At 36.2% G+C, this 57671-nt stretch carries 50 protein-coding genes (1 of these 50 running past the window's edge); 44 read left to right on the top strand and 6 right to left on the bottom strand.

Annotated features, from left to right (window positions below; translation table 11 throughout):
* Positions 1 to 30 carry the 3' end of a nuclear transport factor 2 family protein gene (locus tag AC04QZ_RS08790; RefSeq protein ID WP_478357465.1) on the top strand. 420 nt of this gene lie to the left of the window's left edge, so 30 of the gene's 450 nt are visible here — the last part of the coding sequence; the start codon falls outside the window, past its left edge; its stop codon occupies positions 28 to 30.
* On the opposite strand, the gene AC04QZ_RS08785 is transcribed toward AC04QZ_RS08790, so the two are convergent.
* Positions 31 to 540 (bottom strand): GbsR/MarR family transcriptional regulator, encoded by a 510-nt coding sequence (locus AC04QZ_RS08785; protein ID WP_086548154.1) that lies wholly within the window; start codon positions 538 to 540, stop codon positions 31 to 33.
* 60 nt (positions 541 to 600) lie between these two features.
* Positions 601 to 1686 (bottom strand): alginate lyase family protein, encoded by a 1086-nt coding sequence (locus AC04QZ_RS08780; RefSeq protein WP_478357464.1) that lies wholly within the window; start codon positions 1684 to 1686, stop codon positions 601 to 603.
* Between the two features lie 129 nt (positions 1687 to 1815).
* Between AC04QZ_RS08780 and AC04QZ_RS08775 the strand changes: the two genes are divergently transcribed.
* The 16 genes from AC04QZ_RS08775 to rfbA all read left to right on the top strand — a co-directional run bounded on the left by AC04QZ_RS08775 (position 1816) and on the right by rfbA (position 20046).
* A complete protein-coding gene (locus tag AC04QZ_RS08775) occupies positions 1816 to 4311 on the top strand; it encodes a YfhO family protein (RefSeq protein WP_086548152.1) in 2496 nt (831 codons plus the stop codon).
* A gap of 659 nt (positions 4312 to 4970) precedes the next feature.
* Entirely contained in the window at positions 4971 to 5825 is an 855-nt protein-coding gene (locus tag AC04QZ_RS08770) for a UDP-2,3-diacylglucosamine diphosphatase (RefSeq protein WP_478357463.1), read from the top strand.
* Positions 5826 to 5845: 20 nt separating this feature from the next.
* A complete protein-coding gene (locus AC04QZ_RS08765) occupies positions 5846 to 6835 on the top strand; it encodes a glycosyltransferase family protein (protein WP_478357462.1) in 990 nt (329 codons plus the stop codon).
* 397 nt (positions 6836 to 7232) lie between these two features.
* Complete coding sequence (locus AC04QZ_RS08760; protein WP_086548149.1) at positions 7233 to 8213, top strand: DUF6427 family protein; 981 nt, start codon at positions 7233 to 7235, stop codon at positions 8211 to 8213.
* Positions 8214 to 8368: 155 nt separating this feature from the next.
* Entirely contained in the window at positions 8369 to 9103 is a 735-nt protein-coding gene (locus AC04QZ_RS08755; protein ID WP_478357461.1) for a type III pantothenate kinase, read from the top strand.
* Between the two features lies 1 nt (position 9104).
* Positions 9105 to 10397 carry a BamG family beta-barrel-assembly machinery protein gene (bamG, locus tag AC04QZ_RS08750; RefSeq protein WP_478357460.1) on the top strand — a complete coding sequence of 431 codons (1293 nt, stop codon included), beginning with the start codon at positions 9105 to 9107 and terminating at the stop codon, positions 10395 to 10397.
* A complete protein-coding gene (locus AC04QZ_RS08745) occupies positions 10397 to 10969 on the top strand; it encodes a hypothetical protein (protein WP_478357459.1) in 573 nt (190 codons plus the stop codon). Before bamG ends, AC04QZ_RS08745 begins: the two co-directional genes overlap by 1 nt.
* 234 nt (positions 10970 to 11203) lie before the next feature.
* A complete protein-coding gene (locus tag AC04QZ_RS08740) occupies positions 11204 to 13288 on the top strand; it encodes a peptidylprolyl isomerase (protein ID WP_478357458.1) in 2085 nt (694 codons plus the stop codon).
* A gap of 65 nt (positions 13289 to 13353) precedes the next feature.
* Positions 13354 to 13869, top strand: a complete 516-nt coding sequence (locus tag AC04QZ_RS08735; protein WP_478357457.1) for a DUF2480 family protein — start codon at positions 13354 to 13356, stop codon at positions 13867 to 13869.
* Between the two features lie 103 nt (positions 13870 to 13972).
* Positions 13973 to 14749, top strand: coding sequence for a DUF3108 domain-containing protein (locus tag AC04QZ_RS08730; RefSeq protein ID WP_478358346.1), 777 nt, complete (start codon positions 13973 to 13975; stop codon positions 14747 to 14749).
* Complete coding sequence (locus tag AC04QZ_RS08725) at positions 14749 to 15312, top strand: DUF3109 family protein (protein WP_478358345.1); 564 nt, start codon at positions 14749 to 14751, stop codon at positions 15310 to 15312. Before AC04QZ_RS08730 ends, AC04QZ_RS08725 begins: the two co-directional genes overlap by 1 nt.
* A 233-nt stretch (positions 15313 to 15545) precedes the next feature.
* Complete coding sequence (locus AC04QZ_RS08720; protein WP_478357456.1) at positions 15546 to 15758, top strand: hypothetical protein; 213 nt, start codon at positions 15546 to 15548, stop codon at positions 15756 to 15758.
* A gap of 900 nt (positions 15759 to 16658) precedes the next feature.
* Positions 16659 to 17711, top strand: coding sequence for a dTDP-glucose 4,6-dehydratase (gene rfbB / locus AC04QZ_RS08715; protein ID WP_478357455.1), 1053 nt, complete (start codon positions 16659 to 16661; stop codon positions 17709 to 17711).
* Positions 17711 to 18262: a dTDP-4-dehydrorhamnose 3,5-epimerase gene (rfbC, locus tag AC04QZ_RS08710; protein ID WP_478357454.1), complete on the top strand. Its 552-nt coding sequence runs from the start codon at positions 17711 to 17713 to the stop codon at positions 18260 to 18262. Before rfbB ends, rfbC begins: the two co-directional genes overlap by 1 nt.
* Positions 18255 to 19115, top strand: a complete 861-nt coding sequence (gene rfbD, locus AC04QZ_RS08705; RefSeq protein WP_478357453.1) for a dTDP-4-dehydrorhamnose reductase — start codon at positions 18255 to 18257, stop codon at positions 19113 to 19115. Before rfbC ends, rfbD begins: the two co-directional genes overlap by 8 nt.
* 70 nt (positions 19116 to 19185) lie before the next feature.
* Positions 19186 to 20046: a glucose-1-phosphate thymidylyltransferase RfbA gene (gene rfbA / locus AC04QZ_RS08700; protein WP_478357452.1), complete on the top strand. Its 861-nt coding sequence runs from the start codon at positions 19186 to 19188 to the stop codon at positions 20044 to 20046.
* 95 nt (positions 20047 to 20141) lie between these two features.
* Here the strand turns inward: rfbA and fcl are convergent, their stop codons facing one another.
* Entirely contained in the window at positions 20142 to 21068 is a 927-nt protein-coding gene (gene fcl / locus AC04QZ_RS08695; protein WP_478357451.1) for a GDP-L-fucose synthase, read from the bottom strand.
* A 235-nt stretch (positions 21069 to 21303) separates the two neighbouring features.
* On the opposite strand from fcl, the gene AC04QZ_RS08690 reads away from it, so the two are divergent.
* The 24 genes from AC04QZ_RS08690 (at position 21304) to AC04QZ_RS08575 (ending at position 48357) form a co-directional block, all read left to right on the top strand.
* Positions 21304 to 22578, top strand: a complete 1275-nt coding sequence (locus AC04QZ_RS08690; RefSeq protein WP_478357450.1) for a nucleotide sugar dehydrogenase — start codon at positions 21304 to 21306, stop codon at positions 22576 to 22578.
* A 537-nt stretch (positions 22579 to 23115) separates the two neighbouring features.
* Positions 23116 to 23856, top strand: coding sequence for a tyrosine-protein phosphatase (locus AC04QZ_RS08685; protein WP_478357449.1), 741 nt, complete (start codon positions 23116 to 23118; stop codon positions 23854 to 23856).
* A gap of 163 nt (positions 23857 to 24019) precedes the next feature.
* Positions 24020 to 24826 (top strand): polysaccharide biosynthesis/export family protein, encoded by an 807-nt coding sequence (locus AC04QZ_RS08680; protein ID WP_478357448.1) that lies wholly within the window; start codon positions 24020 to 24022, stop codon positions 24824 to 24826.
* Between the two features lie 14 nt (positions 24827 to 24840).
* Positions 24841 to 27201: a GumC family protein gene (locus AC04QZ_RS08675; RefSeq protein WP_478357447.1), complete on the top strand. Its 2361-nt coding sequence runs from the start codon at positions 24841 to 24843 to the stop codon at positions 27199 to 27201.
* Between the two features lie 10 nt (positions 27202 to 27211).
* The gene (gene gmd, locus AC04QZ_RS08670) at positions 27212 to 28339 is read left to right on the top strand and encodes a GDP-mannose 4,6-dehydratase (RefSeq protein WP_478357446.1); all 1128 of its coding nucleotides are present in this window, start codon (positions 27212 to 27214) and stop codon (positions 28337 to 28339) included.
* A gap of 99 nt (positions 28340 to 28438) precedes the next feature.
* Positions 28439 to 29470 (top strand): FAD-binding oxidoreductase, encoded by a 1032-nt coding sequence (locus tag AC04QZ_RS08665; RefSeq protein WP_478357445.1) that lies wholly within the window; start codon positions 28439 to 28441, stop codon positions 29468 to 29470.
* A 9-nt stretch (positions 29471 to 29479) separates the two neighbouring features.
* Positions 29480 to 30256, top strand: coding sequence for a glucose-1-phosphate cytidylyltransferase (rfbF, locus tag AC04QZ_RS08660; protein ID WP_478357444.1), 777 nt, complete (start codon positions 29480 to 29482; stop codon positions 30254 to 30256).
* Between the two features lies 1 nt (position 30257).
* Positions 30258 to 31337: a CDP-glucose 4,6-dehydratase gene (rfbG, locus tag AC04QZ_RS08655; RefSeq protein WP_478357443.1), complete on the top strand. Its 1080-nt coding sequence runs from the start codon at positions 30258 to 30260 to the stop codon at positions 31335 to 31337.
* Positions 31330 to 32253: an NAD-dependent epimerase/dehydratase family protein gene (locus tag AC04QZ_RS08650; RefSeq protein WP_478357442.1), complete on the top strand. Its 924-nt coding sequence runs from the start codon at positions 31330 to 31332 to the stop codon at positions 32251 to 32253. Before rfbG ends, AC04QZ_RS08650 begins: the two co-directional genes overlap by 8 nt.
* Positions 32253 to 33065, top strand: a complete 813-nt coding sequence (locus AC04QZ_RS08645) for a transketolase (protein WP_478357441.1) — start codon at positions 32253 to 32255, stop codon at positions 33063 to 33065. Before AC04QZ_RS08650 ends, AC04QZ_RS08645 begins: the two co-directional genes overlap by 1 nt.
* Positions 33062 to 33976, top strand: coding sequence for a transketolase family protein (locus AC04QZ_RS08640; RefSeq protein WP_478357440.1), 915 nt, complete (start codon positions 33062 to 33064; stop codon positions 33974 to 33976). Before AC04QZ_RS08645 ends, AC04QZ_RS08640 begins: the two co-directional genes overlap by 4 nt.
* An 8-nt stretch (positions 33977 to 33984) precedes the next feature.
* Positions 33985 to 35286 (top strand): lipopolysaccharide biosynthesis protein RfbH, encoded by a 1302-nt coding sequence (gene rfbH / locus AC04QZ_RS08635; RefSeq protein ID WP_478357439.1) that lies wholly within the window; start codon positions 33985 to 33987, stop codon positions 35284 to 35286.
* 3 nt (positions 35287 to 35289) lie between these two features.
* Positions 35290 to 36642: an MATE family efflux transporter gene (locus AC04QZ_RS08630; RefSeq protein WP_478357438.1), complete on the top strand. Its 1353-nt coding sequence runs from the start codon at positions 35290 to 35292 to the stop codon at positions 36640 to 36642.
* Positions 36642 to 37580, top strand: coding sequence for a glycosyltransferase family 2 protein (locus tag AC04QZ_RS08625; protein WP_478357437.1), 939 nt, complete (start codon positions 36642 to 36644; stop codon positions 37578 to 37580). Before AC04QZ_RS08630 ends, AC04QZ_RS08625 begins: the two co-directional genes overlap by 1 nt.
* 48 nt (positions 37581 to 37628) lie before the next feature.
* Positions 37629 to 38396 (top strand): glycosyltransferase family 32 protein, encoded by a 768-nt coding sequence (locus tag AC04QZ_RS08620; RefSeq protein ID WP_478357436.1) that lies wholly within the window; start codon positions 37629 to 37631, stop codon positions 38394 to 38396.
* Positions 38396 to 39673, top strand: a complete 1278-nt coding sequence (locus AC04QZ_RS08615; protein WP_478357435.1) for a hypothetical protein — start codon at positions 38396 to 38398, stop codon at positions 39671 to 39673. Before AC04QZ_RS08620 ends, AC04QZ_RS08615 begins: the two co-directional genes overlap by 1 nt.
* A 9-nt stretch (positions 39674 to 39682) precedes the next feature.
* A complete protein-coding gene (locus AC04QZ_RS08610; protein WP_478357434.1) occupies positions 39683 to 40180 on the top strand; it encodes a serine O-acetyltransferase in 498 nt (165 codons plus the stop codon).
* 21 nt (positions 40181 to 40201) lie between these two features.
* Positions 40202 to 41143, top strand: coding sequence for an NAD-dependent epimerase/dehydratase family protein (locus AC04QZ_RS08605; protein ID WP_478357433.1), 942 nt, complete (start codon positions 40202 to 40204; stop codon positions 41141 to 41143).
* Positions 41144 to 41146: 3 nt separating this feature from the next.
* Positions 41147 to 42307, top strand: coding sequence for a glycosyltransferase family 4 protein (locus AC04QZ_RS08600; protein WP_478357432.1), 1161 nt, complete (start codon positions 41147 to 41149; stop codon positions 42305 to 42307).
* A 5-nt stretch (positions 42308 to 42312) separates the two neighbouring features.
* Complete coding sequence (locus tag AC04QZ_RS08595) at positions 42313 to 43308, top strand: NAD-dependent epimerase/dehydratase family protein (RefSeq protein ID WP_478357431.1); 996 nt, start codon at positions 42313 to 42315, stop codon at positions 43306 to 43308.
* Positions 43309 to 43324: 16 nt separating this feature from the next.
* Positions 43325 to 44080, top strand: coding sequence for a WecB/TagA/CpsF family glycosyltransferase (locus tag AC04QZ_RS08590; protein ID WP_478357430.1), 756 nt, complete (start codon positions 43325 to 43327; stop codon positions 44078 to 44080).
* 226 nt (positions 44081 to 44306) lie between these two features.
* Complete coding sequence (locus AC04QZ_RS08585; protein WP_478357429.1) at positions 44307 to 45698, top strand: undecaprenyl-phosphate glucose phosphotransferase; 1392 nt, start codon at positions 44307 to 44309, stop codon at positions 45696 to 45698.
* A gap of 12 nt (positions 45699 to 45710) precedes the next feature.
* The gene (locus tag AC04QZ_RS08580; RefSeq protein WP_478357428.1) at positions 45711 to 46640 is read left to right on the top strand and encodes a sugar phosphate nucleotidyltransferase; all 930 of its coding nucleotides are present in this window, start codon (positions 45711 to 45713) and stop codon (positions 46638 to 46640) included.
* Between the two features lie 109 nt (positions 46641 to 46749).
* Positions 46750 to 48357 (top strand): gliding motility protein RemB, encoded by a 1608-nt coding sequence (locus AC04QZ_RS08575; RefSeq protein ID WP_478357427.1) that lies wholly within the window; start codon positions 46750 to 46752, stop codon positions 48355 to 48357.
* 139 nt (positions 48358 to 48496) lie between these two features.
* Here AC04QZ_RS08575 and dxs read toward each other — a convergent pair whose 3' ends face one another.
* Positions 48497 to 50425: a 1-deoxy-D-xylulose-5-phosphate synthase gene (gene dxs / locus AC04QZ_RS08570; protein ID WP_478357426.1), complete on the bottom strand. Its 1929-nt coding sequence runs from the start codon at positions 50423 to 50425 to the stop codon at positions 48497 to 48499.
* Between the two features lie 202 nt (positions 50426 to 50627).
* Here dxs and AC04QZ_RS08565 point away from each other — a divergent pair, with 202 nt between their 5' ends.
* The 3 genes from AC04QZ_RS08565 (at position 50628) to glmS (ending at position 54691) form a co-directional block, all read left to right on the top strand.
* Positions 50628 to 51371 carry a segregation and condensation protein A gene (locus AC04QZ_RS08565; RefSeq protein WP_478357425.1) on the top strand — a complete coding sequence of 248 codons (744 nt, stop codon included), beginning with the start codon at positions 50628 to 50630 and terminating at the stop codon, positions 51369 to 51371.
* Positions 51372 to 51433: 62 nt separating this feature from the next.
* Positions 51434 to 52705, top strand: coding sequence for a serine hydroxymethyltransferase (glyA, locus tag AC04QZ_RS08560; RefSeq protein ID WP_057930657.1), 1272 nt, complete (start codon positions 51434 to 51436; stop codon positions 52703 to 52705).
* A gap of 147 nt (positions 52706 to 52852) precedes the next feature.
* Positions 52853 to 54691: a glutamine--fructose-6-phosphate transaminase (isomerizing) gene (gene glmS, locus AC04QZ_RS08555; RefSeq protein WP_478357424.1), complete on the top strand. Its 1839-nt coding sequence runs from the start codon at positions 52853 to 52855 to the stop codon at positions 54689 to 54691.
* 404 nt (positions 54692 to 55095) lie between these two features.
* Here glmS and AC04QZ_RS08550 read toward each other — a convergent pair whose 3' ends face one another.
* Together AC04QZ_RS08550 and AC04QZ_RS08545 are read right to left on the bottom strand one after the other, a co-directional pair.
* Positions 55096 to 56466, bottom strand: coding sequence for a hypothetical protein (locus tag AC04QZ_RS08550; RefSeq protein WP_478357423.1), 1371 nt, complete (start codon positions 56464 to 56466; stop codon positions 55096 to 55098).
* A 59-nt stretch (positions 56467 to 56525) separates the two neighbouring features.
* Positions 56526 to 57014: a ComF family protein gene (locus AC04QZ_RS08545; protein ID WP_478357422.1), complete on the bottom strand. Its 489-nt coding sequence runs from the start codon at positions 57012 to 57014 to the stop codon at positions 56526 to 56528.
* Positions 57015 to 57671: the final 657 nt, after the last annotated feature.

Below are 57671 nucleotides of genomic sequence, written 5' to 3'. Positions count from 1 at the left end.
CAATTTAATGATAGTGCAAGGCATCAATAGTTATGGCTTAAACACCTTCAATACCGAGCCCCAGAACCAGCTTTCTTCTGCTTTAAGCATCGTTTCCAAAGTTTTATCTACGTTGACGGCCAGTTTATTTATATCGTTTACTGATTTTTTGAAGGTTTTAAACGCGGGGTCCTTTTCATCGCCCACTACCGTTGACAGCTCATTTAAAACTTTTAAAACCGGTTCCAGCTCTCTTTTTTTACGCTCTTTGGCTACCTGACGGGAAATATTCCAAACATCTTTATCTGCAAAAAAGTATTCTTTGCGTTCGCCGGCTTTGTGTTGTTTTTCAATTAAGCCCCATCCGATTAAGTCGCGGAGGGTCATGTTGGCGTTTCCCCTTGAAATACTGAGCGCTTCCATGATTTCTTCGGTGGTAAGCGCTTCGGGAGAAATTAACAATAATGCATGTACCTGGGCCATGGTTCGATTAATTCCCCATTCGGAGCCTAATTTGCCCCAGGCTTCTATAAATTTTAATTTCGCTGCTGCTAATTCCATACACAAATATAAATTTATTTTCAAACTTTCAAGAATTATTGAAAGTTTATTTGTCGGGACTTATTGGCTTTCTCGTTGTATTTTATCCAGCAGCATTTGCCAATTGGTTTCATTGTTACTTACTTTTTTTAACAGCTCAGCCTGTGCCCTATCGAAATAGACAGATAGTTTTAATACAGGTAAAGCCAAATCTGGTTTAAACATCGTTCCCGGCGCAAATCCAGGCTCATTATTCTTTGCCCGGTCGCGATCGAATTTAACAGTCGTATTTACATATTCTTCATGCTGTTTTTCGCCATTGATGTATGGGATCATCCATTCTACCGATTTTTTGATCGATGATCCTTTAGGTGATTCATAGGTATAAAAGTTGGTGCCCTTCGCCCGATCAATCATGATGGCCAGTTTCAGCATCGGCTCGAGATCGTAAATGTGGTAATGCATGGCATCGCGCTCTTTAAAATCCAAACTTGTTCCATCAGGATATAAATTGATATTGATGTGGCTTTTCAGGTTGTCGATGGTCCATTTAATAAAATCCTGATTGTTTAAGGTGTAACCAATTTCGCCAACTTCTTTTAGCCGATGAGCGTTCCAGTTATTAATGGCTGTAGCTCTCCCCGCTTTCATCCGTTTGCTGTTAATTTCTGCTAAAGCCGTTTCAGTAAGCCATTGTTCAATCTGTTTTTTATCAGCTGCTGGGATATCTTTTTTAATCAGGTCGTAAGCTTCAATGGCTTTATCCAGATTGGTATCGTCAATAGGATCGCCATTGGCTTTATTGATTTTGGCCCAGGCACTAAGAAATTCTACACATTTGTTTAAATATTTTTGATCTTCCGTTATCCGGTATTGTAAGGCTAGTGCAAACATTTTGTTCATATCAGCCAGGGCTAATCTGGTTTTTTCCTTTTTTGGATTTCCTTTTAATAATCCTTCAGTTCTGATGGTATCAATTGGGTTGGGGTTTTCGTTTAGATAATTTAATGCTGATTTTTCAAAGCCTGAGTATAGTTTTTTGGTTTCCCCATCATTTTTGAGCTGGCTTTTCAGCTTTTTAATTTCATTGGTATTCAAACTTACAATTTGCGAAAACGAAGAAAAAGATAATAATGCAAGAGCGATTGTAACGACAAACTTTCTCATAATAAATAGGTTGAATTTTTATTCCTGGTTACAAATCTAATTTTTTATTCAGCATGCATTTAATTTATTACTTTTTTATACCGCCCATTTTTTTATTTTTGACGTTCGTTTAAACTTAAACAAACCTTAATGAATAACTGGTTTAATAAAAATGGCATTCACTTAGCCATTATTGCATTTTTTGTAGTCATTACTTTTGCCTACTTCAGTCCTGTTTTGCAGGGTAAAGCACCACAACAGGGCGATGTTTTGCAGGCTAAGGCCATGCAAAAGGAAATTATGGATATTAAGGCGAAAGATGGTAAGGGCCCGCTTTGGACCAATCAAATGTTCGGCGGTATGCCAGCTTATCAGATTTGGGTACAGTACCCCCTTAATATCACAACATACGGCATCGATGTAATTAAGGGCATATTCCCTGATCCTGTTGGAACAGTTTTATTATACCTTTTAGGCGCTTACCTATTATTTTGTGTGTTAAAAATAAACCCTTGGCTTGCTGCTGCGGGGGCAATTGCATTTGCATTTACCTCTTATAATTTTATCATTATTGCAGCTGGGCATAGCAATAAGGCATTAGCAATTGGCTTTTTTGCTCCTATTTTAGCCGCTATTATTCTCATCTTAAGGGGCCGGTATTTGGTTGGTGGAAGTTTACTTGCACTGTTTATGGCTTTAGAAATCCGCTCTAACCACATCCAAATGACCTATTATTTATTCATAGCGTTGTTTATTCTAGGCTGTATAGAACTTTATCATGCCTTTAAAGCAAAACAGCTTCCAGCATTTGGTAAGTCTGTCGCTTATATTGTTGCAGGTATTTTTCTATCAGTTCTGGTAAATGCAGGTACCCTATGGACAACCTACGAGTATGGCAAAGAAACCATTCGAGGAAAATCTAATTTAACTACCGATAAAGCTGAACCTGCAAATGGTTTGGATAAAGAATATGCTTATCAATGGAGTCAGGGGGTTGGAGAGAGTTTCTCTTTCTTGATTCCAAATATTTATGGAGGAGCAAGTAGTATCGACGAAATTATTAAACCTGAAAGCAATACCTATAAAGCAGTTGAAAAAAATCTTTCTGGTGTAGATCCAAGGCAAGCAATTGGTTATGTTGCACAGAATCTTGGCGCTAACCAATACTGGGGTAAAAAGCCAGGTACTGCAGGCCCTTATTACTTCGGTGCAATTATCTGCTTCCTATTTGTTTTCGGATTGTTTATTGTACAACATCGTTGGAAATGGTGGATTTTAGGATCGAGTATTTTGTTGTTGTTCCTTTCTTTCGGAAGTAATCTGCCATTTATTTCAGATATATTCTTCGATTACTTACCAGGCTACAATAAATTTAGAGCAGTAGAATCGATTTTGGCCGTAGTTGGCTTGTTAGTGCCATTACTGGCAATATTAGCTGTTAAGGAAGCACAGGAAGGTAAATATGATCAAAAATATTTGGTTCAACGTTTAACATGGTCAGCTGGTATAACCGGTGGATTTGCCTTAATTATTGCAGCTATTCCTACTGCTTTCTTTAGTTTCACACAGGCTAACCAACCACAACTATTAGAGGCATTAACACAGGCATTACAAAATAACAGAGGCGCTGCAATGGAGATTTTGAACGGCATAGTTGCTGACCGTGTGGCTTTAGCACGTGCTGATGCTTTACGTTCTTTATTGTTTGTCGCTATTGGTTTTGGAATTACCTGGGCTTTCATTACCAAAAAATTGAACATGCAATTGGCTTTTGGTTTATTGGCATTATTCGTTTTAATTGATTTGTGGCAGGTAGACCGCCGTTATTTAAACAACCAGAATTTTGTAAGTAAATCTGATTTAGATAATCATTATCAGCCAAGAGACGTAGATAATTTTATCTCAGCCGATAAAGATCCAAATTTCAGGGTTTTCGATATGTCGCTGGGCGATCCGTTTAAAAGCGCAGAAACTTCTTATTTCCATAAAACAGTTGGTGGTTTCCACTCAGCAAGGTTAAAGCGTTTTCAGGAGTTGGTTGATAACCAGTTAACCAAAAGCATTAACCAGGATGTGTTGGATATGTTAAATACCAAGTACATCATTACACAAGATCCTCAGAACGGATCGTATAAAATGCAGCGTAATGCAACGGCAGCGGGTAATGCCTGGTTTGTGCAAAGTGTGCAGTTTGCTAAAAACGCTGATGAAGAAATGAAGGCCATTAGCAGTTTTGATGCTAAGAAGGAAGCGATTGTTGATGAAAGTTTCAAAAGCTCGATAGATACCAAACGTTTAGGAACTGGTCAGGAAGGTTTTATTAAATTAACCAACTATAACCCTGATCATTTAACTTACGAATACTCAACCGCTAAGGATGTAATTGCCGTGTTTTCAGAGATCTATTATGATAAAGGCTGGAAAATGTATATCGACGGTGTTGAAAAGCCTTACTTCAGAGCTGATTACGTTTTACGTGCAGCGCAATTAGAAGCAGGTAACCATAAACTTGAGTTTATTTTCCATCCAACATCGTATTACACCGGAGAGAAAATCTCTTTGGCAGGATCGATTTTGTTACTGGCCGGATTAGGTTTTGGGTTTTACTCAGAAGAAAAGAAGAAAAAGAAAGCCGTTAAAGCTTAGTAATTTCTCAAATAGATTTACACCCCGCGGATTTTGATCTTGCGGGGTTTTTTGTTGCCTGTGTATTTTTGCCAAGGAAATACAGAATATTCCCTCGGACTCGTCCTCCTGAACTTGTTTCAGGATCTATTAAGGAGTCCTTAGTCAAGAGTCTCCAGTCCAAAGTCGATTTCCATCCCTCGATTGTCATCCTGAGCCTGTCGAAGGATCTTTTAAGAATGGAAAATGTAAAACGGATGATGGACCGGGCTGGGCCCTTAACCTTGAGTCAACTAATTCTACAGGTGCGTGATCCTAAATTTATTTCAGGAGCCATCTCCGCAGTGACGAAGGTGAGTAATGAACTAATGAACCAATGACTAATGAACTATTGAACCAACAAGCCTTAGCGTGTCATTTTAACATTCTTTATCAAAAGGAATAATAATTTAACAATGTCGTAACATTTGTTTGATATACAGAGTCTTACCTTTGTAATGTAAATCAGATGATATGTTAGAATCATTCTTTGCCGTATGCTTATTAATTGTTGTACTTTATTTCTTTAGCCCCTTTGAGGTAAAACTCGATGAGGAAGAGGAGTGGTAACCCAACTAATTTATCTCTGAACTGCTTTAACCGGGCGGTAACAAAATCCTTCCCCCCTAAATTTCCCGATTATGGATAAAAGAACTGTCGATGTAGTCGTAATTTCCGATGTACATTTAGGTACCTATGGTTGCCATGCCAAAGAATTGCTAAAATACCTTAAGAGCATAAAGCCCAAAACATTGATTTTAAACGGCGATATCATCGATATCTGGCAGTTTAGCAAAAGTTATTGGCCCGAATCGCACATGAAAGTGATCCGTAAACTGATGAAATTCGTATCAGAGGGGGTGCAGGTTCACTACCTGACCGGAAATCATGATGAGATGCTCCGTAAATTCGATGGCATGGAAATGGGGACTTTCCACCTCCAGAATAAGTTAATCTTAGAACTTGACGATAAAAAAGCATGGTTTTTTCATGGCGATGTTTTCGATGTAACCATGCAGCATTCTAAATGGCTGGCTAAACTTGGTGCGGTTGGCTACGATACGCTCATCCTCATTAATAGCTTTGTAAACTGGGTACTTACTGCATTTGGCAGGGAAAAGATGAGCTTTTCGAAAAAAATCAAAGCTAAATTTAAGGATGCCGTTAAGTTCATCAATAGTTTTGAGCAAACTGCAGCTGAACTGGCGATTGAAAAGGGATATAACTATGTGGTTTGTGGTCATATCCATCAGGCGGAACAACGTGAAATTACCACCGAAGACGGGAAAGTGGTTTACCTGAACAGCGGTGATTGGGTAGAAAGTTTAACCGCTTTAGAATATGAAAACCAAAAATGGACAGTGTTTAAGTACGAGCACCAACATTTTACGAAAGATGAGTTAGACGAAGGAATCCTTTCTGATGCCGAGGATTTAAAAAGTAAACTGGACATAAATATTCTTTTACAGAATATAAAATATGAAATTGCCCAATAATTTTAGATATTCGGGCATAAATGAAGATACTCTACGCAATACAGGGAACAGGTAATGGTCATATCAGCAGGGCAAGGGAAATTATTCCTTTGTTACAACAATATGGCGAATTGGATATTTTAGTAAGTGGAACACAGGCCGATGTGAAACTCAGTCAGCCCGTAAAATACCAACTGCATGGATTCAGTTTTATCTTTGGAAAAAAAGGTGGCGTAGACCATTTTAAAACATGGCTGAACATGAATCTTTTCCGCTTTAGGAAAGATATGAAGCAGTTACCGCTTAAAGAGTACAATTTAATCGTTAACGATTTTGAACCTGTAAGTGCCTGGGCCTGTAAACTGCAGGGCATAGAATGTGTATCGTTGAGCCATCAGGCGGCATTTAAATCTAAAAAAGTGCCACGTCCAAGAACTTTAGATTGGGGGAAGCTTATTTTGAGTCGGTACGCACCTACCAAATACCACATTGGCTTTCATTTCGACCGTTATGATACTTTTATCCATACACCCGTAATCAGGGCAGAAATCCGAAATCTGAAAAGTGAAAATTTAGGACATTATACCGTTTATCTTCCAGCCATTGATGATAAACGTTTGGTCAAGCTTTTTACAAAACTACCCAATGTTACCTGGCAGGTTTTTTCTAAACACAGTAAAGTTGCCTACCGGGAAGGGAATGTTTTTGTAGAGCCGGTTAACAACGAAAAATTTAATAAAAGCCTGGCCACCTGCGAAGGTTTATTTACCGGCGGTGGTTTTGAAGGCCCCGCAGAAGCACTTTATTTAAAGAAAAAATTGCTCGTGGCACCGATGCGCTTCCAGTTCGAACAGCAGTGTAACGCCTATGCCTTAAAGCAGTTTGGTTTGCCTGTAATTTGGGGAAGTACCAGAAACTGGTTGCCAATTATTAAAAACTGGGTAGAAAATCCTCAACAGCATGAGTTTAATTTTCCGGATGAGACGGCTCAGATTATTGATGATATGGTGAAGAAATATGCGAGGGTTTAGTTTTTAGTCCTGAGTCTTCAGTCCTGAGTCCAAAGTCTAGGTCTTGGACTCCGCTCAAACTGACAAACCTTTTGATATATTAAGTAGATTATATTTTAATCTTTCGCTTATTATAATCCGTGGCACAATCCTGCGTAATCTAAAAGCGAATGGCAGCACTACCCTAAACGAAAAGTACATGAACCTGCTTTTCTAAAAAACTCATTTTGTTTTGCCTGCAAAAGGTCTTCGACTCCGCTCAGGCTGACCAGCATTTGGATGTATTTATTAAGATAACAATGTAGATCCTCTCTTTAATCTTTCTGCTATGCGCTCAACGCTTACCGTCCTCCGCGCTTCATCTTTCTTCTGCTACTGTTAAATTATTTTCTTTACTTTGCCTACTCTTTAAAAAGGCATGATTAATCAGTTTAGAAAGCTAAATCCAATTAACCTCGTATTCTTGCTGGCATACACGTTCTTTTTGCGTATTGCCATTTTTCATGAAACGCACGATAAGCTGAACTTTGATTTTTTGGAGCCATTTGCGCGGTTACTGATCAATATTGATTTAGACAACGCCTTTACGCCCTATACCAATATTTTTATTGCAGCACTTTTGGTTTATGTTCAGGCGCTAATTTTCAACCGGGTTGTTAATAACCATAATTTACTGACCAAACCGAGTTTCCTTCCAGGGCTGATGTTTATCACAGGAACAAGCTTGTTTATGCCTTTTATGATTCTAAGTCCGGCATTGTTGTGTAATTTTCTGTTAATCTGGATTATAGATAAGTTTTTAAAGCTGGGAAAAAGTGCAAACTCCATTACCACTGTTTTCGATATCGGGATGATTATAGGGGTTGGAACATTGATCTACTTTCCGTTTATGACGATGTTGCTTATGATCTTTTTAGCGCTGTTGCTTTTCAGGTCGTTTAACTGGCGCGAATGGGTGGCGGGTTTAATTGGCTTTATTACGGTTTTCTTTTTTCTGGCCGTATTTTATTACTGGAAAGATAATTTAAGCTCGTTTTATCAGATCTGGAAACCATTAGGCAATAAGTTCCCTTCGGTTTTTAAAATCAACTATAACGATTATCTGGTGCTGATTCCGGTAACGGTAATTATCATACTGGCGTCGCTACAGCTCCGCGAAAATTTCTTCAGGAGTTTTATCAGTACAAGGAAAAGTTTTCAGCTGTTGTTTTTTATGTTTATTATTTCGGCAGCTAGTTTTTACCTTAAACCCGATTTCAGGACCTGGCATTTTTTGCTGTGTGTACCACCCGGATCGGTACTGTTAGCCTACTATTTTAGCAATGCCAAAAAACGTTGGTTTTACGAAACATTGTTCGTTTTATTTGTGCTTTCGATACAGTATTTTCTGTTTGTTTAACCTTTTTTAACAAATAACTAGAACGAAACTTGACAAAGATTAATAGCTTTGTGCATGATTTTAGAATTAAAGCTTTTTTAGTTTTAATTAAGATGGATAAAAAATGGAATCATTGGAATTTCTAAGAACATATTATTTGCAGTGGGAGATTTTAAATGCGTAGGCTAAGCATTGATATTGGAAATTCTGCTGTAAAGGTTGCTGTTTTTGAAAATAAGGAAATTGTTCATCATCAGCGTTTCAATAAAATTGGAATACTTGATTTGGCTCAATTGATTGAGAAGTTTTCGCCGGCAAAATCCATCATCAGTAGTGTTAGCCAGGAAATTGGGCCCTTAGAAGTATTTTTAAAAAAGCATACTTGTTATATCCGTTTTTCAACCCTGTTAACGAATGGCGTACAAAATAGATATAAAACGCCGGTTACTTTAGGATTAGACAGATGGGCTGCTGTTTTAGGCGCAAATGGCTTACATCCGGCAAATGCAAGTTTAGTGGTTGATGCGGGTACCTGTATTACCTATGATGTTTTAACAAGTTCAAAGGAATATTTTGGCGGAAGTATAAGCCCTGGTATTAAAATGCGTTTTAAGGCTGTGCACGAATTTACCGGCCGTTTACCTTTGGTTGAGTGGGATGCAAATGAAGATATTGTGGAAGGTACTGATACACAATCGGCAATCAAGAACGGTGTTTTACAAGGAATAATAAACGAAATTGAAGGCTTTATTGCCCTAAATAATAAAAAAGAAAGTGCTCTGAAGGTAATTATAACGGGGGGTGATGCTAATTTTTTGTATAAACAATTACAAAACAGCATCTTTGCGCCTCAAATTATAAAAGATCCTTACTTAGTATTAAAAGGATTAAATGAAGCTATTGCAGATTAAAATGTACAAAAGAATAAATTATATTGCAGCCATACTCGTTCTAGTTTGTGGTTTAAGTGCTCAGGCACAGGTTACCACTTCATCACCATATTCAAGATATGGACTTGGAAATATAAAAGGATCTTTATTGCCCCAGCTTAGAGCAATGGGTGGAATTTCTACCGCAGTAGGTAAAGTAACAGGGTTCAATTATATCAATATGCAAAACCCTGCATCGTATGCCGGAATAACTTTAACCACTATTGATGTGGGCATGAGTGCTGGTTTAACCAGTCTGTCGCGAAACAATTTAAAGGAAACGAGTTTCAACTCTACTTTTAGCCATTTGGCATTTGCGGCTCCTGTTACCAGAAGATCGGCCCTGAGTTTTGGTATTTTACCTTATTCAGATTTAGGTTATTCTTATAGAAACACGACCAAAGTGGATACAACCACTTTAGATCAGCTTTATGAAGGCGAGGGTGGTTTATCAAAAGCTTACTTAGGTTATGGTTATCGTTTTGGCGATCATTTAAGAATTGGTGGTAACCTGGAATATATTTTTGGTAATCTCCAAACTACGCGGGCTACCGAATTTCAATCGGTAGGTGCCTATAACGCTAAACTTCAGAATAAAAACAGTGTTGGCGGTATTAATTATTCTTATGGTATCCAGTATGATTTTAATATTGGTAAGAAAACAATCATGACCCTGGGTTATTCTGGAAGTACCTCTGGGAAAATAAATTCAACACAAACTTCTTTTGCTACCTTATACACCAGAGATCAAAGCGGTAATGAAAACCCTGCAGCCGATACCTTAAATATCGTGAATAACGGAAGATCTAACCTTACTTTACCATTGACCCACAATTTTGGGATCTCTATCCAGCAAAATGATAAGTGGATGATTGGTGCCGATTTTAGAATGGGCAAATGGGCTGCAACCAGCATCAATAATGTAAACCAGGGTTTGCAAGATAGCTGGGGAGCATCATTAGGTGGCCAGTGGACGCCAGATGCGTTTTCTTATAACAGTTACATGAAACGTGTAGACTACCGCATTGGGTTTAATTACGATAAAACCTATATCAAAATCGGTAATCAGGATATTAAACAAATGGGTGCATCATTAGGTTTTGGCTTCCCTCTACCTACTGCCAACGGCGGTACAGCATTTTATAAAATCAACTTTACAACAGAACTCGGACAAAGAGGAACATTAAATAATAATCTGGTTAAAGAGCAGTATATTAATTTCCACTTAGGTTTTACCCTGAACGATACCTGGTTTCGTAAGTACCGTGTAGACTAATGAATTGGAAAACATTTTTATATGGTCTGTTTCTGGTGTTGCCTTTTTTTCTGGCTTCCTGTGGAGACGACGATCTAAAAAATGCCAATGCAGTTTCTTCAAATAAAGTAATCTTAAGCAGAGACCGAACCATCGGTGTCGACATTACTTATAGCGATTCGGCCAGAATTAAGGCGAAAGGTTACGCCCCGATAATGGATAAGGTTACCCCTAGTAATGGAAGTACTTACCAGGAAATGATTAAAGGGGTGAGCATCGATTTTTATAATCCGAACGGAACTGTTGATGGAAACCTAGTTTGCGATTATGCCATTCGGAAAGATAATGAGCTCAAAACCGAATTCAGGAAGAATGTGGTGGTAAAAAACAGTAAGGGCGATACTTTTTCATCACAAGAGTTAATCTGGGATGAATCGAAAAAGATTTTTTATTCCAATCAAAGGGTATATGTGAAAGGGGTAGATGGTAGCATTGGCGAAGGTATTAACTTCAAAGCTCCGCAGGATTTTAGCACTTATGAAATGGATAGCGGAAACGGTGAATTGAATATGAAGGAAGGTGTAGCGCCTTAACGTGATGTAAAATGTGGGAGGTAAGATGGATAAGGTATGAAGAACCTGATCAAATCTCCATAGTTTTGAAGCCAATTTTAACCTTAAATCCATCATCTTTTCCTGGTCATATTACCTCATCCATTGCCCTAATAATTAAGCGCTTGATAAATAAAATTTTGTGTTTTCTTTTTTGAGGCAAATTTGTATCTTGCGCCCTCTTAAAAAAGAACTAAATAAATTTATAATTACAATATGGGATTAATGACATTTTTGCGTAACCGTGCAGGCTATATTCTGGTCTTTGCCATCGGTTTTGCAATTGTTGCATTTTTAGTAGGTGATGCAATTAACGTGGGTAAACCTTTTTGGTCGGCAAATCAAAAAGTTGTAGGGTCTATTGATGGTAAGGATATCAATATTGATGAATTCGGACCAAAGGTTGATCAAGGTGTAAACCAAATGAAACAACAATATGGCGGCAGTGCAAATGCACAGATGACTGCTATGGCTGTTGATCAGGCATGGAATGCAGAGTTAGCGAAAGTTTTGTTAACTAAAGAATATGACCGTTTAGGTTTAACCGTTTCTGAAGATGAATTGTTAGATTTATTGCAAGGTCAAAACCCTAGCCCGCTAATCAAACAATATTTCTCTAATCCGCAAACAGGACAGTTAGACCGTGCTACTTTGATGAACTTTCTAAAATCGAAAGAACCTCAGGCTTTGCAACAGTCTAATATGTTACAGGAAGAAATTAAAAATCAGGCCCTGCAAACAAAATATTCTAATTTAATCCGTAATTCGGTTTACGTAACTTCTTTAGAAGCTACAGATGAGTATACCAACCGCAATAAACTGGCTAACTTTAAATATGTAAGTTTAGATTATACTTCTATTCCAGATGCCTCAGTTAAATTAACAGATGGCGATTATTCTGAATATTACGATCAGAACAAAGCACGTTTCAACAATCCACAAGAAACACGTGCTTTCGAATATGTTACTTTCAGTATCAGTCCAACAAAAGCCGATTCATTAGCCATCAAAACTCAGGTGGATAAAATTGCTGCTGATTTCCAGGTAGCTAAAAACGATTCGCTTTTCGCAGCAATCAATTCAGACGTAAAAGTTCCGTTTACTTATATCACAAAAGGTAAATTAGATCCTGCGGTTGATTCAGCAGTGTTTGCGTTACCAGCAGGCGGTTTTTATGGTCCTAAATTAACAGGTAATTCATACAAAATTGTAAAGGTAGTTTCTACCCGTATCTCTCCTGACTCCGTAAAAGCAAGCCATATCTTAATCGATCCGGCTAAAGTGGGTGGCGAAGATAAAGCATTGAAGTTAGCTGACTCATTAAAAGCATTAATTTTAAAAGGTGCTAACTTTGGAGAGCTGGCTAAAACCTACAGTGTAGATGGCTCGAAAGATAAAGGTGGTGAAATGCCGGCTTTTGCCCGTGGTGCTATGGTACCTGAGTTTGAGAATGCAGCATTTGATGGCAAAACAGGAGATCTTAAAGTAGTAAAATCTCAGTTCGGATACCATGTGCTTAAAATCGAAAAGCAAATCGGTTCATCTAAAGTGGCTAAATTAGCTTACGTAGAAAAAGCATTAAATGCAAGTAGTAAAACCCAGGCAGCGGCTTACAAGGCAGCAAGCAATTTCTTAACTGATGTAAAAGGTAACGACTTTAGCAAATTTGCTGCACAAAAAGGATTAAAAGTTGCGGTTGCTGATAAGGTAGCATCAACACAAGGATTTGCGGCTGGATTAGATAATCCACGTAAATTAATTCAAGATGCTTACGCAGCAGATAAAGGTGATGTACTACCTGAAATTTACACCATGAGCAATGCTTATGTGGTGGCCCGTTTAACTACAATCAGTCCAAAAGGTATTTTATCTTTAGCTGATGTGAAGAAAGAAATTGAGCCGATGGTAATTAATGCCGTTAAAGCAAAACAATTAAAGGAAAAATTAGCTAACGCAGGTAAAGGAAGTATCGAGCAGGTTGCAGCTAAAGTTGCACGTCCGGTTAATCCAGTACAGAATGTTGTTATGGCTAATCCGGTAATTCCAGGTGTAGCACAAGAAAATGCTTTAGTAGGAAGCGTTTTCGGTTCACAGCCAGGTAAATTATCAGCTCCTGTTCAGGGTGAGCGTGGTGTTTATGTATTTTCAGTTGATGGATTTACAAGCCCTGCACCAATTGCCAACATGTTTAAACAGAAAGAAAGCATGATGTTAAGTTTAGGACAACGTTCATTAGGATCAGCTTTCCAGGCTTTACAGGAAAATGCGAAGATAAAAGACAATCGCGTGAAATTCTATTAAGCAGAAAATACGTAATTTTGTAACCGTTCCGATGATTAGTCGGAACGGTTTTTTTATTTAAGGCCATGGAAATTCAGGAAAACATCATTAATAAAGTAGCTAACAGCGGTTTAATAACCTTAAATCTGGAGGATTTTTATCATAAAGGCGAAAGAGTGGTTTATGATATTGTAGATAATCTATTTCATGGTTTAATGTTAAGGGAAAAGGATTTTAGAGAGTTTATTAAAAATCACGATTGGGCGCAATATCAGGATAAGAATGTAGCAATTATCTGTTCGGCTGATGCAATTGTTCCCACCTGGGCTTACATGCTGCTGGCGAATAAATTAAAACCATATGCCAATGAAGTGGTATTTGGCGACTTAAATACTTTAGAAGCGGTTTTATTTACAAAGGCACTGGCTAAAATTAATCCGCAGGATTATTCTGGCGAACGTGTGGTGGTAAAAGGATGTGGCGATATCGAAGTTCCGGTTTCAGCCTATGTGGAGGTAACCAACCTGCTTACCCCAGTAGTAAAAAGCATTATGTTTGGCGAGCCTTGTTCTACCGTTCCTGTATATAAAAGAAAAGATTAAATTTTGGTTTGCTTTTTGTATATCTTCATAGAGGAAAGAATTTAACCGTATTTTTTAGGAAATGGTTTTTTCCCAACAACACACACAAATGAGTACAAAAGCAATGAAAAAATTATTGATAACCCTCACGGCAGGCTTATGCAGTCTGATCACAATGGCTCAGGAACTTCCCCTGAAGAAAGAAGCAGTGTTTCAGGAAGGCGAAGTTTTACAATATAAATTAAGGTACGGATTTATTACCGCGGCAGAGGCCACCATTAAGGTAACAAACTCTGATTTAAAGTTTGATAACAGGTCTACCTATAAACTTACAGTCGACGCACAGACCTCCGGGACTTTTGATGTTTTTTACAAGATAAGAGATCATTACGATTCGTACATCGATAAAACCAGTCTCTTGCCATACTTCTATCAGGAAAATATAAGAGAGGCCAGTTACAGACGTCAGGATAAGGCACGATTTACACAAACAGCCAAAAAAGTAGTTTCGAACAGGGGAACCTTTACGACACCGACTGATCAGACTTTTGATTTGGTTTCGGCTTATTACTTTGCCCGAAGCCTGGATATTGGTAAAATCAAAGTTGGCGATAAGTTTAAACTGAACTATTTTTTAGGCGATGAGATTTCTGCCTTAGAGGTTGAATATGTAGGTAAAGAAACCATTAAAAGTAAATTAGGGAATATCCGTTGTTTAAAATTTAGTCCGTCGATAAAACCGGGCAGGATCTTTAAAAAAGATAGCCGCCTATACCTTTGGGTAACTGACGATGGAAACCGGGTGCCGGTAAAGGCTCAGGTAGAGATATTGGTGGGTGCGGTAACCATGGAATTAAAATCGGCCAGTGGGCTGAAATATGCTTTAGCAAAAGAAGAATGATGATAGAAGTTGAACAGGTGCTGGTGCACGAAGATGTATTGAAAGAAAACTTTGTTTGTAATTTAAGCAAATGTAAAGGGATCTGCTGTGTGGAAGGTGATTCGGGTGCACCGCTGGATAATGATGAAAAGGCTATCTTAGAAGAGATTTATCCAAAGATAAAACACCTATTAAATGAAAAAGGCATTAAGGCTATAGAAGAGCAGGGTGTATATGTAGTGGATGAAGATGGCGATCTAACTACCCCATGTGTAGATAAAAATAAAGAATGCGCTTACGTGCTGTTCGAAGGCGGTATTACCAAATGTGCTATCGAGAAAGCCTATGAACAAGGTATTGTAGATTGGCAGAAACCGATTTCATGCCACCTCTACCCTATCCGGATAACCAAATACCCGGAATTTGATGTTTTAAATTACGACCGCTGGCACATCTGCCACGATGCCTGCACCTTTGGCCGTGAACTTAAAGTGCCGGTATATAGCTTTTTAAAAGGACCGCTGATCCGTAAATACGGAGAAGATTGGTATAAGGAGCTTGAAAGTTCAGTAGCGGCAATGTAGTTTTAAAGCTGGTGATTTTTACCAGAGCTTATTTTTATAAAAATCATGTATTTCAATAACTGACACAGGATGAAAATTCTGGACGATTTATAAAATGTAACCATTAATCTCATTTAAAAAGATAGAACTTTCGTTGGCTTTTTGGCCTTATAATTTAAATAATAAGTTTCTTGAAACTAATTTTCAGTTTATAGGTTTATAGTTTAACTTTGTAATTCTAACTGAATATTTTTATGAGCAAGATCTCTAATCCGAAACCAATGAAAAAGGGTAACAGGATGGACAGTGACCATAATAAACTTGATGAGTCTTACACTCCTGTTTCCAAACATAAATTTGAAGGATGGCCTATTTTATGGATACTAATAGCCATATTCTTAATTTCTGCAGTTTTATGGTATACAGGTGCTGCACCCCATTTAATTAAATGGATAGCCAATAAATAGAGTAATTATTTACTTAATGGTGCGGATGAATTTAACCATAGCAATCATGAGCTTTCTGTGAGAAAGTTCAATAAATTACTTTAAGGGAGACGTTAATTTTGATGACAGGGAAGAACTGGTTAAAATTTTTCGTCATCGCTGGGAATCTGCTCAGCTGAGACATAGCAATAAAACATTAATCCAAAGGAAATAACATAGAATGCCGCCGTGATTAAAAGGAATGTGCTCATATAAATAGTTATTTGGTTATTGTAATGGTAACGTTAAGTTATCTTAAATTATATATGAAAGTGCATTTATTTTATGTTAATTACTAACATAATTTCTATTAATGTTGAAAACTAATGCATTAGTTGTTTTGACTTTCTGTTGAATTAAGTAACTACTGCTTAGTTATCTATACTAATTCTTGATCTTTTTAAGACATTTGCAATCTATCTTTGGATACGTTGGATTATGGTATTCAAGGCACTCAATCACCTTCAGGCAATATCAAAGTAGCTCGTGATGACCTGCAAATTGTAATCGAAAAAGTTATCTTAGGTTTCATTAGTTCGCTAGTTTGGTGGTATGTCAAAACAAATCACCTTTGTAGATAAATGCCAGAGTTTTATAATGGATAATTTAGATCTTTTATTTAGTTAAAAAGGTTAATAGATAAGTCAATGAATACTAACGAAGAAATCAAATGCCAAAAAAGATTAAAGCAGTAAAATGTCTACCATTTAAATGAGCTGGTCGACTAAAACGTTAAAAAAAATAAACATCTGAACTTTATCGCTGTAAAATCGCAATGCAAAATTTGAAGTTTGGCAATCCATACGGTAAGAATGTCAAAATTAAGTTGTTTTTTGCTTAAATCTAACTTACTTTAGCAGAATTGAAAATCATTTAATAACTGTGAAAAAAATCTTAATCACTGGTGGTGCGGGCTTTATTGGCTCTCATGTAGTCCGCCGTTTTGTGAACAACTATCCTCAATACGAAATCGTCAATTTAGATAAACTTACCTATGCTGGTAACCTGGCTAACTTAACCGATATCGAAAATAAACCTAATTATAGATTTATTAAAGAAGATATTACTGATGCTAACGCGATTTTTGATCTGTTTAAAACAGAAAACTTCGATGCAGTTATTCACTTAGCGGCAGAAAGCCATGTAGATCGTTCTATTTCTGATCCAACAGCTTTTGTAATTACCAATGTAATTGGTACAGTTAATTTATTAAATGCTGCCCGCGAATATTGGAAAGGGGATTACGATAAAAAACGTTTTTACCATGTAAGTACCGATGAGGTATATGGCGCTTTAGGCGAAACAGGGATGTTTACCGAGACCACCGCTTACGATCCTCATAGCCCCTATTCTGCTTCGAAAGCGAGTTCAGATCACTTTGTAAGGGCCTACCATGATACTTATGGTATGGATTGTGTAATTTCTAATTGCTCTAATAATTATGGCTCTCATCATTTTCCAGAGAAACTGATTCCGTTAGCGATTAATAATATTAAAAATAACAAACCGGTACCTGTATACGGTAAAGGAGAGAATGTGCGCGATTGGTTATGGGTAGAAGACCATGCCAGGGCAATTGATGTGATTTTTCATAATTCGAAAACTGGCGATACCTATAACATTGGTGGCCATAACGAATGGAAAAATATCGATCTGATTAATCTGCTTTGTACCATTATGGATCAGAAGTTAGGCCGCGATGCTGGTGAATCAGCCAAACTGATTACCTATGTAACCGACCGCGCGGGACATGATTTGCGTTATGCCATTGATTCGGGCAAATTACAGAATCAATTGGACTGGGTTCCTAGTTTGCAGTTTGAAGAAGGTTTGGCCAAAACCGTTGATTGGTATCTACAAAATGAGGATTGGTTAAATAATGTAACATCAGGTAATTACCAATCCTATTACGAACAACAGTACAGCAATAAATAATGGAAATTGAGCAAACAGGCTTAAAAGACTGTCTTATCATTAAACCCCGGGTATTCGAAGACCCGAGGGGCTATTTTTTTGAAAGTTTTAATCAAAATACATTTGAAGAAAAAACGGGTTTATCAGGCAGATTTGTTCAGGATAATCAATCTTATTCTTCATATGGTGTAATCCGTGGCCTACATGCCCAAGCCGGAGAATTTGCACAGGCCAAACTGGTACGGGTAACCAAAGGAGAGGTATTGGATGTTGTCGTAGATGCTCGTCCAGGTTCTCCAACTTATGGTAAGCATTTCTCTATTAAGTTAAATGCCGAAAATAAGTTACAAGTATACATTCCAAGAGGTTTTATTCATGGTTTCTCGGTACTGAGTAAAACCGCAGAATTTTTATATAAGTGTGATAATTTCTTTAACAACAAATCTGAAACCGGGGTAATTTATAACGACCCTGATCTGAACATCGATTGGTTAATCCCTGAAGAAGACCACTCTGTTTCTGATAAAGACTTACTTCTAAAACCATTTCAGCTTTACAGCACATATGAATAAAATAGTAGTAATTGGTGCTGCCGGGCAATTGGGTCAATGTTTAAAGGCGGTTGCAGAGCGTAGGGGAATAATAGAAATTGTTATTCCTGATGAGCGGGATGCCAACATTTTGGATGAAGGTGGTTTAAATGCACTCTTGGCTAAGGAACAACCCGCATTTGTGATTAACTGTGCGGCTTATACTGCAGTAGATAAGGCCGAAGATGAAGCTGATCTGGCAAAAGCCATTAATAAAACTGGAGTAGGATACCTGGCTTCGGCCTGTTTAGCAAATAGGGCTACTTTGGTTCATGTTTCTACTGATTTCGTTTTTGAAGGGAATAATGTGAAGCTGCTAACGGAAGATGACGAGGCTAGGCCAATTAATATTTATGGGCTAACCAAACTGGATGGTGAAAAAGCAGTAGCAGCCAAATTGCCTGCTCATTTTATCATCCGTACCAGCTGGTTGTATTCTGAATATGCCAATAACTTTGTAAAAACCATGCTGAAACTGGGCGCTGAACGTGATGAACTGAATATCATAGCCGATCAGGTAGGTACACCAACTTACGCAATCGATCTGGCTAATGCTATTTATGATATTATTGAATCCGATCAAACTAGCTATGGCCTTTATCATTATAGCAATGAAGGCGTAACGTCCTGGTTCGACTTCGCAAAAGCCATATTTGATATCAGTAAAATAGAAATTAAGGTAAATTCGATACCTGGATCTGCTTACCCAACTAAAGCAAGGCGACCAGCATTTTCGGTGATGGATAAAAGCAAAATCAAAGCAACATTTAATATCGAAATTCCTTATTGGAGAGATAGTTTGGCGGAGTGTATAAAACAGATTAAAATACAATAAATAGGTATCATTATTCATTTAGGTCTGCAATGACTAATGAACCAATGACCAATGAACTAATGACTAAAATATGAAAGGTATAATCTTAGCTGGTGGCAGCGGAACCCGTTTGCATCCTTTAACTTTGGCTTGTAGTAAACAGATGATGCCGGTTTACGATAAACCGATGATCTATTATCCGCTATCTACGTTAATGTTGGCTGGGATAAAAGAAATTCTGATTATTTCTACCCCACATGATCTGCCAAATTTTGAAAAATTATTGGGCGATGGTGTTTCTTTGGGCTGTAAATTTAGTTATGCCGTGCAGGCCGAACCGAATGGTTTAGCGCAAGCTTTTGTGATTGGTGAAGAATTTATAGGAAAAGATAAAGTAGCCTTAGTGCTAGGCGATAATATTTTTCATGGAGATGGCATGGCCAAATTATTGCAGGCCAGTTCCGATCCCGATGGCGGCGTGGTATTTGCCTACCAGGTTGCTGACCCTGAACGTTACGGTGTTGTGGAGTTTGATGCTAATAAAAAGGCCATTTCGATTGAAGAAAAACCTGTTCAGCCTAAATCAGACTACGCAGTACCAGGTTTATATTTTTATGATAACGAGGTGGTAGAAATTGCAAAAAATATTAAACCTTCGCCACGTGGAGAATACGAAATTACGGATGTAAATCGCGTGTACTTAGAGCGGGGCAAATTAAAAGTAGGCGTATTAAGCCGTGGTACAGCCTGGCTGGATACCGGGACCTTTACATCACTAATGCAAGCCGGACAATTTGTTCAGATTATCGAAGAAAGACAAGGCTTAAAGATAGGCTGTATTGAAGAAATTGCTTACCGCATGAGCTTCATCGATGCTGAGCAGCTAAAAGCTATTGCTACGCCATTGGTTAAGAGCGGCTATGGTAGTTATCTGCTTAAACAGATTAAATAAAGGAGCTTAAGGTCTTATTTCGTTATTTATAAAAACAAAAAAGGCTTAAGATCATTATTATAATGAGACTTAAGCCTTTGATATTTTAATTAATACTAATATCTACTTTCAAAATCTTGATAAACCAAAGCAATACCCTCTGGCAATTCAATTTTATGTTTCCAGCCTAAAGCGTGTAATTTACTCACATCCATTAATTTTCTGGGCGTACCATCGGGTTTGCTCGAATCAAATACCAATTCGCCCTCGAAACCTAAAACATCTTTGATCAATAAAGCGAGATCTTTAATGGTAAGATCTTCTCCTGTACCAATGTTAAGCAAATTTGGCTCATTATAAGTTTCCATTAAGAAATAACAAGCTTCAGCCAAGTCATCAGCAAATAAAAATTCACGCATTGGTGAGCCTGATCCCCACACGACAACCTCTTTCTCATTATTAATCTTAGCCTCGTGTACTTTTCGGATTAAAGCTGGTAATACGTGTGAATTTTGTGGGTGATAGTTATCATTGTAACCATAAAGGTTTGTCGGCATTACAGAAATGAAGTTACAACCGTATTGATCGCGGTAAGCATCACACATTTTAATACCCGCAATTTTAGCAATAGCATATGGTTCATTGGTATGTTCTAAAGTTCCTGTTAATAAATAATCTTCTTTAAGTGGTTGCTGGGCCATTTTTGGGTAAATGCAACTCGAGCCCAAAAACATTAATTTTTTAACCTCATTTACATAAGCACTATGAATAACATTGTTTTGGATAGCCAAATTCTCATAAAGAAAATCAGCTCTGTAAGTGTTGTTCGCAACAATGCCACCTACTTTTGCTGCGGCTAAGAATACGTAATCGGGTTTTTCTGTCGCAAAAAAATCTGCGACAGCCTGTTGATTGCGAAGATCCAGTTCAGCTGATGTTTTGGTAATCAGATTGGTATAACCCTCTTTCTGTAATTTACGGTAAATGGCTGAACCCACCATTCCCCTATGACCTGCAATATAAATTTTAGCGCTTTTTTCCAATGTATTTTTTTTAATGCATGCGAAAATACAACAGATTTTAGAAATAAGGTAAATAAAATCGTTTAAAGGTATAGCTAAAGCATTAGAAAGTAGTTTATTTGTAGCTCAGTATCAAGACTTGCTTTTAGTTGATCACCGGTTCAAATAGTGTGAATATCATTTGTGGCTATAACAATGCGGGAAAGGATGGAGGGTATAGCCATTTTATATATCTTTGCCCATCAAGCATTCAAACATGAATACAGAAAAGCAAATTGCAATTATTGGTTTAGGATATGTAGGCTTGCCCCTGGCCATAGAATTTGCTAAAAAATATCAGGTTATCGGTTTTGATACCAATGAAAGCCGTGTAGCGGAGTTAAATCAATTAAAGGATCGGACAAATGAAGCTAACCTGGAGGATCTGCAGGCTGTACTTGCCGGATCTGACCCAGGCTTAACACTGAGTGCTAATTTAGCTGATCTTGCCGCTTGTAGCATCTATATTGTAACCGTCCCAACCCCTATCGACCACTTGAAAAGGCCAGATCTGCAACCATTACTTGCAGCCAGCAAAATGCTGGGTATTGTGCTTAAAATAGGCGATATTGTCATTTATGAATCGACTGTTTATCCGGGTTGCACCGAAGAAGATTGTGTGCCTGTATTGGAAAAAATTTCAGGATTAAAATATAATATCGATTTTTTCTGTGGTTATTCGCCCGAAAGGATCAACCCAGGCGATAAAATTAATACCCTTACCAAAATTAAAAAGGTAACCTCGGGTTCCACGCCTGCAATTGCTGCTGAAATTGATCAACTCTACACATCTATTATTACGGCAGGTACTCATTTGGCGCCTAGCATTAAAGTAGCAGAAGCCTCAAAAGCAATAGAAAATGCACAGCGGGATGTAAATATCTCTTTTGTAAACGAACTGGCCTTAATTTTCGATCGCATGGGCATTGATACAGCAGATGTATTAGCTGCTGCTGCAACCAAATGGAATTTCCTCAATTACAAGCCCGGTTTGGTGGGTGGCCATTGTATCGGTGTAGATCCTTATTATTTGGCGCACAAATCGGAGGCTTTGGGTTATAAACCCGAAGTGATCCTATCTGGCCGTAGGGTAAATGACAATATGGGCATGTTTGTGGCCAACAAGGTCATCAAGATGTTGGTGGCCAGAGATAAAGTAATTAATGGTGCTAAAGCACTCATATTAGGTTTTACTTTTAAAGAAAATTGTCCCGATACCCGAAATACGAGGGTAACTGATATCTACAAGGAGCTGAAAGCTTTTAGTATGGATGTTGATGTATATGATCCATGGGCTAATATAGATGAAGTGAAAGCGGAGTATGGCATCGAAATGATTGATGGTCAGTTTAAACATTACGATGCTGTTATCCTTGCTGTGGCGCACCAGCAGTTTTTGGACATTGATTATAGCAGTATTAAAGAAAAAGGAACACTCATTTTTGATACCAAATCTTTTATCGACAGGAATTTGGTGGATGCCCGATTATAGGCACTTCGCTTTCAACCTGCTCATTTTGAGCTATGAGTAGGGGCATTAACACAGTGCGTCATTCTCGCACAGGCGGGAGCCACGATTGCTCAGCAAAGCTAATTTTAATGGCAATAATCCGATAGCTATTGGATGCAAGGTCAGGCTTGAGCTAGCCAGCCTGTACCAAGTTTAGCAGCTTTGATTAAGAATAGGTAATTTTTGATCTTCATTTAATGAAAAGAGACGAATATTTAAAAGGGAAATACTTTAAAGCTTCAACTATTTGTTGATAGCGTGTAGATTATATTTTTGTTAATTTTCTTGTGCAAATTAAGCTGTAAATTTTTTTAAAGCATCATTTTCGACTATTTGTCTGATTTAATCTACTCTTTATTAGAAAATAGCATGAATTTTCTTAAATTTAACACCTTAATTAGAATACTTTGATTGTTCTATAAATAATACACTCAATTCGCGTATTATTGCGGTGATTATTTCGTTTATAAACGAGTGATTATGATAAGGCGAGTTAATTGATATTTCATTGTTATAAATATGTTAAGTTTTTTTACAAAAAGAAATAAAGTAACCGATATTGCTTGGCTGGGCACGGATATGCATTCGCATATTTTGCCGGGCATTGATGATGGTTCACCTGATGTAACCACTTCCATTCGGTTTGTGAGGGGTTTACAAGAATTGGGTTTCGATCAATTGATTGCCACACCACACATTTTTAAAGAATTATATCCGAATACGCCTGAGACGATTAAGGACGCAAAAGCTTTGTTGCAAGCAGAAATGACAAAGCAAAACATTACACTAAAATTAGGTGCAGCAGCAGAGTATATGATTGATCAGGACTTTAGTATAGATGAGCCGCTATGTACTTTAGATAGTAAACATTTGTTAATTGAAATGTCCTACCTAACAGAAAGCCCAGGTATCAGCCAAACAATTTTCGACATCGAAATAAAAGGACTTCATCCAATATTGGCGCACCCCGAGCGTTATACTTTTTACTTCAAAGATAGAAACAGGTTAAAAAGGTTTAAGGAAAAGGGTTGTTTATTGCAATTGAATTTATTATCTGTTTTAGGTTACTATGGAAAAGAGGTAAAACAATTAGCTGATTCATTATTAAAAGAAAAGATGTACGATTTAGCTGGTACAGATTTACACCATGTTAAACATTTAAATACATTAACCACGGCGGTTGAGTCAGGCAGACTTTATGAACTAATTGGGCAATACGAATTTAAAAATCAAGAAATTTTTGAATCTGTAATGATATAATGTTTAACGCCCATATTCTTAAAATGGCACGATTCCTGCTTGTAGCGGCAAGAATCTAATCGATTATCATAATCATATTTTGAGTTCTTCGATTTTACAATTAAATGATTAAGTTTGCGAGCTATTTAAAGTGGTAGATTTCACTTCAAATAGACATGTATCTATGAATAAAATAAATAATTTAACCAAAGCACTTAGTATAATTGCTTTGCTACTTGTGGTCGCAATATCGTCTTCTTGCGTAAGTAACAAAAAAATAGCTTATTTTCAGGATATTCAGGCTGTAAATCAGGCAAGATTGGATAGCGCAATCAGCTTTACTGAGCCAGTTATTCAGGCTGATGATATTTTAAGTATTAATATCTTCACTTTAAATCCTCAGAGTGGAATTATCGTTAATCAAGCTGCATCAACACCTATACTAGGTGGAAATACAAACACAAGCTTAACAACACAAAATACAGGTTTTTTAGTAGATAAAAATGGTGAAATAGAATTGTCCCTTATAGGGAAATTAAAAGTTGCTGGTTTAACGACTTATCAAGCTAGAGAATTAATCAGAGAAAAAGCTGCTAATGTTTATAAGCAACCAAATGTTCAACTACGATTTGCAAATTTTAAAGTAAGTGTTTTAGGGGAAGTTAATGCCCCTTCTGCGTATACACTACCAAACGAAAAGGTAACTATATTAGATGCCTTAAGTTTAGCCGGAGATTTAACCATTTATGGAAAGAGGGAAAATGTTTTAATTATTAGGGATAATGGCGGGAAAAAAGAGTTTTCTCGGCTTAACTTAAATTCTAGCAATATTTTTAATAGCCCTTTCTACTATTTAAAGCAAAATGATGTCATTTATGTGGAGCCAAATAAACGTAAGGTTTCAGCATCTAATTCTGCCCAAATTCAAACCATAGGTGTCTTAGCCTCAGTGGTTTCTGTAATTGTACTGGCAATTTCAAGTTTTAAATAAGATCTGTAGTAAAAATGACAAAGATATCAAGGAATAATACAAGGCAAGATAGGGTTGAAGAAGAAGATACTATAAATTTGAAGGAGATTTTTGCAAAACTTAGCGATAAATGGCTATGGTTTGCATTGAGTATTTTGGTGTGTTTGCTTGCTGCATTTCTGTATATTCAGTATACTCCTCCAACATATCAAATAAGCGCAAAAATTTTAGTCAATGACGATGAAAAAGGTTCCGCTTTAGGTAAACAAAGTAGTAGTTTAATGGATTTGGGCGGGTTGTTAGGTGCAAAAAATTCAGTGGATAATGAGGCGGAAATCTTAAAAACCAGATTTTTGATGGAGCAGGTTGTCCGTAAAATGCAGTTAAATCTTGTTTATTCAAAAAAGATTGATTTTGTTAGTCGCGAATTATATGAGCCCCCATTTAAATTAAATATAATTAAAGGTGTTGATACAATTAAGACTACAAAATTCGAGGTTGAAAAAATTTCAAGCAACAGAATAAAAATAAGTACTAAGAATTTTGAAAAGGAAGTTGGATGGAACGAAGAGTTTAGTGTAAAGGATGTTGGGATTATTAAGTTGGAGCCCAGTAAAATTGATCAGTTCGATACTGGTAAATATTTAATTAACGTAAGTTCTATCGATTCAAGAGTTGCAATTCTGATGCAACAATTGTCTGTTGCAGTTACAAATAAACAAGTTAGTATTGTAGATTTAGGGTTTTCATACCCACTACCAAAAAAAGGAGAAGATATTTTAAATAATCTAATAAGTAAATATACTGAATCGAACCTCGACGATAAAAATGCAATAGCTGATAGTACATATAAATTTATTAAAGAACGCCTAAATGTTATTGCTTCTGAATTGGGAGATGTAGAAAACCAAGAAGAAACTTTTAAACAGAATAACAAGCTAGCAGACATGAGTGAACAAGGAAAATTGCTTGTTCAAAATACAGGGGAGTTTAGTACTGAATTAGCTAAGGCGGAGACACAGGTAAGTATATTGACTGATTTAGAAGACTATTTAAAAGACGAGAGTAAAAATAAAAGAGTATTCCCAACATCTCTCCTTCCTCAAGATATGGTTTTTTCTGGTTTGATGAGCCAATATAATGCTTTATTAGTAGAGCGCGACAAGCAACTCTTAAGTGTTACCGAGGAAAGCCCTTTTATAAAAAATATTGATAACCAAATTTTGGGGTTACGGAGTGGCATATTGGCTAATATTCAAAGTACAAAAAATACATTTGTCGTTACTCGGGATAAATTAAGAAGCCAGTTAACAAAGGCTGAAAGTCAAATTTCAGGAGTTCCCAAAATAGAGAAAAATTACTTAAAATTAGTTAGAAATAAGGGGATTAAACAGGAATTATATATCTTTTTGATGCAAAAAGCTGAAGAAACAGCAATATCCAAGACTTCAAATATTTCTGTTGCTAAAACTATTGATCCACCAAAAGCACAAGTACTTCCAATAAGTCCAAAAGGACACGTAATATATCTAGCGGGATTATTAGCAGGGTTGTTAATTCCGTTAGCTCTAATTTTTGGACTTGAACTTTTAAGTACTACGATTAAAACAAAAGATGAGATTACTGGACTTACTCAAGTACCTATAATTGGCGAAATTAGTCACAATTCGACCTCTGATAATTTGATTGTTGCTAATCAAAGCCGATCCGCCATTTCGGAACAATTTAGGGCTCTAAGAACTAATCTTTCTTTTTATTTAAAGGCAAAAGATGAAAAGGTGATTCTTTTAACATCCAGTATGAGTGGCGAAGGCAAATCTTTTACTGCCATAAATTTGGGTAATATCTTGGCATTAGCAGGTAAAAAGGTTTTATTAATGGAACTAGACTTACGTAAACCAGGACTTTCAGCAAAATTGGGTGTACGGAACGATATGGGATTTAGCAATTATACTATTAGCCCAGATATTAAAATGTCTGATATAATAAAGCCAATTACGATAAATAAAAACATGTTTATTATCTCGTCTGGCCCTTTGCCCCCAAATCCTGCCGAAACACTTATGAGTGAACATACAGCAAATCTCATTAGTGAATTAAAAAAACAATTTGATTATATTATAATGGATGCTCCACCAGTTGGCATTATAACAGATGCTCAACTGCTAGCTGTTTATTCTGACGTTACGATTTATTTGGTTAGACAAGGGGTTACTCAAAAAAGCCAATTAAATATTCTTGAAGATCTTTATCGAAGTGGAAAAATGAAAAATTTAGGCATTGTTGTCAACGATATTGTAAGTAAGTTTTACGGCTATGGCTATGGATATGGGTCATATGGTGAAGTTAAGCAGGATGGTTTGTTGGATAAATTAAGGGGAAAATTAAAGCTTTAGAATACATAATATGAAAGTTGCATTAATAACGGGCATCACAGGGCAAGATGGCGCATATCTTGCTGAACTGTTACTCGAAAAAGGTTATATGGTACATGGTATTAAAAGAAGAAGTTCTCTTTTCAATACTGACAGAGTGGACCATCTTTACCAAGATCCTCATGATGAAAATGTACGATTTAAATTACATTATGGAGATCTGACAGATTCAACGAATTTAATCAGAATCGTTCAAGAGGTACAGCCAGATGAGATTTACAATTTAGGAGCGATGAGTCATGTGAAAGTATCTTTTGATTCGCCTGAATATGTAGCGAATGTAGATGGTATCGGAACCTTAAGGATATTGGAAGCAGTAAGAATCTTAGGTTTAGAAAAAAAGACCAGAGTTTATCAGGCATCTACTTCTGAATTATATGGTGGCATGCCAGAAAATAAAAACGATAAAGGGTTTTATGACGAAAATTCTCCTTTTTATCCGCGGTCACCATATGGAGCAGCTAAGATTTATGGTTTTTGGATCACTAAAAACTATCGTGAGGCTTATGGAATGTTTGCCTGCAATGGGATTCTATTTAACCATGAGAGCCCATTAAGGGGAGAAACCTTTGTGACCAGAAAAATTACCCGTGCCGTGGCTAAAATTGCACAGGGTTTACAAAGTAAATTATTCCTTGGGAATCTAAATGCAGAACGCGATTGGGGGCATGCGAAAGACTACGTAGAGGCGATGTGGAGAATCTTACAACAAGATGTTCCTGAAGATTTTGTAATTGCAACAGGTATAACCACAATGGTTCGTGAATTTGTGCGCATGGCCTTTTCAGAAGTGGGAATTACTGTAGAGTTCAAAGGCGGAGGCGTAGAAGAAAAAGGATATGTTGTGAGTTGTAGTAATCCAGATTTCCAGATTACAGCAGGTACCGAGGTAGTGGGAGTTGATCCGGCTTACTTCCGTCCAACAGAAGTGGATTTGTTAATTGGTGACCCTACTAAATCAAAAACTAAATTAGGCTGGGAGCCTAAATACGATTTGGCTGCGTTAGTGAAAGAAATGGTAGCTACTGATGTAGAGCACTTCAGAAAAGAAACTTTGCTTAAAGCTCATGGTTATAAGATCAAAAATCAATTTGATTAAATAGTTTATTTAAGGAAATGCTTAACTGTATAATAATTAAGCTGCCAATAGATATATTGAATCATAATTTTCTTCACTGATAGAAAATACTCATTAATAATGAACTATACGCTAAAAGTTGCTGACATTAGAGAGGAAACTGAAGACACAGTTACTTTGTGCTTTAAGCAGCCAGGGTTAAAGAAAATCAAATATTTGGCGGGACAATACCTAACCTTAATCTTTAGAATTAATGGGAGGCGTTATATCCGGCCCTATTCTTTTTCGTCTTGTCCCGGAATTGATTCTTTTTTAGAGATTACGGTGAAGCGGGTAGAAAATGGATTGGTATCCAATCATATCAATGATATGGTTAAAATTGGTGATTCCATTGAGGTCATGCCGCCCATGGGCGACTTTATTTTTGAGGAAGATAGTGTGTATACTGATGTGTTTTTTTGGGGTGTTGGTAGTGGCATTACACCATTGATTTCTATCATTAAATATATCTTATCTACAGTTGATGGAGTAAGAGTACATTTGAATTATGGGAACAAAAACCATGAAACCACTATTTTTAAAGATCAAATTAATCATTTGATGTTACAATATACAGATCGGCTAATTGTGCGTCATTTTCACACCAAGTTGTTTGTTAATGAAGCTAACCCACATTTAATTCAAGGAAGAATTGATCAAGCTAAGGCTTTACAGATCTTAGATAAAAGTTTAGATGCGAAAAAATGTGCACACTATATCTGTGGACCAACTGGTTTAAAAGAATCTGTAAAAAGTGCCATTTTAAATAAATTTGGGTTTTTGCAAAATGTATATTCTGAAGATTTTGAACTGGTGAAGGATCCAAAGGATTTGATTGATGTTTACACCCAAAATGTGATCTTAAATTTTGATAAGAAAACATATAATCTCGAAGTAGCGAAAGGGAAAAGTATTTTAGAAGCTGCTTTAAATGCTGATATTGAATTGCCTTACTCCTGCCAAACTGGGAATTGCAGTACCTGCAAAGGAAAATTGCTGGATGGTAAGGCCAAAATGATTGGGTTAAGTAAAGAGCGTGATGATCTTGCATCAGATGAGTTTTTGCTTTGTTGCACTCATCCATTGACAGAAAACGTACATATAGAAATATAATATAAAAATATGAAGGTAGTAATACTTGCAGGTGGTTTAGGTACCCGATTAATGGAAGAGACCGAAGCTCGTCCAAAACCTATGGTTGAAATTGGCGGTAAGCCAATTCTATGGCACATTATGAAAATCTACGAAGCTTATGGTTATAACGATTTTGTATTGTGCCTGGGCTACAAAGCGCAAAGTATTAAAGAATATTTTTTAAATTACTACTTGTACAATTCTGATGTTTCCATTGATATCGAAAAAAATAAAGTAGATGTCCATTTTTCAAATTCAGAATCTTTCAAGGTAACCCTTGTTGATACTGGATTATCTACTAACACCGCAGGCAGAATTAAGCGTATTCAAAAATATGTACAGGATGAGACCTTTATGCTTACTTATGGTGATGGTGTAGCAGATATCGACATTACAAAGTTAGTCGAATTTCATAAAGGCCATGGCAAACTGGCAACCTTAACCAGTATCCAAACCCCAGGTCGTTTTGGCAATATTGAGATGGATGAGAATGGAAAAGTTAACCATTTTGTAGAAAAACCACAGGGTGATGGGATGTGGATCAACGGTGGGTTCTTCGTATTAGAACCAGGGATATTTAAATATCTTGAAGGGGATATGGATACTATCCAATGGGAAAATATACCGTTGAAAGAAATTGCCAATGATGGGGAATTGGCAGCTTTTAAACATCCTGGTTTTTGGAAACCTATGGATGCTTTAAGAGATCGAATTGAATTGGAGCAGCTTTGGAGCACTGGAGAGGCAAAATGGAAAATCTGGTAATATGTTAAGTGAACTAAAAAAAACATACGAGGGGAAAAAGATATTCCTGACTGGCCACACTGGATTTAAAGGTTCGTGGATGTTGAAGACACTTCAACTTTTGGGGGCAAAAGTTAAAGGATATGCTTTGGCTCCTCAAACCGAAAATGACTTATACCATCTGATAAAAGGAGATGAGATTTGTGAATCTGTAATTTCAGATTTACGTGATCGGGAAGCGCTTAAAACAGCAATTGTGGATTTTCAACCGGATTTTATCTTTCATCTGGCTGCTCAGCCATTAGTTAGGTTATCTTATGAGATTCCGTCAGAAACTTTTGAGGTAAATGCAATCGGCACAGCCAACTTGTTGGATGCAGTACGTTTATTGGAGAAAAAATGTTCGGTTGTTTTAATTACAACTGATAAGGTATATCATAACAACGAATGGGAATATCCATATCGTGAAAATGACCGCTTAGGTGGTTATGATCCCTATAGTGCAAGTAAAGCCTGTACGGAATTGGTAATCGATTCCTATAAAAATTCTTTTTTCAATAAATCCAAAATTGGTGTCCATAAAAAAGGAATTGCTGTTGGCAGAGCAGGAAATGTAATTGGAGGAGGGGATTGGTCAAAAGATCGATTGATTCCTGACATCGCTAAAGCACTTTCTAAAAATGAAGAAATTATTATTAGAAACCCAAATTCTGTGCGTCCATGGCAACATGTTTTAGAGCCTGTGGTTGCTTACCTTATATTGGGTATGAATTTAGATGTCGACCCAATAATGTTTGGTGAAATTTATAATTTCGGGCCATATGCTTCTGATGCACTACCTGTAAAGGAAATGCTTGAGTTGGCAATAAAATCTTGGGGTGAAGGTATTTATAAGGTTGAAGAATTAGAAAACCAACCCCATGAAGCAGGATTGTTAAAGTTAGATATTAGTAAGGCAATGGTCCAATTAGGATGGAGACCGAAATACAATGCTATTAAAGCCGTTGAGGAAACGATTAATTGGTATAAGGTTTATACAAGAAAAGATGAGGATATAAGGTCTTTTACCAATGAACAAATAAAATCCTTTTTGAATGGATAAAATTTTAATTACAGGAGTTAGTGGATTTTTGGGATCTCATATAGCGGAAAGGTTTATTAAGTCAGGTTATAAAGTCATTTCTTTTAAAAGAAACAATACTGATTTTTGGCGGTGTGACGATTTCTTTGATGCCATAACATGGATTGACATTGAGTCAGAGGATTGGCAAACATTAGTAATCGAAGCTAAACCTAAAGTAATCATTCACTGCGCGTGGTTTGGAGTAGGCGCAAAAGATAGAGATGACTTACAACATCAAATAGGAAACCTCAACTTATTGTCAGCATTGTTGGAAATTGGAAATATTCTAAAAATTAAAAAATTTATTTCTTTTGGATCACAAGCAGAGTATGGACATTTTGAAGGTGAAATTAATGAAGAAAGTACTGTTAAACCTAACTCTGCCTATGGTATATCAAAGTCGTTAGCTTCTGATTGCGTTAAACACTTTTGTGATTACAATGGAATTGATTGGTATTGGTTAAGATTATTCTCCTTTTTTGGAGAGAAGGAGGGGGCGGATTGGTTTATCCCAATGGTTATAAATAAAATTATTAATGGCGAAGAATTAAATATGACCCTTGGTGAACAGGAATATGCCTATATGTATGTTAAGGATCTATCAAGTGTTGTTTTGGATATTACTAATAGTTCTGAAATTAAAAGTGGACTTTATAATCTTTCATCAAAGCAAGCATATTCATTAAAATCTGTTATAGAGCGTATTCTTGAAATTGTAAATCCAAAAACTTCATCTATTAATTATGGAGCTATTCCTTATAGACCTAATCAGCCAATGTTAATAAAAGGAAGTATGATTAAGTTGGAGAATGAATTGGGGCCAATAGATGAAGGTAGCTTTGAAGAAAATCTAAATAAAACTGTTCAATATTATATTGAAAGGAGAAAGAAATAATGAAGTTTGAAAATTCTAAAAAATTTGCAACTGAAATAAGAAAAAAAACTATACAGATGGTTTTTAGAGCCAAGGCTTCACATATTGGTGGGGCATTGTCTATGGCAGATATCCTTGCTGTATTGTATCATGACAGTTTGAATATTGATCCAATAGACCCTAAAAATGAGAATAGGGATATGTTCCTTTTATCTAAAGGACATGCCTGCACAAGCTTATATGCAACACTTGCTTTGAAAGGCTTTTTTCCATTAGATGATTTAGAAACTTATAGTAAAGACGGGAGCAAACTATTATCCCATACAAATCATCATGTACCAGGTATTGAGATTTCAGCAGGTAGTTTAGGACATGCCTTACCAGTTGCAGTTGGCGTAGCATTAGCTGCAAAAAGGAGAATTAGGAGCAAGAAAGTATACTGTTTGGTTAGTGATGGAGAACTTGATGAAGGTTCAAATTGGGAAGCAATCTTACTATCCCCACAAGTAGGACTGGATAATTTAATCTTAATAGTAGACTACAATAAAATACAAAGTTTGGGTAATGTTAAAGATGTAATTGATCTCGAACCCCTAACGGATAAGTTTAAATCTTTCAGATGGGAAGTTTTTAACATAGATGGGCATAACCATGAATCGATAAAAGAAACTATTTTAAAAGCAGATAACAATAATGGTTTACCTAAAGTGATAATTGCACATACTGTCAAAGGGAAAGGAGTATCATTTATGGAAAATGAATTATTATGGCACTACAAAAGTCCAGATGAAAAACAATTCAATCAAGCATTAAGTGAAATCGAAACACAATGAGAACTGCATTTATAACACAACTAATTGAGGAAGCACGTAAAAATGAGAATATATTTTTACTAGTGGGTGATTTAGGATTTAGCGTAATTGAACCATTCGCACAACAATTTCCAGATCGTTTCTTGAATGTTGGGATTGCCGAACAAAATATGGCGGGTGTAGCAGCAGGTTTAGCGCTGGATGGATATTGCGTTTATATATATTCAATAGGGAATTTCCCTACACTTCGCTGTATGGAACAAATAAGATATGATATATGTTATCATAACTTAAATGTTAAGATTGTTGCCGTTGGTGGCGGATACGCATATGGATCTCTTGGCGCCTCCCATCATGCAACCGAAGAAATAGGAATGTTAAGAACAATACCTAATATTGTTGTTTGTGCACCAGGTGACCCTGCTGAAGCAAAAGCGATAACAAGATTCTCTGCTGAGCATAATGGGCCCTGCTATATCAGAATAGGTAAAGCTGGTGAACCTTATGTACATGTAAATGATCTGGATTTAAGATTAGGTGAAATTTTATCAGTAACAAGCGGTTCTAATGTAGCTGTATTTACAATGGGAGCTACTTTGAAGTACACAGTTGATTTTATAAATGAGCACCAACTAGATGCATCCATTTATAGTTTTCCGTTTGTAAAACCTATTAATAAGGACCAGATTAGTTATATTTTAAAGAAATATAAAAAAATAATTACAATTGAAGAGCATCAAGCTCAGGGTGGATTTGGTTCTTCAATTTTAGAAACAATAAATGACTTATTAGAAGAAGGGCTTATAAATAAATCACCTTTCATAAAAAGAATAGCTATACGGGATAAATTTTACTCAATAGCCGGCTCACAAGATTACTTGCGTAAACTTGCTGGAATAGAATTAAAGGCAGAAGATTTTGAAATAATATAAAAATAAGGATGGAATATAAAAATATTAATGCTTCTTTACAAGGACAATTATTAGAAGCAATACAAAAGAATATTAACAAACCAATTATTGCGGGAGAGAATTATATTCCAGTTACAGGGAAAGTAATTGATGAAGAAGATGTGCTTTTTGGTGTTGATGCAACATTAGATGCATGGTTGACAGCAGGAAGATTTGCAAGCCAATTTGAACACGAATTTGCACAATATTTTGGTGCTACTAAAGCTCTCTTAGTTAATTCTGGTTCTTCTGCGAATTTAGTGGCATTTTATGCGCTAACCTCTCCGAAGTTGGGCGATAGAGCGATTAAACCAGGTGATGAAGTAATTACTGTGGCTGCGGGTTTTCCAACAACAGTTAACCCAATTGTTCAGTTTGGTGCTATACCTGTATTTGTGGATGTGGATATTGCCACTCATAATGTATTGGCTGAGGATATTGAAAAAGCAGTATCTCCAAAAACTAAAGCCATCATGATTGCTCACTCTTTGGGTAATCCATTTGATTTGGACGAGGTAATGCGTGTTGCTAAAAAATATAACTTATGGGTTGTTGAAGATGATTGCGATTCTTTAGGTGCGACATATAAGGGGAAAAAAACAGGGACATTTGGTGATATTTCTACCTTTTCATTCTATCCTGCCCACCACATCACTATGGGTGAAGGTGGTGCTGTAATTGTCAATAATCCAGAATTAGCAAAACTGGCAGAGAGTTTTAGGGATTGGGGTAGAGATTGTTACTGCTTACCGGGAAAAGATGATACCTGCGGTTGTCGGTTCGGGCAACAATTAGGATCGCTTCCTTATGGTTATGATCATAAATATACTTATTCTCATATTGGATTCAATTTAAAAGTAACTGATATGCAAGCAGCATTCGGTGTTTCTCAATTGAAAAAATTAGATCATTTTGTACAACGCAGAAGAGAAAACTATGCGGCTTTGTATTCGAGGATGAAAGATCTTGAGGAGATCTTTATACTACCCGAGCCTACTCCAAATTCCGATCCGTCATGGTTTGGATTTTTAATGACTTTAAGAGAAGGCGATTCGAACGACCGCCATATGCTCGTACAGCATCTAGAAGAGAAAAAAATTGGCACGAGATTATTGTTTGCCGGTAATCTTTTGAGGCAACCCGCTTATGCTGGAATCGAGCACCGTAAAATTGGGGATTTAAAGAATACGGATATCATTATGAATCAATCATTTTGGTTGGGTGTTTGGCCGGGGCTAAATGAAAATCATTACGATTATATGTTGGATATAATTACCAGTTATATTAAATAATCTGTGAGGTTTAAAAAAATTGTTTCTGATAAGATCGGATTAGACCATACAATTGCAATTACCATCTTAACAAGATTAATTCAAGCTGGAGGAGGAGTTGTTTCTATATATTTTATTGCAAATTATTTAAATTCTGATGAACAGGGATACTACTATACTTTTGCTAGTATCTTGGCAATTCAAGTTTTTTTCGAACTAGGCTTGAGTGGTATTATCACTCAATATGTTGCCCACGAATTTGCGCACCTGGAATATGATGGTAGTAAAATATTAGGAAATAAATATCACTCCTCCCGACTTTCATCATTATTAAGATTCTGTATTAAGTGGTTTTCCCTAATTTCTTGTTTGCTTTTTTTTCTCTTGTTTGGGGCCGGTTTTTATTTTTTTAATAAATTCAATAATTCTGTTACATATATCAATTGGCAAGGCCCTTGGATTGTCATGTGTCTCACAACCTCTTTAAACCTGTTCATTGATCCAATACTTGCTTTTTTTGACGGTATGGGAGATATCAAAGATATGGCAAAAGTAAGGTTCATTCAGAAATTGACAATGATTACTTTGCTTTTTCTTTTTCTGGTATTAGGCTTTAAACTTTATTCTGCTGCACTTGCTTCGCTAGTATCAATCTTAATCAATTATTTTCAAATATTATTTTCTAAACGGTTTTCTAAGTTAAAATGTATTTGGAAGATGCTAGCAGAATCGAAAATAGAATATTTAACAGAGATATTTCCATTACAATGGAAAATTGCATTAAGTTGGGTAAGTGGCTATTTCATCTTTCAATTGTTTAATCCTGTGCTTTTTGCAACAGAGGGGGCAAAAGTTGCAGGGCAAATGGGAATGACCCTGCAAGCGTTAAATGGTATTTCTGCTATCTCAATGAGCTGGATCACAACTAAAGTGCCGATATTTTCATCACTTATTGCAGAGAAAAAAGATATAACATTAAATACCCTATTTAATAAAACGGTAAAACAATTGGGGCTTGTTAACTTTTCTCTTTTGATTATGTTAATAATGGTCATACTTGCATTAAAATATTTTGATATAAAGCTGGCATATAGGTTTTTAGACCAGATTCCACTATTGCTTTTATGTGTTTGTACTTTGGTAAATCAATTCATCTTTGCATGGGCTACATTTTTAAGATGTCATAAGGAGGAGCCTTTTTTAATAAATTCATTATGCGTTGGTATTTTTTGTGCCCTATCAACATTCTTTTTAGGTAAATACTTCGGTTTATGGGGAATAGTGATCGGATATGCATGTATTACTTGTCTAATTGCTTTACCTTGGTCATATCGTATTTTTATAAATGAAAGAAGAAACAAATATCATTACAGTTAATGAAAAATAATTTACTTACAATTAGCATCCCAACTTATAATAGGGCAATAATTTTGGACGAGGCTTTGGAAGATTTGATTCCAAAAATTAGCAAGTATAATTTTGAGATAATTGTATGCGATAATTGCTCAACAGATAATACATCCGATATCGTTCATAAACATAAAAAAGTTTATGAACACATCAGATATTTTAAGCAGGAAATAAATATAGTAGATAAAAATTTTGTCACCTGTCATCAACTTGCTTTAACTAAATATAATTGGATACTTGGAGATTCAACCAGGGTCTATGAGGAGTATTTTACTACAATAATTGATCTTTTAACATATAATGAATATGATGCAATCATAGTAAACTCTCATAATAGAATTAAAGGAGTTCCGTCTAAGGTATATTACGACCCTGGAATATTAATGAGCGAAATTGGTTGGCACTTAGGATTAATAAGTAGTACAATTGTGAGTAAAAAAATGACCTCTGATGAGATTGTATGGAGATATTTAGAGACAAACTTTATCCATATGGGGCTTTTTTTTGAATTTTTTGCGAAAAGTGATAATTCTAAAATGTACTGGCTGGCAGATAATATCGCTACTCACACTAAAATTAATAAATCTTCAACATCCTGGCTGCCCCGAAGTTTAGAAATTTATGGAAAGGGCTATATGGCTTTTGTACTCTCTTTACCTTCTCAAATACCCGTTGATATTAAATTAAAATGCATCAAAGATCATAGCCTGAACCAGGGGCTTTTCGAAATTAAGAATCTTGCATTTTTACGATCTCAGGGTTGGTTAAGTTATAAGCAGGTTACAACATATAAAAATTATATTCCATTTTTAACAAATACAAAATGGTATCAATTGGTTATAATTTCATTGATACCATCATTATTATTTAAGATGATGAGAAATATTTATTTGGCTTTTAAATAAATATTTTTATATATTATTTAGTAAGGTTTATTTAACAATTAAAATTATATGATACCGAAAATCATCCATTATTGCTGGTTTGGGAACTCAGAATATCCACCCATTGTACACAAATGCTTAGAGAGTTGGAAAAAATTCTTACCTGATTATGAAATTAAATTATGGAACGAAACCAATATAGATGTTCTTAATTATAGCTTTATGAAAGATGCCTATGATAATGGGAAATGGGCATTTGTTTCTGATTATGCTAGATTTTTGGTTCTAAAAGATTGGGGGGGGATTTTTCTTGATTGTGATGTCGAAATATTACGTCCATTAGATCCGTTACTTACTAATAAGGTTTTCTTTGGTATTTCTAAACATGAGCAAAAGGACGTTTTTTTCGTTAACCCTGGTCTCATAATTGGTTGTGAAAAAAATAATAAATTTATATCTGAGGTTCTGGTTGAATATGGTAATATTAAATTTTTAGATAAATCTGGTGCTCCGGACTTAAATAATACGTCGCCCAGAGTACTAACAAGATTATTATCTCCTAAAGGTTTAAAACTAGAGGATTATACTCAGTCATTAGATGATGGCCAAATAGTTATTTATTCATCTGAATATTTTGATCCAATAAACCCAAGAAAGCTGATAAAATCAAGTATAATTGAAGTAACTGAAAATACTTTTGGAATCCATCATAGTATGGCGAGTTGGGTTTCCAATAAAGAAAAGGTTAAGCGGGTCTTATCTATTTTATTTAGAAATATTTTCGGCGATTCAAGAATAAACTATATAAAAAATAAAATACAAGGTATCAAAGGTTAATGAAAAGGTATAAACTTTATTTGTTGATTTTAGTTTTATTGCTTGCTACACCATTAAGGGCTAGTGTTCTTATTCTTATGCCCATTTTTCCGATAATTTTATTTAAAATCTATCCATATACCATCACCAAAAGATCTATAGGACTGTTATTATTATTTGCTCTTTCAAGTATTATAGGGTTAATTTTAGGAACTACAAATCCAGCCAATGTATTGCTGTCTTGCTATATTGTGATTCCGATTTTTATAATCTTTTTGGCTAAGCCTAAAATAAGCGCTCTGGATTGTAATATAAGGCTTAATGCTTTTATAAAATATATAATCTATACACTCAGCATTGTAAATATCTTAGGTCTGATCAGCTATTTTGTAATATATAAAGCAAAAGACGATGATGCACTACAGATTATGTACGGTCAGCATTTTAGTGGCGTAAATGGTTTAGCTATGCTAAATGCATGTATGTTTCTTTACTTTATATCGAGAATCATAAATGGTTTAAAAGAACGAAAAAATATAATAAATGCTGTCTTTTTTTTTATCTCTTTTATTTTTTGTTTTTTTGGAACAGGCCTAATTTGCCTAATCATTACTGCTGCAATATTCGTACTATTAAAGGCCAAGCTTAAGCATGGTATCGTAATCGCATCGTTATTTATAATTGGCTTTTTTGCCTTTAAGGAATTTAACAGTAGGACCTTTAACTATATGAAGGGCAGCCTAACAATTGGTGAAGAATTCCCAAGGAAATTATTAATGTTTGACTCTTATTCCAAATTTGTTAAAGAAAATCCGATTACCTCCTTATTTGGAGTTGGAGCTGGTGGCTATAATGGAAGGGTTTCATTTTTATTAAATAAAGAGTCTGATAACATTTTTACAACTATCTTTGGGCATCAAATGCCGGTTTTTCATGAAAAAAATGCATATGTTTTTTGGAACAAAGACGTGACGGATGTTGAGGAGTTTACTGATGGGGCAAGAAATAAACCTTTTTCGTCTATAGTCTCGATTTTTTCCGAATATGGGATTATTTTCGGGTTAATATTTTTTGCATATTATTTAAAGGAGATCATAAATCTTAAGGATGACCTACATAACTCTAATAATTTGTTTTTGTTTCTCATTTATATTTTTTTTCTGCTAATTCTTTTCGTAGATATGTGGTTAGAGTCTAGCGAATTTTTATTCTTCGCCATTTTCCAATTTTTGATTAAGGCAAGAGATAAAGGAGTTAGTAATGTTAAATTATCTGATGAATCTAACTTTGGAGTTTAATTATTTATAATGAATTACAATATATTTCAAGATTGGACCAGTAACAGAAAGAACATTAAAGGAAAAATTATTCTAGTTTCTTTCCGTCTGGCTCATTTAGCAGTTATTAATAAGCTTTGTTTTGTCCTGTTTATCCCCTACCTTATTCTTTATAGAATTTTTGTTGAGTGGATATTATGTGTAGAACTTCCATATAAAACACAAATTGGTAAAGGATTGGTTTTATATCATGGCCAAGCTTTGGTTGTTAATGATGGGACAGTAATTGGAGCGAATTGTGTTCTCCGCCATAGTGTAACAATAGGAAATAAGCAAATGAATGATGGATCCAGTTCGAAATGCCCTATGATTGGTAATAATGTTGATATAGGCGCTAATGTATGCATAATAGGCCCTATTAAGATTGGTGATAATGTTAAAATTGGTGCAGGTTCTGTTGTTATCAAAGATGTTCCATCAAATTGTATTGTAGTGGGTAACCCCGGAAGAATAGTCCTTAATAATTAGTTAAAATTATTTTAGAATATAATGAGTAATAAATGTCTGGTTATTGGAGGAAATGGATTTATAGGTAAAAATCTTGTTTTAGATTTGCTCGATAAAGGTTTCGAAGTCTGTGTTGTTGATAAATTTACGAATAACTACAATGAAATCAATCATTCAAAATTATTCCTAAATGAAATAGATATATCAGAAACTGACAAGGTAATTAATGTTGCAAAAAAAGCAACTAGTGTTGTTTGGCTAATACATACAACAGTTCCATCAACAAGTATGGATGATGTAGAAAATGATTTACAGTCAAATATTCCACCTTTAATCCGTTTTATTCAAGGAATTAAGATTCTAAAATGCATTACACATTTTCTATATCTTTCATCAGGTGGAACGGTTTACGGAGATCCTGTAGATTTTTTGCCTATTAATGAAGATTTTAAGAAAGATCCAATATCAAGTTATGGATTGACTAAATTAATCGCAGAGGAGTATATCAGTTTTTTATTAAGAGATTCTCCGATTTGTACCTATATTTTACGCCCGTCAAATGTGTATGGCAGGTATCAAAACCTAAATAAACCACAAGGAATAATAGGTCATATATTTAAATCCACTTTGGAGGGTACTTCTCTAAATATCTATGGAGATGGTTCCATTATTAGAGATTATGTTCATGTTAAAGATCTCGGTAATGCAATTAGACTTTGCTTATTATCTAATCTTGGTAAGTCTCATGCCATAACTTTAAACATTGGATCGGGCGAGGAAACAAGTATTAATGAAATGCTGCTATTAACTGCAAAAATAATGAGACAAGAAGTGGTTTATGAAAAATTGCCTGATAGAGGGTTTGATTGTCATTATAATGTTCTTTCTATTGAAAAGAGTCAAGCTTTATTGGGTTGGGAACCGAGAATTAAGCTTAATGACGGTCTAAAAGATGTTTGGACTTGGATTAATGAAACTAGATAATAAATGTTAAAAAAAATTATTGCATTAGGACTGCGGCCTAATCAAGAAAAAAACGTTTTTTCCGGGCAATCGATGATGTTTGAAGCTTTTATAGAACACCTACAGCTTGAGGGAGTTGAGGTTTCTATTATAGATCTAGCCTCAAAATATGATGATATTAATGTTGGAAAAATTGCTGCTAAGAGAATTTTTGAATATTTTGGTATTATTTTCGATGCCTTTAGAACATTTAGGAAAAATAAGGGCTGTGTTGTTTATCTAACAACTGCTCAAACAAAGGGTGGGTTTTACAGGGATTTTATTTTTATCCGATTAGCAAAATTATTTGGATGTAAGTTACTATTGCAACAATTTGGCTCCAATTTTGAGAATTTTTATAATTCAATCAGCCCTATGCTGCAAAAAATAGTTTTGGCTACCTTTAACAGAGGCGAATATATTGTTGTGGAGGGCGAGGTTACGAAGCAACAGTTTAAAGTGTTGAAAGACTATGACCGTAAAGTTCTCATAGTTAGAAATGGCTTGCCTGAAAGGAATTTAAAACCTGTAAATAGCGGTAAAATATATACCCCAGGTGATACATTTAATATGATTTACCTAAGCTATATGATTGAGAGCAAGGGTTTTTGGGATGTTCTTTCGGCAGTAAATATCTTAAAAAATGATCACCACATTAATGTTAAATGTATATTCTCAGGTGCTTTTAAATCTTCTATAGACGATAAGATGTATACTGATACTGACCTTGCAAAAGAGGCATTTGAAAGATATATTAAAGATAATGGACTTGAAGACAACGTAGTTTATTTACAGGGGCTTATGGGAGATGAGAAGGCAACGGCTTTTCTCAATTCGAATGTTTTTTTATTGCCTTCGTATTTTAAATTTGAAGGTCAGCCGGTATCTGTACTCGAGGCAATGGCTTATGGATCTGTTCCAATCGTAACAAATTATAGAATGATACCAGAAATGGTAAATGAAAAAACAGGTATTTTGGTTGATTCAAAAAGCCCAGAACAAATTGCAAACGCAATTAAAATGCTTATCAACGATCCGGCACATTATACAGAACTTTCGCAAGGATCTATTGATAGGTATAAGCAATATTTCACTTTAGATAGCTATTGTAAAAATCTAAAGCAAATTATAGACAGAATTGATTAAATAAAATGAAAATTTTAATAACTGGAGGATCGGGCTTCATAGGGATCAACTTAATTAACTACTTCTTAGAAAAAGGAAATGTCGAAATTTTAAATGTTGATAAAGCCAGGCCAATTATACCTGAACATCAAAAATTTTGGGTTGATTGTAACATTATGGATGAAAATAAGATGTTACATGAGTTTGAGAAATTTGAGCCTGAATATGTTGTCCATCTTGCCGCTAGAACTGATACGTTGAGCGATAAACTAGAAGATTACAATGAAAATCATATAGGTACTCAGCATTTATTAAATGTAATCAAAAAATGCAATTTTATTAAACGTGTTATCATTACATCTACTCAATACGTTTATAAATCGGATGATATTGTTTTTCCATCTACAGATACAGATTATATGCCATATACTATTTATGGGCAAAGTAAGGTGTTAACGGAACAATATACGGCACAGGCGGAGTTAAACTGTGAATGGACTATAGTTAGGCCAACAAATATCTGGGGACCATGGCACATGAGATATCCAAATGAGCTTTGGAAAATCATTGATAAAGGAATGTATTTCCATCCTGTAAAACATGAAGTTAAGAGGACTTACGGATATGTAAAAAATATTGTCCATCAGATTTACAATATCCTATTAGTTCAAAAAGATGTTGTGAATCATAAGGCCTTTTATCTTGGTGATCCATCAATTGATTCCTATCAATGGCTTAATGAGCTTTCAAATCAGTTAACAGGAAAAAAAATAAAAAGGCTACCCAAAATTATTTTTCAAACCATTGCAGTTGGAGGCGATATCTTAAGAAAAGTAGGAGTACCATTCCCATTATATACTAAAAGATTTAAGAATATGATAGAAGACTATCCTGCACCTACCCAGTTAACGATTGAATTGTTTGGACAGAAGGAAAGCGATTTGAAAAAAAATGTTGCTGAAACGATTTTTTGGATAAATGGTGAAGGCAAGGACTTTTTTGAGTACTGGAAGAATAAATAATTAATAAATATTAAAGTTGGAATCTCATAAATTATTAAGTTTAAATATCAGTTTAGGAACATATAGCTCTTTTTTAGAAAAATTGTTGCTTTTATCTAAGCAAAAATCTTCTTACACCTGTTTTGCAAATGTTCATATGTTAATTGAAGCATATAATAATCCTCGGTTTTCTGAAGTGGTAAACAATGCGGATTTAATAGCAGCAGATGGGATGCCCATAGCTAAAGCGTTAGATATATTGTATGGGATTAAGCAAGATCGTGTAGCCGGAATGGATGTATTACCTGATTTGCTTAAAATATCTGAGAGAGATAATATTTCAGTATATTTCTATGGCGGAACTGAAAATATGCTGAAAACTACAGTATCATACTGTAGTGCTAATTATCCAAATCTTAACATTGTAGGCACATTTAGCCCCCCTTTTAGAGAATTAACTTTCGATGAAGAAATAGAAATTATTAATCTCATTAACAGTTGTAACCCCGGGTTCTTGTTCGTTGCTTTAGGATGCCCAAAACAAGAGATATGGATGTCCAAAATGAAAGATAGGATTGGAAGTTGTATGCTGGGGATAGGAGGCGCTTTACCTGTTATGATTGGAATGCAAAAAAGGGCTCCGAAATGGATGCAAAAATCTAGCTTGGAATGGTTGTTTAGATTTTCGCAGGAACCCAAAAGACTATTTAAAAGATATGTGATGACTAATTCTCTATTTATGACATTAATATTTAAGTCTTTTGTTAAGCAGCGAATTCTTAGAAAACAATAATGTCTAAATGCTAAAGGTGTAAATTATTCATGATCTACTTTCGTAGATGTTTAATCTATTATGTTATTACTTAAGTATATCTTTATATAAACTGAGTTTATTATTTATCATATTTACATTTCTGCATTTGATGGAGAATCATATTTTAACTTTAGGCATAAATTTTGCTTAAATGATTAGTTATGTCAACTGAATAGTTAAATGGTTAGAATCGCTTTTTAAGCCTATGCAAACACGTTACTTATTTATACTTAAGTATATTTTACCGATCACGGATCTGATTATGGTCAATATTGTGTACTTTTTTGCCTACGAATTTACCGCTTATATGGGTAAAGCAGTAAGCTCTGAATTGCAATGGCACTACATTGTAGTATGTAACCTAATCTGGATTGTAAGTACTACCAGTTTTGGTTTATATAGTGAATATGGATCTAGAAGAATTGAACGGATCTATCGTGGAACCTGGAAAAGTGTGGTCTTACATGCGGTTTTATTTTCCATTTATCTTTTCTTTTCTAAACAAAATGATTTCTCCAGATCCTTCTTAGTTATTTTTTATGGGATGTTGGCCATTTTGTTTCTAGTGAACCGTTTTATAGGTACCTCCTTTCAGTTCTTATTATTTAACCATTTGAGGGGAGTAAAATCTGTGGCTATAATGGGGAATAATGCAACAGGCTTACAGCTAGCGAGTTATTTCGAAAAACAGCGTTATATCGAATTTCATGGTTTTATTAATGATATGCCAGAGGATTACTTAGACCGTAATGGTCAGATTTCTGATATGGTAGGCCGTCAATTTAAAATGGCCGTTGATAAGGGTATCAAAGATATTTATGTAACCATCGCACCAGAGCGCATGGCGGATATGACTTTATTAACCGAAGAAGCCGAACGCCAATGTGTACGTTTAAAATTTATCCCAGATATTAGCGGAGCACTGTTGTCACCTTATACTGTAAGTTATTTGGGCAATGAATTTCCGGTGATCTCTTTACGTTCAGAACCCTTAGAGAAAATCCATAATCGCTTCAAAAAACGCGTGATTGATGTTGTGTTTAGCGGGCTAGTGATTTTATTTGTATTAAGCTGGTTATACCCAATCATTGCCTTATTGATAAAACTGCAAAGCAAAGGCCCTGTATTGTTTAAGCAACTACGAAGCGGACGTGATGATGAACCTTTCTGGTGTTTTAAGTTCAGAAGTATGCGGATGAATGCAGATAGCGACAAGAGGCAAGCAAGCAAAAACGATGACCGCATTACTCCAATTGGTAAATTCTTGAGAAAATCCAGTTTAGATGAATTACCCCAGTTCTTTAATGTATTCATGGGACATATGAGCGTTGTTGGGCCTCGACCACATATGTTAAGCCATACGGAACAATATAAAGGAATTGTTGATCAATTTATGGTTCGTCATTTTCTAAAACCGGGTATTACCGGATGGGCACAAGTAAATGGTTACCGCGGTGAAACAAAAGAAGATTATAAAATGGTAAAACGCGTTGAGCATGATATCTGGTATCTGGAAAACTGGAGCGCGATGCTGGATGTAAAAATTATCTTTATGACGGTGATCAATATGGCCAAGGGTGAAGAGAATGCTTTTTAATCCTATTATTTAATGAATACAAAACCAACCTTAATTATCCTGGCTGCTGGAATGGCAAGCCGTTATGGGGGAAACAAACAAACAGAATCGTTCGGCCCTAGTGGTGAAACCATTATGGAGTATTCTATTTTTGATGCCATCAGGGTAGGATTTGGTAAGGTGATTTTTATTATCCGTGAAGAATTTGCTGATGCATTCGCTGCTCAAATTGAGCGTAAGTTAAGTGGTAAAATTGAAATTGATTATGCTTATCAATCGCTGGATAGTTTTAGCAATAATATTGAATTTTCGGAAGAAAGAACAAAACCATTTGGTACTGCTCATGCACTACTTTGTTGTAAAGGTAAGGTGAATGAACCTTTTGCGGTAATTAATGCCGATGACTTTTATGGGTTTGATGCCTTTAACAAGTCGTACAGATTCTTGACCCAGGAGATCCAGGATGATTTATTCGCCTGCCTTGGATACGAATTAAAGAACACTGTAAGTGAGTTTGGCGCAGTTACAAGAGGAGAAATTCAAACCAATACAGCAGATGAAATTATCTCAATCAACGAAAGAAAAGAGATTATTTTAAAAGCTGGCAAAATAATTGGCCTGGAAAAGGATGAAGAGCAGATTTTAAATGGAGATACTCAAGTGAGTATGAATTTTTTCTGTTTTACACCAGCTTTTATTGATTGGATGGAGCAAAAATATTATGAGTTCTTATCTGCAAATAAGAATGAGCTTAAAACAGAGTTTCTTATACCTGAAGTTGCTGATCAGTTGATTAGAACTAGTGAAGCTCGTATTAAAGTTATTGATACAGATGCCCAATGGTTCGGTGTTACTTTTAAAGAAGATGCGACTATCGTGAAGGATGAGCTGTTAAAACTTTCTAATGCACAAACCTATCCTGTTGATCTTTGGGATGTAAGTACTTCCATAACACAATTATAATTATAGTATTTTTTAAGCCCGCAAGGGCTTTTCTTTTATTGAACTTTGGTGAAAGGTGTTAAATTGATAATTAATAACGTTCTTTGCCATTTGAATTAAAATTTACCAGATGAAGAAAATCATATTCCTCCTATTTTTAACTATCTCTATCCATGAGCTGATGGCTCAAACTGTCTATCAACCCTATTCTTTCCAATTTTACCAAAAACTAAGTGGAGAAGTCTATAATCCCAATACACGCATACATAGTTCGTTAAAACCTTTTTTTATTGATGATAGTTTGTTGCGGGATAAAAGTAATCTATTACTGAGCGTAGGGGTAGATTCGAGCAGGTACTCTTGGGTTTCGCGAAAGTTATTTAATGAACACCTACTTGATATTAAAAAGGAAGACTTTACGATATATGCAGATTTTTTACCAGATTTTCAGATTGGTAAGGACTTTTCTGGCAAACAAAATGTGTGGTTAAATACAAGAGGATATCAGGTAGGCGGAACAGTTGGAAAAAAATTCTCTTTTTATACAAGCGGCTTTGAAAACCAAGGGCAATTTTCACAATATTATAACAATTATGTGAACTCAACGAAAGTAGTTCCCGGACAGTCGTATAACCGTGCTTATGGTTTTAATGCTGGTAAGACTTCTTTAGACTGGTCTTATGTTACAGCAACTTTATCATATACTCCGATAAAATATTTAAATATTACTGCTGGTTATGATAAAACCTTTATTGGTGATGGATATAGGTCACTATTGTTATCGGATTTTTCTTCTCCGGCACCCTTTTTAAAACTTACGGGAAATTTGGGTAGTGTGCAGTATATGGCTATGTGGACTTCAATGCAGGATCCAGGAGCAACTCAATTGTCTTACGATTCTGGCAATCGTAAAAAAGGAGGTGTATTTCATTACTTAGACTGGAATGTAAATAATAGATTATCACTAGGCTTTTTTGATTCGATCGTTTGGGCACAAACAGATGATGCCGGAAACAGAAGGGGCTTTGATTGGGGATATGCAAATCCAATCATCTTTTTAAGACCGGTAGAAGCTTCTAGCGGTTCTCCTGACAATGCTTTATTAGGATTTACTGGTAAATATAAATTTGCCAAAGAATTGGTAGCATACGGTCAGTTTTCTTTAGATGAGTTTGAAGCCAAAAATTTCTTTTCAAGCTCAGGTAGCTCCAGAAATAAATATGGTTGGCAATTAGGATTGCGGGGAGCAGATGTATTCAAGGTGGAAGGATTAAACTATTTATTGGAATACAATACGGCCAAACCCTACACATTTTCTTCAAGGACCCGTATTGGCAATTACGCAAATTATAACGAACCTTTAGCCCATCCAATGGGTGCAAATTTTAGAGAATTAGTGGGGTTATTAAATTACTCTTACAAGCGTTTCGATTTCAGTGGTGAATTAATGTATGCCAAATATGGCTTGGATATCACTGGCCAAAATTATGGTAAAAATATTTTCGAACCGTATACAGATGCTGTACAGCCTAATGGAAATTATACAACCCAAGGTATCCGCACAGATCTTTTTTATGCTGAAGGTAAAGTTGCCTATGTGGTTAATCCGAAATATAACTTGCGTTTAGAACTGGGGGGACTGGTTAGGAGGGAAAGCAACAATCTAGGTAAAAATACAACCGGATTGATTACCTTCGGTTTACGGAGTTCGTTCAGGAATTTATATACGGATTTTTAGTAATCCTAATAATATAATAAAGCCTCAGTTATTTTAACTAACTGAGGCTTTATTATGCATTTTTATTATTTAGAGTAATGCAGGATCAATTCAATCATCCATCTTACTTTTTCCATAAGACGAGCGATAGTAAGTTTCCCTACCCAGCCATACTATTTGTTGTTCTTTTTATGGCAACTTTTTTAACCGTCTCAACAATCGCAGTTTTATCATAGCCACATTCTGCCCAAAGTTCGGCCTGTTCGCCATGTTCGATAAATTGATCTGGAATACCCAGACGGATTACATTGGCGCTATAACCATGATCGGCCATAAATTCCAACACTGCAGAACCTACTCCTCCAGGTAATGCGCCATCTTCTACCGTAATTATATTTTTGTATTTGGCAAAAACTTCATGTAATAATTGTTCATCTAAAGGCTTTACAAAACGTAAATCGTAATGTGCCGGATAAAAACCTTCGCTGTTCAGTTCGGCGCGGGCTTCAACAGCAAAATTACCTACATGACCAATGGTTAATAAAGCTACATCTTCCCCATCACAAATTTTGCGGCCTTTGCCAATTTCTAATTCTTTGAATGGTCGTTTCCAATCAGGCATAACACCATTACCACGTGGGTAGCGGATAACAAATGGGCCAATGTTTTCTTGCTGGGCAGTAAACATCAGATTGCGTAGCTCTTCTTCGTTCATTGGAGAAGACACTACCAAATTCGGGATGCAGCGCATGTATGCAATATCGTAAGCACCATGGTGTGTTGCACCATCGGCACCAGCTAAACCAGCTCTATCCAGACAGAAAACCACGTTCAGCTTTTGGATAGCCACATCATGAATAACCTGATCGTAAGCTCTTTGCATAAAACTCGAATAGATATTGCAAAAAGGTACCAACCCTTGCGCAGCTAAACCGGCTGAGAAAGTCACGGCATGTTGCTCCGCAATACCCACATCAAATGCACGTTTTGGCATCGCTTTCATCATGATGTTTAATGATGAGCCTGATGGCATAGCGGGTGTAATGCCTACAATTTTATCATTCGCCTCAGCCAGCTCTACCATGGTATGCCCAAAAACATCCTGGTATTTTGGTGGTTGTGGCTTATCTGGGATACTTTTTTTAATTTCTCCCGTAATCTTATCAAAAAGGCCTGGTGCATGCCACTTGGTCTGATCTTTCTCTGCTAATGCAAAACCTTTTCCTTTTACGGTAATACAGTGTAAAAGCTTAGGGCCAGGAATAGCTGATAAATCTTTTATGGTTTGTGCCAAACGTTTTACATCGTGTCCGTCAACAGGACCGAAATACCTAAAGTTTAACGCTTCAAATAAATTACTTTGTTTCAGTAAGGTGCCTTTAATGCTTTTCTCTATTTTCTTAACGTACTTGTGTGCGTTGGGGCCAAGTTTAGATAATCCCGTAAGTACGTGAGAGATATCGTCACGGAAACGGTTGTACGATTTCGATATGGTAATACTGGTTAAATATTCCTTAAGCGCACCTACATTGGGATCGATAGACATGCAGTTATCATTTAAGATGACCAGCACGTTACTATTTTCAATCCCGGCATGGTTTAAACCTTCAAAAGCTAAACCTGCAGTCATGGCACCATCGCCAATAACAGCCACATGCTGTCGGTCTGTTTCACCTTTTAATTGCGAGGCTACCGCCATACCCAAAGCAGCCGAAATAGAAGTAGAAGAGTGGCCTACACCAAAAGTATCATACTCGCTTTCAGAAATTTTCGGGAAACCGCTAATTCCTCCATACACCCGGTTGGTATGGAATAAATCTCTACGGCCTGTTAAAATTTTATGCCCATATGCCTGATGGCCTACGTCCCAAACTAATTTATCGTAGGGGGTATTTAGCGCATAGTGTAAGGCAACTGTTAATTCAACAACACCTAAACTGGCGCCAAAATGGCCACCATTTACACTTACAACATCAATAATATACTGTCGTAATTCCTGGCTTATTTGTTCTAAGTCAGAGTCGCTATATTGCTTTAAATCAGCGGGATAGTTGATTTTAGATAATAGGGGGCCAGCTTTTACTTGCATTCGAAATTTATGGTAAAAAACAAGATACAAAGTAAGGTAAATTTGTTTTAATATAGAAAAGAAAAATATTGGTTTATTCTTGAGCGTTAAGCGGTTGGCGATGAGGAGTTAGCGCGGAGGGTTTGGCGAAGATTGGCTGATGATTGCGTGTAGCATTTTAAGTTAGAGGACCTGAAAATTTTCATTATGTTTGTCTCTTCACATGCAGGCAGAGAATTTTGAAATAAAACTTCCGGTATTCGAAGGCCCCTTCGATTTATTACTGTTCTTTATCGAACGGGATGAGCTTAATATCCAGGATGTGGAGATTGCTAAAATTACGAACGATTTTTTGGCCTACATCCATCAGCTCCTGGCCTTGAATGTAGAAGTGGCCAGCGAATTTATTTTAGTGGCCGCAACTTTGATGCGCATTAAATCTAAAATGCTTTTGCCAAGAATTGAGGTAGATGAGGCCGGAAATGAAATTAATTCGGAACAGGACCTGATCGCCAGGCTAATTGCCTACAAACAGTTTAAATCTGCAGCAGAAGAAATGAAAGTTTTTGAAGAGGAACGGTTTAAACAGGATCAACGCGGTAATATTGCATATGATCTAACCCTGGCAGCTGCATCCTCCACGCATCAGGATGAGCTTTTATCATTGGATCTGTATAAGCTTTTAACCGTTTACCACCGAACGATGCAGAAGTATGAGCTGCGCAGTGAGGAGGTTAAACATACCGTGGTTCAATATCCCTATACTATCGAACAACAAAAACACTTTATTGCCAATTTGCTCGATATTAATAAACAGATCGATTTTGCTTTAGTGCTTAAAAATTCAGAAAATAAAGTGCATTTCGTTTATAATTTCCTGGCTATTTTAGAAATGTTGCAGCAACAAATCGTAGAGATAACCATTGGGAGCGGCTTTAACAACTTTAATGTGAAAGCATTATCCTAATAGGGCCTAAATTAAATTTGAATTTCTTACTTTTGCAAAAAAAATACAAACCTCATATAATGATGACACGCGACAACCAAATTTTTGAACTTATTGATAAGGAGTTAAACCGCCAAGAACATGGTTTAGAGCTTATTGCATCAGAAAACTTTGTAAGCAAACAGGTAATGGAAGCTGCCGGATCGGTACTAACCAATAAATATGCTGAAGGCTTACCAGGAAAACGTTACTATGGCGGTTGCCAGGTAGTGGATGTAGTAGAGCAAATTGCTATCGATAGGGCAAAAGAGTTGTTCGGTGCAGCATGGGTAAACGTTCAGCCACACTCTGGTGCACAAGCTAACGCAGCAGTAATGCTTGCCGTTTTGCAGCCAGGTGATAAAATATTAGGATTTGATCTTTCTCATGGAGGTCACTTAACGCATGGTTCACCTGTTAACTTTTCGGGTAAATTATACCAGCCTTTATTTTATGGTGTTGAAAAAGAAACCGGATTAATTGACTATAAAAAATTAGAAGAAGTTGCTTTAGCCGAAAAACCTAAATTAATCATCTGTGGTGCATCTGCTTATTCTCGCGAGTGGGATTATGCTTTTATCCGTGCGGTAGCTGATAAAATCGGTGCTTTGGTTTTAGCTGATATTTCTCACCCGGCTGGTTTAATTGCAAAAGGATTGTTGGCCAACCCACTTCCACATTGCCATATTGTAACCACTACAACTCACAAAACGTTACGCGGCCCACGTGGTGGTATGATTATGATGGGACAGGATTTCGAGAACCCATGGGGATTAAAAACACCTAAAGGAGAAATCCGTTTAATGAGCAACTTGCTTGATATGGCCGTTTTTCCTGGTACACAAGGTGGTCCGTTAGAGCATATTATTGCGGCTAAAGCAATTGCTTTTGGCGAAGCTTTAAGCGAAGAGTACGGAACATACATTAAACAAGTAGCTGCTAACGCACAGGCAATGGCCAAGGCATTTGTAGCGAAAGGATATGGTATTATTTCTGGTGGTACAGATAACCATTTAATGCTGATCGATCTTCGGAATAAAAATATCACCGGTAAAGTAGCTGAAAATGCTTTAGAGAAAGCTGAAATTACAGTGAACAAGAATATGGTTCCTTTCGATGATAAATCTCCATTTGTCACTTCAGGTATCCGTGTAGGTACTGCGGCAATCACTACCCGTGGTTTAAAAGAAACTGAAATGGAAAAGATTGTTGATTTAATCGATCAGGTTTTAACCAATCCGGAGGATGAAGCTAACCTGAATAGTGTAAAAGCTGAGGTGATTAAACTGGTAAGCGCTTTCCCACTATATAAATAAAATTATACACTCACCCAGCTAGAGTTACAATAACACAAGCAGTTACATTAATTTGTAACTGCTTTTTTTTGTGAAGTAAGTTTTTCGCCTTAATGATATAAAACAAACGTTTGTTTTATATATTTGACCAATAAAATGATGTAACTTATGTGTGGAATAGTAGGCTATATTGGCTACAGAGAAGCTTGGCCAATTGTATTGAAAGGTCTTAAAAGATTAGAATACCGGGGTTATGATAGTGCTGGTATTGCACTGATGAATAACAGTGGTCAGCATATTTATAAAAAGGCCGGAAAAGTAGCAGTTTTAGAAGAATATGCCCAAGACAAAGATAAGTCTGGCACAATTGGCATGGGGCACACACGATGGGCAACACATGGGGTGCCTTCCGACCGAAACTCTCATCCACACACATCAAATGGTGGTAAGCTGTCTATTATCCATAACGGGATTATCGAAAACTATGCAACCCTAAAGGAAGAATTGATCAGCCGTGGACACGAATTTAAAAGCGATACCGATACGGAGGTATTAATTCACCTGATTGAAGAAATCCAGGAAATTGAAAATATTGATCTTTTAGAAGCTGTTCGTTTGGCTTTGCAGGAAGTGAACGGTGCTTATGCCATAGTGATTATGGATAAAGAACAACCTGATCGTTTAATTGCTGCCAGGAAAGGTAGTCCGATGGTAATTGGCGTTGGCGCAGGAGAATATTTTATTGCCTCTGATGCGACGCCGATTATTGAGTATACTAAAACTGTAATTTACCTAAAAGACGGCGAAATCGCGCTGATTACTAAACATGATCTTTTAGTTAAGCAATTGGATAACGTGGTGCAAACACCTTTAATTCAAGAGTTACAGCTAAAGCTCGAAATGTTAGAGAAAGGTGGCTTCGATCATTTCATGCTTAAAGAGATTTATGAGCAGCCACGTTCGATTAAAGATTGTATGCGGGGGCGTATTTATCCTGAAGAAGGGAAGGTTCAGCTTGGCGGGATCAAAGAATTTGCAGAGAAATTAAAAAATATAGACCGGATTATTATTGTGGCCTGCGGAACCTCATGGCATGCAGGTTTGGTTGGCGAATATCTGATTGAAGAATATGCGCGAATACCGGTTGAGGTTGAATATGCTTCAGAGTTCAGGTACAGAAATCCGATCATTACTGAAAAAGATGTGGTAATTGCCATTTCGCAATCTGGAGAAACCGCCGATACCATGGCGGCTATAGAGATGGCCAAAGAACGGGGGGCAACTATTTTTGGGATCTGTAATGTTGCCGGTGCTTCCATCCCGCGCTTGACTCATGCTGGTGTTTACACACATGCCGGACCAGAAATTGGTGTAGCATCAACAAAAGCATTTACCGCACAAGTAACGGTTTTAACGTTGATGGCCTTTTATATGGCGCAGCAAAAAGGAACCATTACCACTTCAAAATTGATTGAGCTTTTAACCGAATTGGATAATATCCCTGAAAAGATCCAGATCGCACTAGAGTCGAACGATCTGATTAAAGAGGTAGCAGAAAAGATCAAAGATTCAACCAACTGCTTGTTCTTGGGCAGAGGCAGTGGTTTCCCTGTTGCCTTAGAAGGTGCTTTGAAACTGAAAGAAATTTCATATATCCATGCAGAAGGTTACCCTGCTGCAGAAATGAAACATGGTCCGATCGCTTTAATTGATGAAGAAATGCCGGTAGTTTTTATTGCAACGCAAAATTCATCGTACGAGAAAGTGATTAGTAACATACAGGAAGTAAAAGCCAGAAAAGGAAAAGTAATTGCCATTGTAACGCAGGGCGATACTGAAGTGAAGAAAATGGCCGATTATTGTATCGAAATTCCTGACGCCAATGAAGCCTTTTTACCACTTATAGCAACCATTCCACTACAGTTATTATCATATCATATTGCGGTAATGCGTGGTTGTAATGTAGATCAGCCTAGAAATTTGGCCAAATCCGTAACCGTCGAATAATTTTACAACAAAACAAATAAATAAGGCAGCTGCATTAATTTGTAGCTGCTTTTTGGTTTATAAGTGTATTTAAATACTGACTCTGTTAACTAAGCCCGATTGAACGGATGCCGTTTTAATTAATAAATACCTTTTTTACTGAGCTATTAAAACGGCAGGAGGTAAAGCGGGACTGCAGGCTGCCATAGGTACTAATACTAACTTTCTAAAGAAATAAATCTTATTTAAGATGGAAGTGATGGTTAAAAAATAGCCTAAATTGAGTGGCAATCTTAAAATCTTGGTAAAAAGTAAAGGGCCGATATTCTTTGAAGAAATATCGACCCTTACCATCTAAATTAACGCTCTCGAATATATAAACGGAAATTCTCGCCGTTTTGTTTTCAGAAAATAAAAAAAATAAATTATTTCTCGTAACTGCCTAAGGTTGAGGGATAAATTCTTGTATCCCCTTTCGCATCCTTAATAAGATAATTAAAATAGGGGTCGGTGCTTAAGTCAGTGCCCTTTTTTCGGGCAATGCTATTGGCAGCCAGCTCAAAATCTTCCAGTTCTTTATTAACAAAAAGAGGGTCGGTGTTTAAAATATTGCCATTGGTGCCGTAGGCGTTGTTGCTGGATCGGATTAAATTGCTCCATAAATTCAGCTGTACTATTGCAGCAGTTTTCTTTTGGATATCCAGTTCATTCGTTAAACTGCCCCAGATGATATTATTGGTTAAATCTATTTGAAGTTTATTATAAGCATTTGCCGATAAATAATCTGAAAAACTCAAGGAAGCGGTTTTGCGTGGGAAATTTAAGTTATAACCCGCAAAAGTATTCTGCTTCAAATTGTAATTCCCCCCTCCTACTGCATAAATTAAGTAATTCCCACAGTTATAGATTACATTATTAAAAGCGAGCAGTTCTGAATGGTAGCCGATATAAGCCGCCACCTGCATGTTTTTAATAAGGCTATTGCTTAAAATTAATTTTGGATTGTTATTAACGGATAAAGAATCGGAGGTAATGCCAACAGATGCATTTTTGATGATGGCATTTTTAATAAGCCCATATCCGGTTCGTTTTAAGAAAATTCCTTTCCATTGGCCGGGCTCATCACTATATATCCTTTCGAGCCTGTCACTGCAAAATAGTACAGGTTCAGTAAGACTGCCATTAACCGTTAGGTTTCCTTCGATGTTTAAATTGGCATCCTTATGAAAATAAATTTTGGTCCCGGGCTGGATGGTTAGTGAAGTTCCGCCTTTGACCGTTAACGATCCATTAATAATATAAGGTAAAGCTTTTGTCCAGGTGGTATTGGTATTAATTGTCGATTCATTAACAAATACAGCATTCTGTCCATAGGCTAAAAGCTGAATTACCTGTCTGTTGCCATTTGTATTTAATATGATGGAATCCTGAACCAGGAAGGGCAGGTTGGTTGAATTTGGGTTGATCGAAACTTTGACAAAAAGATTGATTGAATCCTGGCCGTTTATGATGAGGTCATTTTTGTTTTGTGTTGGCTCCCCGTTAATGTTAATGCTAAACGCCGAAGTGCTGCCGCCCGATAACCTGATTTCTGATACTTTAACTGCATCATTATTTTTGTTGGTAATCTTTATTCTTTTCGTTGTTGAGCCTACAGAAGTAAAAATAGTATCAAATAAAACTTCCTGATTAGCAATGTTCAGTTTAGCATTTGGATCTGAGGTAATGCGTTCCCCCTTCCGGCAAGCTGAAGTAAGGAATAAGATTAAAAGCACTAAACCAATATGTAAACGCATAAATCAAACTTAGAAAAATGTTTGGCTACTTACAATAGCACTTAAACCATACAATCGTATTATTCTGCAAAGGCAAGTGCCGCAATACTCACTTTAGCTGCCCCAATAGCTAAGAGTGTATTGGCGCACGCTTCAAGTGTTGCCCCGGTAGTAATTACATCATCAACCAGTAAAATATGTTTACCACTGATGTCTTCAGGAGAATTGACCTGAAAAACATCTTTCATGTTTTCATAACGGTTATATCTGCTTTTTTTAGTTTGACTTTCGGTAGAAGTATTCCGGATAAGGTGATCTTCGCTAATTTCGATTCCCATTTGTGCTGCAATTCCTTCAGCAATAAAGGTACTTTGGTTATATCCTCTAATCTTATATTTTTTTCGGTGTAAGGGCACCGGGATCACGATATTTATATCTTGGTAAAGAACCTCGGTTTTTAACCGTTCTCCCAGCATGTTACCTAATAGTATCCCAACATCGGTTTTGCCGTTGTATTTTAAGTTGTGAATTAAGTTTTGAACCTTGGCTCCTTTTCTAAAATACAACATAGCCATTGCAGCGTTGAGCGGTAGGCGTCCCCATAATTGCCTGGCAACCCTGTTATCTGCATATTGGTGATAGTCTGTAAAAGGGAGATCGTATAAACATTTTAAACAAATCAACCGCTCATGTCGAAACAGATGAGTTCCGCACGCATGGCATAAGTTTGGAAATAATAATCCAAATAAATCAGAAGTCCATTGTTTAACCAGCAACATCTAACTAATTTATAAAATATTTGTGAAGACTGTGGTAATATTAGATAGAAGGTCTTTTTTATAGCAAAGCAGGTTTGGTGCTACTATATAGGTATGTCCCGCTATCCGCTTTATACCGACTTTACGTCGGGATGCCCGCTGCTATCGGGTTTAAATGGCATTGACTTCCGAAGTTTCAAGTGGCCGGGTGCAGGGAAAACTTCAGGATTGTCTGGGTATGGCGCCAACAAACACTTGTTTCCTTAAAAAGTTTTGCCCTTCACAACATTTTTTCCTATTGAAAACCATGGAGTTACCTCAAGCCTTTGGTTAATCGGCAGAAAAGCTTTGCGTAAGCATTAATTTTTCCTACTTTTGCATCCCGCTTCGGAGGAAGGGTTTTGGTTAAAAGGATGGCATTAGAGTTAGTGAGTCGATGTTTATTTTAAAATAAATATTGTGGGAGAA

It is taken from the genome of Pedobacter folensis (assembly GCF_056490665.1).
This window is presented reverse-complemented; position numbering and strand designations above follow the sequence as displayed.

What these genes read in the sequence shown, in the direction of transcription:
- AC04QZ_RS08720 (WP_478357456.1), top strand. Translation starts at nt 15,546, where the DNA reads ATGAGCAAGATCTCTAATCCGAAACCAATGAAAAAGGGTAACAGGATG.
- AC04QZ_RS08580 (WP_478357428.1), top strand. Translation starts at nt 45,711, where the DNA reads ATGAATACAAAACCAACCTTAATTATCCTGGCTGCTGGAATGGCAAGC.
- AC04QZ_RS08640 (WP_478357440.1), top strand. Translation starts at nt 33,062, where the DNA reads ATGAGAACTGCATTTATAACACAACTAATTGAGGAAGCACGTAAAAAT.
- AC04QZ_RS08760 (WP_086548149.1), top strand. Translation starts at nt 7,233, where the DNA reads ATGATTAATCAGTTTAGAAAGCTAAATCCAATTAACCTCGTATTCTTG.
- AC04QZ_RS08775 (WP_086548152.1), top strand. Translation starts at nt 1,816, where the DNA reads ATGAATAACTGGTTTAATAAAAATGGCATTCACTTAGCCATTATTGCA.
- glmS (WP_478357424.1), top strand. Translation starts at nt 52,853, where the DNA reads ATGTGTGGAATAGTAGGCTATATTGGCTACAGAGAAGCTTGGCCAATT.
- AC04QZ_RS08680 (WP_478357448.1), top strand. Translation starts at nt 24,020, where the DNA reads ATGAATAAAATAAATAATTTAACCAAAGCACTTAGTATAATTGCTTTG.
- rfbG (WP_478357443.1), top strand. Translation starts at nt 30,258, where the DNA reads ATGTTAAGTGAACTAAAAAAAACATACGAGGGGAAAAAGATATTCCTG.
- dxs (WP_478357426.1), bottom strand. Translation starts at nt 50,425, where the DNA reads ATGCAAGTAAAAGCTGGCCCCCTATTATCTAAAATCAACTATCCCGCT.
- AC04QZ_RS08770 (WP_478357463.1), top strand. Translation starts at nt 4,971, where the DNA reads ATGGATAAAAGAACTGTCGATGTAGTCGTAATTTCCGATGTACATTTA.
- AC04QZ_RS08565 (WP_478357425.1), top strand. Translation starts at nt 50,628, where the DNA reads ATGCAGGCAGAGAATTTTGAAATAAAACTTCCGGTATTCGAAGGCCCC.
- AC04QZ_RS08685 (WP_478357449.1), top strand. Translation starts at nt 23,116, where the DNA reads ATGTTAAGTTTTTTTACAAAAAGAAATAAAGTAACCGATATTGCTTGG.
- gmd (WP_478357446.1), top strand. Translation starts at nt 27,212, where the DNA reads ATGAAAGTTGCATTAATAACGGGCATCACAGGGCAAGATGGCGCATAT.
- glyA (WP_057930657.1), top strand. Translation starts at nt 51,434, where the DNA reads ATGACACGCGACAACCAAATTTTTGAACTTATTGATAAGGAGTTAAAC.
- AC04QZ_RS08615 (WP_478357435.1), top strand. Translation starts at nt 38,396, where the DNA reads ATGAAAAGGTATAAACTTTATTTGTTGATTTTAGTTTTATTGCTTGCT.
- AC04QZ_RS08650 (WP_478357442.1), top strand. Translation starts at nt 31,330, where the DNA reads ATGGATAAAATTTTAATTACAGGAGTTAGTGGATTTTTGGGATCTCAT.
- AC04QZ_RS08730 (WP_478358346.1), top strand. Translation starts at nt 13,973, where the DNA reads ATGAAAAAATTATTGATAACCCTCACGGCAGGCTTATGCAGTCTGATC.
- AC04QZ_RS08595 (WP_478357431.1), top strand. Translation starts at nt 42,313, where the DNA reads ATGAAAATTTTAATAACTGGAGGATCGGGCTTCATAGGGATCAACTTA.
- AC04QZ_RS08725 (WP_478358345.1), top strand. Translation starts at nt 14,749, where the DNA reads ATGATAGAAGTTGAACAGGTGCTGGTGCACGAAGATGTATTGAAAGAA.
- AC04QZ_RS08645 (WP_478357441.1), top strand. Translation starts at nt 32,253, where the DNA reads ATGAAGTTTGAAAATTCTAAAAAATTTGCAACTGAAATAAGAAAAAAA.
- AC04QZ_RS08755 (WP_478357461.1), top strand. Translation starts at nt 8,369, where the DNA reads ATGCGTAGGCTAAGCATTGATATTGGAAATTCTGCTGTAAAGGTTGCT.
- bamG (WP_478357460.1), top strand. Translation starts at nt 9,105, where the DNA reads ATGTACAAAAGAATAAATTATATTGCAGCCATACTCGTTCTAGTTTGT.
- AC04QZ_RS08625 (WP_478357437.1), top strand. Translation starts at nt 36,642, where the DNA reads ATGAAAAATAATTTACTTACAATTAGCATCCCAACTTATAATAGGGCA.
- AC04QZ_RS08780 (WP_478357464.1), bottom strand. Translation starts at nt 1,686, where the DNA reads ATGAGAAAGTTTGTCGTTACAATCGCTCTTGCATTATTATCTTTTTCT.
- AC04QZ_RS08585 (WP_478357429.1), top strand. Translation starts at nt 44,307, where the DNA reads ATGCAAACACGTTACTTATTTATACTTAAGTATATTTTACCGATCACG.
- rfbC (WP_478357454.1), top strand. Translation starts at nt 17,711, where the DNA reads ATGGAAATTGAGCAAACAGGCTTAAAAGACTGTCTTATCATTAAACCC.
- AC04QZ_RS08610 (WP_478357434.1), top strand. Translation starts at nt 39,683, where the DNA reads ATGAATTACAATATATTTCAAGATTGGACCAGTAACAGAAAGAACATT.
- AC04QZ_RS08765 (WP_478357462.1), top strand. Translation starts at nt 5,846, where the DNA reads ATGAAGATACTCTACGCAATACAGGGAACAGGTAATGGTCATATCAGC.
- AC04QZ_RS08740 (WP_478357458.1), top strand. Translation starts at nt 11,204, where the DNA reads ATGGGATTAATGACATTTTTGCGTAACCGTGCAGGCTATATTCTGGTC.
- rfbH (WP_478357439.1), top strand. Translation starts at nt 33,985, where the DNA reads ATGGAATATAAAAATATTAATGCTTCTTTACAAGGACAATTATTAGAA.
- AC04QZ_RS08620 (WP_478357436.1), top strand. Translation starts at nt 37,629, where the DNA reads ATGATACCGAAAATCATCCATTATTGCTGGTTTGGGAACTCAGAATAT.
- AC04QZ_RS08550 (WP_478357423.1), bottom strand. Translation starts at nt 56,466, where the DNA reads ATGCGTTTACATATTGGTTTAGTGCTTTTAATCTTATTCCTTACTTCA.
- AC04QZ_RS08690 (WP_478357450.1), top strand. Translation starts at nt 21,304, where the DNA reads ATGAATACAGAAAAGCAAATTGCAATTATTGGTTTAGGATATGTAGGC.
- AC04QZ_RS08575 (WP_478357427.1), top strand. Translation starts at nt 46,750, where the DNA reads ATGAAGAAAATCATATTCCTCCTATTTTTAACTATCTCTATCCATGAG.
- AC04QZ_RS08745 (WP_478357459.1), top strand. Translation starts at nt 10,397, where the DNA reads ATGAATTGGAAAACATTTTTATATGGTCTGTTTCTGGTGTTGCCTTTT.
- AC04QZ_RS08665 (WP_478357445.1), top strand. Translation starts at nt 28,439, where the DNA reads ATGAACTATACGCTAAAAGTTGCTGACATTAGAGAGGAAACTGAAGAC.
- AC04QZ_RS08735 (WP_478357457.1), top strand. Translation starts at nt 13,354, where the DNA reads ATGGAAATTCAGGAAAACATCATTAATAAAGTAGCTAACAGCGGTTTA.
- rfbA (WP_478357452.1), top strand. Translation starts at nt 19,186, where the DNA reads ATGAAAGGTATAATCTTAGCTGGTGGCAGCGGAACCCGTTTGCATCCT.
- AC04QZ_RS08605 (WP_478357433.1), top strand. Translation starts at nt 40,202, where the DNA reads ATGAGTAATAAATGTCTGGTTATTGGAGGAAATGGATTTATAGGTAAA.
- rfbD (WP_478357453.1), top strand. Translation starts at nt 18,255, where the DNA reads ATGAATAAAATAGTAGTAATTGGTGCTGCCGGGCAATTGGGTCAATGT.
- rfbF (WP_478357444.1), top strand. Translation starts at nt 29,480, where the DNA reads ATGAAGGTAGTAATACTTGCAGGTGGTTTAGGTACCCGATTAATGGAA.
- AC04QZ_RS08675 (WP_478357447.1), top strand. Translation starts at nt 24,841, where the DNA reads ATGACAAAGATATCAAGGAATAATACAAGGCAAGATAGGGTTGAAGAA.
- AC04QZ_RS08600 (WP_478357432.1), top strand. Translation starts at nt 41,147, where the DNA reads ATGTTAAAAAAAATTATTGCATTAGGACTGCGGCCTAATCAAGAAAAA.
- AC04QZ_RS08545 (WP_478357422.1), bottom strand. Translation starts at nt 57,014, where the DNA reads ATGTTGTATTTTAGAAAAGGAGCCAAGGTTCAAAACTTAATTCACAAC.
- AC04QZ_RS08785 (WP_086548154.1), bottom strand. Translation starts at nt 540, where the DNA reads ATGGAATTAGCAGCAGCGAAATTAAAATTTATAGAAGCCTGGGGCAAA.